73 protein-coding genes are annotated in these 49,750 nt (G+C 57.6%); 17 read left to right on the top strand and 56 right to left on the bottom strand.

Annotation, left to right across the window (positions count from 1 at the left end):
* Window positions 1-132: 132 nt before the first annotated feature.
* Both OEG84_RS24955 and OEG84_RS24960 read right to left on the bottom strand, forming a co-directional pair.
* A complete protein-coding gene (locus tag OEG84_RS24955; protein ID WP_267651852.1) occupies window positions 133-552 on the bottom strand; it encodes a hypothetical protein in 420 nt (139 codons plus the stop codon).
* Window positions 553-562: 10 nt separating this feature from the next.
* Complete coding sequence (locus OEG84_RS24960; RefSeq protein WP_267651851.1) at window positions 563-772, bottom strand: hypothetical protein; 210 nt, start codon at window positions 770-772, stop codon at window positions 563-565.
* A gap of 158 nt (window positions 773-930) precedes the next feature.
* Here OEG84_RS24960 and OEG84_RS24965 point away from each other — a divergent pair, with 158 nt between their 5' ends.
* The 6 genes from OEG84_RS24965 (at window position 931) to OEG84_RS24990 (ending at window position 2,506) form a co-directional block, all read left to right on the top strand.
* Window positions 931-1,083: a hypothetical protein gene (locus tag OEG84_RS24965; RefSeq protein WP_267651850.1), complete on the top strand. Its 153-nt coding sequence runs from the start codon at window positions 931-933 to the stop codon at window positions 1,081-1,083.
* Window positions 1,084-1,088: 5 nt separating this feature from the next.
* Window positions 1,089-1,394 carry a hypothetical protein gene (locus OEG84_RS24970; RefSeq protein WP_267651849.1) on the top strand — a complete coding sequence of 102 codons (306 nt, stop codon included), beginning with the start codon at window positions 1,089-1,091 and terminating at the stop codon, window positions 1,392-1,394.
* 12 nt (window positions 1,395-1,406) lie between these two features.
* A complete protein-coding gene (locus tag OEG84_RS24975; RefSeq protein ID WP_267651848.1) occupies window positions 1,407-1,613 on the top strand; it encodes a hypothetical protein in 207 nt (68 codons plus the stop codon).
* 12 nt (window positions 1,614-1,625) lie between these two features.
* On the top strand, window positions 1,626-1,928 hold the full coding sequence (locus tag OEG84_RS24980; RefSeq protein ID WP_267651847.1) for a hypothetical protein: 303 nt from the start codon (window positions 1,626-1,628) through the stop codon (window positions 1,926-1,928).
* Window positions 1,929-2,089: 161 nt separating this feature from the next.
* Window positions 2,090-2,344, top strand: coding sequence for a hypothetical protein (locus OEG84_RS24985; RefSeq protein ID WP_267651846.1), 255 nt, complete (start codon window positions 2,090-2,092; stop codon window positions 2,342-2,344).
* Between the two features lie 15 nt (window positions 2,345-2,359).
* A complete protein-coding gene (locus OEG84_RS24990) occupies window positions 2,360-2,506 on the top strand; it encodes a hypothetical protein (protein WP_267651845.1) in 147 nt (48 codons plus the stop codon).
* 146 nt (window positions 2,507-2,652) lie between these two features.
* On the opposite strand, the gene OEG84_RS24995 is transcribed toward OEG84_RS24990, so the two are convergent.
* The 3 genes from OEG84_RS24995 to OEG84_RS25005 all read right to left on the bottom strand — a co-directional run bounded on the left by OEG84_RS24995 (window position 2,653) and on the right by OEG84_RS25005 (window position 4,385).
* On the bottom strand, window positions 2,653-2,991 hold the full coding sequence (locus tag OEG84_RS24995) for a hypothetical protein (RefSeq protein ID WP_267651844.1): 339 nt from the start codon (window positions 2,989-2,991) through the stop codon (window positions 2,653-2,655).
* Between the two features lie 297 nt (window positions 2,992-3,288).
* Complete coding sequence (locus OEG84_RS25000; protein ID WP_267651843.1) at window positions 3,289-3,579, bottom strand: hypothetical protein; 291 nt, start codon at window positions 3,577-3,579, stop codon at window positions 3,289-3,291.
* Window positions 3,579-4,385 carry a lysozyme family protein gene (locus OEG84_RS25005; RefSeq protein ID WP_267656030.1) on the bottom strand — a complete coding sequence of 269 codons (807 nt, stop codon included), beginning with the start codon at window positions 4,383-4,385 and terminating at the stop codon, window positions 3,579-3,581. Before OEG84_RS25005 ends, OEG84_RS25000 begins: the two co-directional genes overlap by 1 nt.
* 720 nt (window positions 4,386-5,105) lie before the next feature.
* Between OEG84_RS25005 and OEG84_RS25010 the strand changes: the two genes are divergently transcribed.
* Window positions 5,106-5,501, top strand: a complete 396-nt coding sequence (locus OEG84_RS25010; protein ID WP_267656610.1) for a hypothetical protein — start codon at window positions 5,106-5,108, stop codon at window positions 5,499-5,501.
* Here the strand turns inward: OEG84_RS25010 and OEG84_RS25015 are convergent.
* From OEG84_RS25015 to OEG84_RS25085, 15 genes are all read right to left on the bottom strand, one after another.
* A complete protein-coding gene (locus OEG84_RS25015; protein WP_267656611.1) occupies window positions 5,482-6,504 on the bottom strand; it encodes a hypothetical protein in 1,023 nt (340 codons plus the stop codon). The two genes, OEG84_RS25010 and OEG84_RS25015, sit on opposite strands and share 20 nt — an antisense overlap.
* Window positions 6,387-7,829 (bottom strand): hypothetical protein, encoded by a 1,443-nt coding sequence (locus OEG84_RS25020; RefSeq protein WP_267656612.1) that lies wholly within the window; start codon window positions 7,827-7,829, stop codon window positions 6,387-6,389. Before OEG84_RS25020 ends, OEG84_RS25015 begins: the two co-directional genes overlap by 118 nt.
* 80 nt (window positions 7,830-7,909) lie before the next feature.
* Window positions 7,910-8,287, bottom strand: a complete 378-nt coding sequence (locus tag OEG84_RS25025; protein ID WP_267651840.1) for a hypothetical protein — start codon at window positions 8,285-8,287, stop codon at window positions 7,910-7,912.
* Window positions 8,284-8,799: a hypothetical protein gene (locus OEG84_RS25030; protein ID WP_267651839.1), complete on the bottom strand. Its 516-nt coding sequence runs from the start codon at window positions 8,797-8,799 to the stop codon at window positions 8,284-8,286. Before OEG84_RS25030 ends, OEG84_RS25025 begins: the two co-directional genes overlap by 4 nt.
* Window positions 8,796-9,224 carry a hypothetical protein gene (locus OEG84_RS25035; protein ID WP_267651838.1) on the bottom strand — a complete coding sequence of 143 codons (429 nt, stop codon included), beginning with the start codon at window positions 9,222-9,224 and terminating at the stop codon, window positions 8,796-8,798. Before OEG84_RS25035 ends, OEG84_RS25030 begins: the two co-directional genes overlap by 4 nt.
* Window positions 9,225-9,251: 27 nt before the next feature.
* Window positions 9,252-11,711, bottom strand: a complete 2,460-nt coding sequence (locus tag OEG84_RS25040; RefSeq protein WP_267651837.1) for a phage tail protein — start codon at window positions 11,709-11,711, stop codon at window positions 9,252-9,254.
* A gap of 3 nt (window positions 11,712-11,714) precedes the next feature.
* Window positions 11,715-12,107, bottom strand: coding sequence for a DUF6950 family protein (locus OEG84_RS25045; protein WP_267651836.1), 393 nt, complete (start codon window positions 12,105-12,107; stop codon window positions 11,715-11,717).
* Window positions 12,104-12,712 carry a DUF2163 domain-containing protein gene (locus tag OEG84_RS25050; protein WP_267651835.1) on the bottom strand — a complete coding sequence of 203 codons (609 nt, stop codon included), beginning with the start codon at window positions 12,710-12,712 and terminating at the stop codon, window positions 12,104-12,106. The genes OEG84_RS25045 and OEG84_RS25050 overlap by 4 nt, the downstream gene beginning before the upstream one ends.
* Window positions 12,712-13,356: a hypothetical protein gene (locus OEG84_RS25055; RefSeq protein ID WP_267651834.1), complete on the bottom strand. Its 645-nt coding sequence runs from the start codon at window positions 13,354-13,356 to the stop codon at window positions 12,712-12,714. The genes OEG84_RS25050 and OEG84_RS25055 overlap by 1 nt, the downstream gene beginning before the upstream one ends.
* Window positions 13,356-15,725, bottom strand: coding sequence for a tape measure protein (locus OEG84_RS25060; protein ID WP_267656613.1), 2,370 nt, complete (start codon window positions 15,723-15,725; stop codon window positions 13,356-13,358). Before OEG84_RS25060 ends, OEG84_RS25055 begins: the two co-directional genes overlap by 1 nt.
* Window positions 15,722-15,982 (bottom strand): phage tail assembly chaperone, encoded by a 261-nt coding sequence (locus OEG84_RS25065; protein ID WP_267656615.1) that lies wholly within the window; start codon window positions 15,980-15,982, stop codon window positions 15,722-15,724. The genes OEG84_RS25060 and OEG84_RS25065 overlap by 4 nt, the downstream gene beginning before the upstream one ends.
* Window positions 15,983-16,050: 68 nt before the next feature.
* Complete coding sequence (locus OEG84_RS25070) at window positions 16,051-16,497, bottom strand: hypothetical protein (protein WP_267656616.1); 447 nt, start codon at window positions 16,495-16,497, stop codon at window positions 16,051-16,053.
* An 8-nt stretch (window positions 16,498-16,505) separates the two neighbouring features.
* The gene (locus OEG84_RS25075; RefSeq protein ID WP_267656618.1) at window positions 16,506-16,982 is read right to left on the bottom strand and encodes a hypothetical protein; all 477 of its coding nucleotides are present in this window, start codon (window positions 16,980-16,982) and stop codon (window positions 16,506-16,508) included.
* 1 nt (window position 16,983) lies between these two features.
* Complete coding sequence (locus tag OEG84_RS25080; protein WP_267656619.1) at window positions 16,984-17,196, bottom strand: hypothetical protein; 213 nt, start codon at window positions 17,194-17,196, stop codon at window positions 16,984-16,986.
* A gap of 4 nt (window positions 17,197-17,200) precedes the next feature.
* Window positions 17,201-17,617 (bottom strand): phage tail terminator-like protein, encoded by a 417-nt coding sequence (locus OEG84_RS25085; protein WP_267656621.1) that lies wholly within the window; start codon window positions 17,615-17,617, stop codon window positions 17,201-17,203.
* Between the two features lie 17 nt (window positions 17,618-17,634).
* On the opposite strand from OEG84_RS25085, the gene OEG84_RS25090 reads away from it, so the two are divergent.
* Window positions 17,635-17,820 (top strand): hypothetical protein, encoded by a 186-nt coding sequence (locus OEG84_RS25090; RefSeq protein WP_267656622.1) that lies wholly within the window; start codon window positions 17,635-17,637, stop codon window positions 17,818-17,820.
* On the opposite strand, the gene OEG84_RS25095 is transcribed toward OEG84_RS25090, so the two are convergent.
* Window positions 17,821-18,339, bottom strand: a complete 519-nt coding sequence (locus OEG84_RS25095) for a hypothetical protein (protein ID WP_267656623.1) — start codon at window positions 18,337-18,339, stop codon at window positions 17,821-17,823. It lies immediately after the preceding gene.
* Between the two features lie 15 nt (window positions 18,340-18,354).
* On the bottom strand, window positions 18,355-18,753 hold the full coding sequence (locus tag OEG84_RS25100) for an HK97 gp10 family phage protein (RefSeq protein ID WP_267656624.1): 399 nt from the start codon (window positions 18,751-18,753) through the stop codon (window positions 18,355-18,357).
* 11 nt (window positions 18,754-18,764) lie between these two features.
* On the opposite strand from OEG84_RS25100, the gene OEG84_RS25105 reads away from it, so the two are divergent.
* Window positions 18,765-19,022, top strand: coding sequence for a hypothetical protein (locus tag OEG84_RS25105; protein WP_267656625.1), 258 nt, complete (start codon window positions 18,765-18,767; stop codon window positions 19,020-19,022).
* Here OEG84_RS25105 and OEG84_RS25110 read toward each other — a convergent pair whose 3' ends face one another.
* The 34 genes from OEG84_RS25110 to OEG84_RS25270 all read right to left on the bottom strand — a co-directional run bounded on the left by OEG84_RS25110 (window position 19,023) and on the right by OEG84_RS25270 (window position 45,070).
* Window positions 19,023-19,973 carry a phage minor head protein gene (locus OEG84_RS25110; RefSeq protein ID WP_267656626.1) on the bottom strand — a complete coding sequence of 317 codons (951 nt, stop codon included), beginning with the start codon at window positions 19,971-19,973 and terminating at the stop codon, window positions 19,023-19,025.
* Entirely contained in the window at window positions 19,973-20,320 is a 348-nt protein-coding gene (locus OEG84_RS25115) for a hypothetical protein (protein ID WP_267656628.1), read from the bottom strand. Before OEG84_RS25115 ends, OEG84_RS25110 begins: the two co-directional genes overlap by 1 nt.
* A complete protein-coding gene (locus OEG84_RS25120) occupies window positions 20,320-20,802 on the bottom strand; it encodes a DnaT-like ssDNA-binding protein (protein ID WP_267656629.1) in 483 nt (160 codons plus the stop codon). The genes OEG84_RS25115 and OEG84_RS25120 overlap by 1 nt, the downstream gene beginning before the upstream one ends.
* Before the next feature lie 4 nt (window positions 20,803-20,806).
* Window positions 20,807-21,118 (bottom strand): hypothetical protein, encoded by a 312-nt coding sequence (locus OEG84_RS25125; RefSeq protein WP_267656630.1) that lies wholly within the window; start codon window positions 21,116-21,118, stop codon window positions 20,807-20,809.
* A gap of 67 nt (window positions 21,119-21,185) precedes the next feature.
* Complete coding sequence (locus OEG84_RS25130) at window positions 21,186-22,163, bottom strand: DUF2184 domain-containing protein (RefSeq protein ID WP_267656632.1); 978 nt, start codon at window positions 22,161-22,163, stop codon at window positions 21,186-21,188.
* A 19-nt stretch (window positions 22,164-22,182) separates the two neighbouring features.
* Window positions 22,183-22,929 carry a structural cement protein Gp24 gene (locus OEG84_RS25135; RefSeq protein WP_267656633.1) on the bottom strand — a complete coding sequence of 249 codons (747 nt, stop codon included), beginning with the start codon at window positions 22,927-22,929 and terminating at the stop codon, window positions 22,183-22,185.
* A gap of 13 nt (window positions 22,930-22,942) precedes the next feature.
* A complete protein-coding gene (locus OEG84_RS25140) occupies window positions 22,943-24,103 on the bottom strand; it encodes a DUF2213 domain-containing protein (protein WP_267656634.1) in 1,161 nt (386 codons plus the stop codon).
* A 5-nt stretch (window positions 24,104-24,108) separates the two neighbouring features.
* Window positions 24,109-24,312, bottom strand: coding sequence for a hypothetical protein (locus OEG84_RS25145; RefSeq protein ID WP_267656635.1), 204 nt, complete (start codon window positions 24,310-24,312; stop codon window positions 24,109-24,111).
* The gene (locus OEG84_RS25150) at window positions 24,297-25,913 is read right to left on the bottom strand and encodes a DUF1073 domain-containing protein (RefSeq protein ID WP_267656636.1); all 1,617 of its coding nucleotides are present in this window, start codon (window positions 25,911-25,913) and stop codon (window positions 24,297-24,299) included. The genes OEG84_RS25145 and OEG84_RS25150 overlap by 16 nt, the downstream gene beginning before the upstream one ends.
* Entirely contained in the window at window positions 25,913-27,316 is a 1,404-nt protein-coding gene (locus tag OEG84_RS25155; RefSeq protein ID WP_267656637.1) for a PBSX family phage terminase large subunit, read from the bottom strand. Before OEG84_RS25155 ends, OEG84_RS25150 begins: the two co-directional genes overlap by 1 nt.
* A gap of 2 nt (window positions 27,317-27,318) precedes the next feature.
* On the bottom strand, window positions 27,319-27,996 hold the full coding sequence (locus OEG84_RS25160; protein WP_425602941.1) for a terminase small subunit: 678 nt from the start codon (window positions 27,994-27,996) through the stop codon (window positions 27,319-27,321).
* A gap of 277 nt (window positions 27,997-28,273) precedes the next feature.
* The gene (locus tag OEG84_RS25165; protein WP_267656640.1) at window positions 28,274-28,894 is read right to left on the bottom strand and encodes a transcription termination/antitermination NusG family protein; all 621 of its coding nucleotides are present in this window, start codon (window positions 28,892-28,894) and stop codon (window positions 28,274-28,276) included.
* An 88-nt stretch (window positions 28,895-28,982) separates the two neighbouring features.
* Window positions 28,983-29,366 carry a hypothetical protein gene (locus tag OEG84_RS25170; protein ID WP_267656641.1) on the bottom strand — a complete coding sequence of 128 codons (384 nt, stop codon included), beginning with the start codon at window positions 29,364-29,366 and terminating at the stop codon, window positions 28,983-28,985.
* Window positions 29,367-29,637: 271 nt separating this feature from the next.
* Window positions 29,638-31,890: a bifunctional DNA primase/polymerase gene (locus OEG84_RS25175; RefSeq protein ID WP_267656643.1), complete on the bottom strand. Its 2,253-nt coding sequence runs from the start codon at window positions 31,888-31,890 to the stop codon at window positions 29,638-29,640.
* Complete coding sequence (locus OEG84_RS25180) at window positions 31,890-32,234, bottom strand: hypothetical protein (protein WP_267656644.1); 345 nt, start codon at window positions 32,232-32,234, stop codon at window positions 31,890-31,892. Before OEG84_RS25180 ends, OEG84_RS25175 begins: the two co-directional genes overlap by 1 nt.
* Entirely contained in the window at window positions 32,231-32,572 is a 342-nt protein-coding gene (locus OEG84_RS25185; protein WP_267656646.1) for a hypothetical protein, read from the bottom strand. Before OEG84_RS25185 ends, OEG84_RS25180 begins: the two co-directional genes overlap by 4 nt.
* Window positions 32,565-32,822, bottom strand: a complete 258-nt coding sequence (locus OEG84_RS25575) for an NrdR family transcriptional regulator (protein WP_425602942.1) — start codon at window positions 32,820-32,822, stop codon at window positions 32,565-32,567. Before OEG84_RS25575 ends, OEG84_RS25185 begins: the two co-directional genes overlap by 8 nt.
* Window positions 32,801-33,133, bottom strand: a complete 333-nt coding sequence (locus tag OEG84_RS25190) for an HNH endonuclease signature motif containing protein (RefSeq protein WP_267656647.1) — start codon at window positions 33,131-33,133, stop codon at window positions 32,801-32,803. Before OEG84_RS25190 ends, OEG84_RS25575 begins: the two co-directional genes overlap by 22 nt.
* Entirely contained in the window at window positions 33,130-33,627 is a 498-nt protein-coding gene (locus tag OEG84_RS25195; protein WP_267656649.1) for a GcrA family cell cycle regulator, read from the bottom strand. Before OEG84_RS25195 ends, OEG84_RS25190 begins: the two co-directional genes overlap by 4 nt.
* On the bottom strand, window positions 33,624-33,965 hold the full coding sequence (locus OEG84_RS25200) for a helix-turn-helix domain-containing protein (protein WP_267656650.1): 342 nt from the start codon (window positions 33,963-33,965) through the stop codon (window positions 33,624-33,626). Before OEG84_RS25200 ends, OEG84_RS25195 begins: the two co-directional genes overlap by 4 nt.
* The gene (locus OEG84_RS25205; RefSeq protein WP_267656651.1) at window positions 33,962-36,076 is read right to left on the bottom strand and encodes a DNA cytosine methyltransferase; all 2,115 of its coding nucleotides are present in this window, start codon (window positions 36,074-36,076) and stop codon (window positions 33,962-33,964) included. Before OEG84_RS25205 ends, OEG84_RS25200 begins: the two co-directional genes overlap by 4 nt.
* Window positions 36,073-37,713 carry a DEAD/DEAH box helicase gene (locus OEG84_RS25210; RefSeq protein WP_267656652.1) on the bottom strand — a complete coding sequence of 547 codons (1,641 nt, stop codon included), beginning with the start codon at window positions 37,711-37,713 and terminating at the stop codon, window positions 36,073-36,075. Before OEG84_RS25210 ends, OEG84_RS25205 begins: the two co-directional genes overlap by 4 nt.
* Entirely contained in the window at window positions 37,710-37,931 is a 222-nt protein-coding gene (locus OEG84_RS25215) for a hypothetical protein (RefSeq protein WP_267656653.1), read from the bottom strand. Before OEG84_RS25215 ends, OEG84_RS25210 begins: the two co-directional genes overlap by 4 nt.
* Window positions 37,928-38,122: a hypothetical protein gene (locus OEG84_RS25220; protein WP_267656654.1), complete on the bottom strand. Its 195-nt coding sequence runs from the start codon at window positions 38,120-38,122 to the stop codon at window positions 37,928-37,930. Before OEG84_RS25220 ends, OEG84_RS25215 begins: the two co-directional genes overlap by 4 nt.
* On the bottom strand, window positions 38,119-39,030 hold the full coding sequence (locus tag OEG84_RS25225) for a DNA-methyltransferase (RefSeq protein ID WP_267656655.1): 912 nt from the start codon (window positions 39,028-39,030) through the stop codon (window positions 38,119-38,121). The genes OEG84_RS25220 and OEG84_RS25225 overlap by 4 nt, the downstream gene beginning before the upstream one ends.
* A complete protein-coding gene (locus OEG84_RS25230; RefSeq protein ID WP_267656662.1) occupies window positions 39,027-40,472 on the bottom strand; it encodes a helicase-related protein in 1,446 nt (481 codons plus the stop codon). Before OEG84_RS25230 ends, OEG84_RS25225 begins: the two co-directional genes overlap by 4 nt.
* Window positions 40,469-41,455 (bottom strand): hypothetical protein, encoded by a 987-nt coding sequence (locus OEG84_RS25235; protein WP_267656664.1) that lies wholly within the window; start codon window positions 41,453-41,455, stop codon window positions 40,469-40,471. The genes OEG84_RS25230 and OEG84_RS25235 overlap by 4 nt, the downstream gene beginning before the upstream one ends.
* The gene (locus OEG84_RS25240) at window positions 41,452-41,847 is read right to left on the bottom strand and encodes a hypothetical protein (RefSeq protein WP_267656028.1); all 396 of its coding nucleotides are present in this window, start codon (window positions 41,845-41,847) and stop codon (window positions 41,452-41,454) included. Before OEG84_RS25240 ends, OEG84_RS25235 begins: the two co-directional genes overlap by 4 nt.
* Window positions 41,844-42,062 carry a hypothetical protein gene (locus tag OEG84_RS25245; RefSeq protein WP_267656027.1) on the bottom strand — a complete coding sequence of 73 codons (219 nt, stop codon included), beginning with the start codon at window positions 42,060-42,062 and terminating at the stop codon, window positions 41,844-41,846. Before OEG84_RS25245 ends, OEG84_RS25240 begins: the two co-directional genes overlap by 4 nt.
* Window positions 42,063-42,160: 98 nt before the next feature.
* Entirely contained in the window at window positions 42,161-42,745 is a 585-nt protein-coding gene (locus OEG84_RS25250) for a DUF669 domain-containing protein (protein WP_267656026.1), read from the bottom strand.
* Complete coding sequence (locus OEG84_RS25255) at window positions 42,745-43,692, bottom strand: ATP-binding protein (protein ID WP_267656025.1); 948 nt, start codon at window positions 43,690-43,692, stop codon at window positions 42,745-42,747. The genes OEG84_RS25250 and OEG84_RS25255 overlap by 1 nt, the downstream gene beginning before the upstream one ends.
* The gene (locus OEG84_RS25260; RefSeq protein WP_267656024.1) at window positions 43,613-44,149 is read right to left on the bottom strand and encodes a RusA family crossover junction endodeoxyribonuclease; all 537 of its coding nucleotides are present in this window, start codon (window positions 44,147-44,149) and stop codon (window positions 43,613-43,615) included. The genes OEG84_RS25255 and OEG84_RS25260 overlap by 80 nt, the downstream gene beginning before the upstream one ends.
* Entirely contained in the window at window positions 44,149-44,661 is a 513-nt protein-coding gene (locus OEG84_RS25265) for a hypothetical protein (protein WP_267656023.1), read from the bottom strand. The genes OEG84_RS25260 and OEG84_RS25265 overlap by 1 nt, the downstream gene beginning before the upstream one ends.
* Before the next feature lie 184 nt (window positions 44,662-44,845).
* A complete protein-coding gene (locus tag OEG84_RS25270) occupies window positions 44,846-45,070 on the bottom strand; it encodes a hypothetical protein (protein WP_267656022.1) in 225 nt (74 codons plus the stop codon).
* A 73-nt stretch (window positions 45,071-45,143) separates the two neighbouring features.
* Here OEG84_RS25270 and OEG84_RS25275 point away from each other — a divergent pair, with 73 nt between their 5' ends.
* From OEG84_RS25275 to OEG84_RS25310, 8 genes are all read left to right on the top strand, one after another.
* On the top strand, window positions 45,144-45,812 hold the full coding sequence (locus tag OEG84_RS25275; protein ID WP_267656021.1) for a LexA family protein: 669 nt from the start codon (window positions 45,144-45,146) through the stop codon (window positions 45,810-45,812).
* An 83-nt stretch (window positions 45,813-45,895) separates the two neighbouring features.
* A complete protein-coding gene (locus OEG84_RS25280; protein ID WP_267656020.1) occupies window positions 45,896-46,336 on the top strand; it encodes a hypothetical protein in 441 nt (146 codons plus the stop codon).
* 353 nt (window positions 46,337-46,689) lie between these two features.
* The gene (locus tag OEG84_RS25285; protein ID WP_267656019.1) at window positions 46,690-47,364 is read left to right on the top strand and encodes a 3'-5' exonuclease; all 675 of its coding nucleotides are present in this window, start codon (window positions 46,690-46,692) and stop codon (window positions 47,362-47,364) included.
* Window positions 47,364-47,615, top strand: a complete 252-nt coding sequence (locus OEG84_RS25290; protein WP_267656018.1) for a hypothetical protein — start codon at window positions 47,364-47,366, stop codon at window positions 47,613-47,615. Before OEG84_RS25285 ends, OEG84_RS25290 begins: the two co-directional genes overlap by 1 nt.
* On the top strand, window positions 47,612-48,001 hold the full coding sequence (locus OEG84_RS25295; RefSeq protein ID WP_267656017.1) for a hypothetical protein: 390 nt from the start codon (window positions 47,612-47,614) through the stop codon (window positions 47,999-48,001). Before OEG84_RS25290 ends, OEG84_RS25295 begins: the two co-directional genes overlap by 4 nt.
* An 8-nt stretch (window positions 48,002-48,009) precedes the next feature.
* Window positions 48,010-48,402, top strand: a complete 393-nt coding sequence (locus OEG84_RS25300; RefSeq protein ID WP_267656016.1) for a hypothetical protein — start codon at window positions 48,010-48,012, stop codon at window positions 48,400-48,402.
* A 5-nt stretch (window positions 48,403-48,407) separates the two neighbouring features.
* Window positions 48,408-48,800, top strand: coding sequence for a hypothetical protein (locus OEG84_RS25305; RefSeq protein ID WP_267656666.1), 393 nt, complete (start codon window positions 48,408-48,410; stop codon window positions 48,798-48,800).
* Window positions 48,801-49,009: 209 nt separating this feature from the next.
* A complete protein-coding gene (locus OEG84_RS25310) occupies window positions 49,010-49,642 on the top strand; it encodes a site-specific integrase (RefSeq protein WP_267656014.1) in 633 nt (210 codons plus the stop codon).
* Window positions 49,643-49,750 lie beyond the last annotated feature (108 nt).

The raw sequence follows: 49,750 nt of genomic DNA on the forward strand, positions 1-49,750 counted from the left end.
GGGGTAGGCTTCGCAAAAACTCAATGAAATCAGTCGAGCTCGACGGGTTTGAACTCAGTATGTTCACGTCTGTTCAGGTGAAACGGTCCGGTATCGGTCCGCAGGTAGAGGCCGGGTGTTCCCCGGCCTCCCTTATGTGTCGGAGCTTTCGAGGCGGTCCAGCCGTTCGATTTCAGCGACGATCAGAGCTCCGGCTTTGACCAAATCGCGGCGAGCATTTGTTGGCTTCCACCAAGCCCGCGACCAGGGCCACGCGACCGGAGAAGCCCGCCCCATCTTGCCGGGGTTATGCGCGTAACATGCAGCCGCTCGCGCCATCTCGCCGTCGCTATGCGTGTCGTCATGTTCGGGCGTCCAGCCTTCAACATTCATTTGGCGCTGGCGCTCGGCGGATATGTCTTGCAATGCGGTGGCCATTCGTTCGATTTCCGTTGTTGCGTCGGGCCGGTAGCCAACCCGAAGCAGGGACTGGCTCTCAAGTCCGAGCGTGCGCTCTTTGGTTTCTCGAGCGTCCTGCGCGTGAGCGCTTTCCTTTGGGTGGCTGTATGGCATCTGACTTCCTTTAGATTTCGCAGTTTTGCGAGCGCATCGCTTCATCGGTATCGGTGCCGGATCTGGTCATAGAGAGCGCCGCCCGGAGGCTCTGCACTTCACGCCAAAGGTCTTGCACCAAATACGATGTGCCCATGTGCATCATCATGGGCTGACCGGGCAGTTCAAGCATTTGAAATTTCAGCACCCGATCTTTCAGTTTTTCTTTTGCATCAGCCATCAGTTTGGTCCCTTGCGTGATTTTCAATCTGTCCACAATGTGCTCGCAATTTTTCACATATGCAAGCATTTTTGCACACATATATAGTGCATAAAGTTCATTTATGTGGACAAATCAGAGATATTGTGAAACCGTGTGCAAATAGCGTATGAAAGGCCATGACCTTTGATGACAAAATTGCCTACGGCTTCAAGCGAAGCGACCGCGACTTCAAGGAATTCGACATTCCTCAGGGGCGGGCCTTCATCGACAACGCAGCGACAGAGCGTGAGGAACTGCGCGCACTGCTCGCCGCCGTGCGATCGGGGTGACTGTCGTGGTGCTGCAAATCGGTGATTTTGGCCCCGGCGCGAAGGCCGCGCAGATCCGCAAGGAAATCGAAAGCCGCGGCGGAAAGGTCGAGGTTGCTGAAAAGGTTATCGGCACCCGTGGTCGCAAGCCGCGCGGCACAATGACAGAGAAGGACGAGAAGTGGGCACGCGGCCTATGGCTCGATCCGGCACTGACTAAATCGCACGTGCTGGCCCGCATCAACGAGCGGACCGGCCAGGAGTTCACCCGCGACCAGCTGAATTACCGGTTCATCGGTAAGAAGCGGCGCGCGGCAAAGAAGTCAAAATAACAGGAGTTTCCGATGGCCTGCCAAGCATGTGAACTCAGAGCAGAGAACGACCGGCTCAAAGCTAAGAGCGAAGCTGAGTGGTTGGCGCTTGGAACATCTCTGATGACCGACGACGAGGGGCCGCTACCCATAAGGGTGACGTTGAACACTCGACCGACAAAAGAACAATTCAGGCGGCTTCTGGATCTGACAATCGAGATTGAAAACAACCCCAAATAACAGGAGTTTGCCATGTCTGATCCAAAAACTGCTGAATACCGCCTTGGCGAAAGCGTCTTTGTGCACGACCCGCAACGGTTCAATCCGGATGCAAAATCAATCATTGGCGACGTTGCCGAGTTCGAATTGCGCGAAGATGGATACTGGTATCACCTCGCCAACAACGGCTTCCCTGCCACGGGTGAATGGGCGTGGTACGCGGAGCGTGATATCGGCCACCGTCTTGGCACACCGATCAGCCAATTGAGCGGCCGTCCTGGTCATGTTGGCTATGAACAGTTCCGCGCCATCGCCCAATCATGGGGCTACGATTAAACCGCAAATAACAGGAGGCATGAGCCATGTTGCTAATGGACGAATACCCCGCCCCCTAGCGTCGTGGTGTGACACCTATATCGTCCAATGGGCTCGCTGCCGAGGCCATAGGAAAAGGCCGGTTGAAAAGTTCAGATTTGCCGAGGTTGTCTCACCAGAGCATGACGACACTGTTGAGATTGATTTCACTTATCGCCCCGCCGTGGTGCGACGTTTCAACAGCAAAACAGGAGCGGCCAGTGCTTTTGACTGATGTGAAGCGAGAGCAACGGATTGAAGGCATGGCCGGTATAATCCGCCGCATGTGCAGGCTCTCCGCTGGCGGCTTGTTGGTGCTGGCCGACTATGACGAGCGCGAATTGTCAATCAAGCTTCTCGCGTACCTTGAGGGCCGCGATGTTGAAATTGAGAAATAATCGAAGGAGTTCCCGATGACAGAGGCCGAAAAATTGAAGCGTGTCATTGCAGCGATGAAAGACGAGCTTATGAAAATCGAGACGGAAGGTGGATTGCTTGGGCGCGCTGTGGTCGAACCAATAGACAAGGCAATCAAGCTCGCTCAGTCTGTTGAAAATTAACCCCATCATCGAAGGAGCCTCCCCCAACGCACAAAAAAGCCCCGCAGCCGGTTAAGGCCACGGGGCAGTTTGACTACGTTGAGACCGGCGATCCGGAGGCTGTTGGAGCGCCGGCGGGTATTCACCGCACGATTGCGGCAAATTGGTTATGGAGAGGCGCGGCCAGTAAGCAGGGTGATGATGCTCTTCTGATCCGCCTTGATCTCGTCCAGGGTCTTGTCGATGCGATTCATGTGGTCGTCCATTTCCCGGCGCGGCACATATTCGTCTCTTACCCGGTTGAGCCGGTCGTGCAGCCGATCGCCTTCCATCTTCATGGCGTGGGCCAGCTTTTCGTTCCCTTTCGCTATCGCGGTGCTCAATTTGTCCGTTTCCTTTTCAAGCCTGGCGGCGATGACCCGGAACGATCCGATCACCAAACCGGCCAATGACAAAACCACGGTGGCAGAGATGCCCACCAGCCATTGCAATTCGATAACCGTCATCGGATTCCCCCTGACTCCGGCCGGCGCGGCGGTAACGAACGCTTTACCCCTCGCCCGGTAGATATATTCTCAGCCATTACGGCCCCCTTGTGGTCGTTGTGGTCAGGGTCGGCCCGAGGTCGCATCTCAGGTCGGCCCGCTTGTTATTTGGCGTGTCTTGAGCACTCAGAGGGGGTCCAGACGCCCGCGCCGCACAATCCCGCAGCGGTGTCGTCTATCTTGTCTTGATCGACTGGAGTGGCCCCCTTGACCCCTATTAGCGTAGTGCCGACAATAGGGCGGATGGTCTTGCGGATATCAGTCTTGTCCGCAGTTGCCGGTCTCAAAGTCGAACATCCGGCCAGCAGCACGGCAAGCAATACGATTGGCACGGAATTTCTCCGCATCAGATGCAAGTTCATTGGAAACCTCATGGAATTTTGTGAGCATTTCGGCGGTGGCAATCTTTGCCGCTTCATGCTTTGCCGCAGGGACAGTGAAAAGCGTCGTGTAGGTGAAGGTCAGCGATGTAGCGAGGAAAGCCCCCGCCACCGCAGCCCCTATAAGCTTTGCAGTCGATACGACGGGGATAAGGTCAGACCAGCCCATCACAAGCCCGCCTTTATCTCGCGGTAGATCTTCGCCAGCCGGTGCCGCGCATAGATGCCGTAAATGGCAAAGCCCACGATCACGGCGACGAGGGCCAACTGCACCCGCCAATCCATGCCGGAAAAGGCAGCAAGCGGCGTGCCGATAGCAGTTGAAAGCCACATCCAGAATGTCTTGGATTTGGCGATGGGCTTATCCAGGTTCTCGGGATCGGCAGGTGGCGCAATGTCCGGCTTGGGAGCAGGTGTAGGAATGCGCTTGTTAGTGGCAGTCTTGACCCGCGCCAATACCCGCTCGATTTCAGCAGGATCAACCAGAGCCTTATTCAGCCCGTCACCGGCATAAAAGGACTGCCCGCGCTTGACTGTGCGGTGCGCGCCCTTGGTGTCTTGCAGGACCGGGAATGATGCCCATTCCATGGCCAGACGCTTGGCAAATTCCACGGCGTCAATTCGCCCATCCATGTAAGCCAGATAGCCACGCCGCTTGAGCAGATGATACCCTAGACGGTCTTGCAAATCGGCGGTAAGTTTGAGTTTCACCGAGATTTTCAGTTCTTCAATCAGACCACCGAGCGTCTTGTACATGAACTGATATCCACCGGTAGCAGACGACCCGAAACGCTTAGACCACCCCATTTGCGCCCGCTGGATTTCAAGCAGCGTCATATCGGTGATCGGCTTTTTCAGATGCTTCTGATTGTGACCGTAGATGGTGCGGTAGGATTCGGAACCCGCCGTTCCGGTTTCAGTGTTTCGGATGAAGTCGAGTAGGATCGCAGCCCCTGTAGGGATGTTGATATCCATCATTTATCCTTTCCGCACAGCAAAGCGCCGCGCGTTTGCTGGGTGTTTGCTTATGTCGATGTTTTTATGTGTTGATCCGCGCCCGACAGGCACGGCGAAGCCCCCCGCCAGTTGGCGATGGGTTTCATGGGAATGTACTTCCGGTCAGTTATGTTTCAGATTGCGATGGCGGGAATGACGCGAGAAGGTTGTTTCGCGTCCGCGCCGTGTCGGATATGCTGGGTAGATGAAGACGTTCTTGCAGGGAATTGAGACAACTAGGGCCGCCCCGCATTTGCCGTGGCAGGCAAAGGCCATGGTTCAGGCAGGCCTCGCCTGCCTGCCTTACGGTGAAGCCATCAATCACCAGTTCCAACGGGTGAACGCCAAACGCCGAGGACACACCGCACAAGAACAGCGCGCAGCCGAAATCACCGCTTGTATTCGGAGCCTAAATCGCATCAAGCCTATATCAGGTGCGACGATAGTGGAGGTCGGGACAGGCTGGGATGCCATGCCGACGCTTGCTCTTTCCTCATTAGGAGCGAATTACATCCACACATTCGATCATCGCCGTCACCTTCGACCCACTCTGATGGAAGAGGCATCAGCAACGCTTCTCCAGTGGCTCCCACCCGCCAACCCTGATGCAATTAGATACACGGCTCCGGGTGATGCAGCGAACACCGGTTTGCCAGCAGCGTCAGTGGATATTTTTTCTCCTACGCCGTACTGGAGCACGTGCCGGAAGCAAAAATACTATCGTTGATACGGGAAGCGCGGCGTGTCCTTAAGTCTGGGGGCATCTTTTATGCCTTGATCGGGCTGCATGATCATTTTCATAACTTTGACAAACGGGTGAGCAAAGTAAATTTTCTTCGCTACCCGGAGTGGCAATGGGCACTTATAGGAAAAAACCGGATCAGTTATCACAACCGTCTGCGCGAGTGCGACTTCCTAAACGCGCTATCTCAAAACGGAGCCGAGAATCTGGTCGTCAATAACGTCATCGACCCACCGGACCTCGATCGCGTTCGATCAATGAGAGTTGCCAACCGCTTCCGAAGATACACCTCATCCCAACTGGCCGTCACGCGAAGTGAAATCGCAGCAAAATTTACCAATCGCCCTGCGTGACAGTATCTGTGCCGTTATCAATCAGCTTCGAACCCGACACCGAGGTCGCTCCCCCACCCAAGATAGACGTCACATCGACGCCCGCGTCGATGACAATGGCGTCGGTCACATCTTCGATGCGAGGTGCCGTGATCGTGTTGTAGTAGGCGCTATCTGCCGTCGTTTCTGTAAGATAAATGCCAGTCTCGGCGTAATCAACGATGGGGGTGTCTAAGTGACAGCCGTTTGAGTTCCGCACTGTAAACCCGAACACGTTGACGCCGCCAGCATCCGCCAACCCGGTTGTCGCATTGATCTTTTTCGCAGCGCCATTGTGCCTACAACCACACAGTTTCTGTGCGTTGGACTGTGATCCATCGATCCAGAAGCCATAGCGGCACACGTTTGCGAAGAGTTGCTCCCAGACATTGTAGACACTGAAACCAGAGACGGCGCTTTCGAGCATGAAGCCGTATTCAAAAAAGTCCGCGTGTACTCGCTCCATCCGTCCCAGAACAAAGCTATCAAGATCGAAGCCCTTCGATCCAGAAAAGGCTCCCTTTCGGAATATTGAAAAGTCTTTTGCCTCGAAATAATATCTCCGGTGTGCCTCCAGACTTGGTGTTGCCTCTGAATTCTTCAGGAACGTCGTTCCATAGAACCAGATGCTTGATGAACCCATACTATGCCCGACGAGGTTGATTCCGTCTCCGGCAACCGTGAGGTCGTTGTCAACTCTCCCCGTTCCTACCGGCAGAAGGTACTTGCCCGGCCCAAAATCGAGACATGCCTGCACAGCCTCACTGTCGTCCGTGGTCGCGTCCCACTTCGCGCCCGCCCATTTGATCGGCAGACCGGATGCAGGACGCGAGGCGACGAACCATTTGCCGTCCGCGCTCTGCACCTTCAGCCGCGCATGGCACGTCGGCTCCGAAGCCTCGCGGGTATAGGTGATGATGTCGCCATCGGTGTCGCCCGCCGCCGCATAGCCGAGGCAGCCCAGCCGATCGATGTCATCGCCCACCGTTGCGGCCTGGATTTCCGAGCGATCGGGAACGCCCCGAAGGCAGCGTAGGAAACGCGGGCGGTCGGCGAGAGCTTCGCATCCGTGAGGGTTTCGTCACCAACCACCGTCGTGCCGTCGAAGCCGAACAGAACCCAGCTGCTGGTGATCGTGCCACCCGACATGAAGAACTGAAGAGCGTTGAGGTCCGCGACGGCGAGCCGCCCTTGCGCACGCATGAGGATAACCGCGCCGGTGTCCGACTTGAGAAGGGTCCGCGCCTCCATGGTGCCGCGTGTGGCGGTGAGGTCTATATCAATCGTGATCTCGGCGAACTCGCCAGCATCAGTGCCGATAGCAGTCGTCACCCGCATGTAACTGTCCGACGCGCTGCCGCCAGAATCGGGAGAACCGCCAACTATCCCACGTTCGTAGGCATGGACATAACCTGCACCCTCGTAGGAGGAACCGCCATTTGCCGAGAACTGCGCACCCATGAACGCGCCGTCAACGCTGGGCGTCAAGCCCCGCAGCACGACCCGAAACCGGTCGTATCCAGCCGCCACATAGGTACTCAGATCGAGTTCAAGCGCGCCCGCGCCCGTCGCCGTGCCGCTGTCGAGCAGCGCCTCGGTCCCGACCTGGCCGGTGTCACCCTTGTCGCCCTTCACTCCCTGGATGCCTTGGTCGCCTTTGATACTCCCCGTTGGCGCTCCCCATGTGCCGGCGGCCTTCACATAGGTGTCGCCATTGACCGTGTTGAGATAGGTCTCGCCGTTCGACCCGTCGCCATCATCAGGTGCACCAGCGCCCTTGCGGTCGAATGCCTGCCCATCCTCACCAGCCGGACCTGTTGCACCGGTATCGCCCTTGTCGCCTCGGATCGTGACGCCATCCGTCCAGTCGGCGGAACTGGCCGAGGCTTTGACATAGAGCACCGCATCGCCATCCGAGATCAACGCGAACTTGAAGCCCTTGGCCTCATCATCAAACGCATCCCGGTCGGCCAGCGCCTCGCCGAAGGCATCGTAATTGAAGAACACCTGCCCTTCGAGCTGGGCAATCAGATCGGACAGCTTGTCCTGGGCATTGGTCAGCCGGGCCGCCTCTGCGGTCGAGCGCATGATGACGTAATCGGCATCAGTGGCATTCTCGCCGGCCCAGTTCTGTTCGAGCGTGGCCGCTGTATCGCTTTCAACACTGGCAATGGCTGCCGATACGCCGTCAACGATCAGCATTCCGCCAGAGACGGCGGCAGCAGAGAACGCAGTCAGCGTTCCAGACAGGACTTTGCTTCCGGCTGTCAGGCTGACCGTGCCGGTTTTCTCAACTATCAGGGATGTCATGGGGTGTCCTTATGCAGGCATAGCAAAGGGACCGCTGCGGGCGTTAGCGGTCGGTATCTGGTCAGGTTTTGCGGGATGACCTATGGCGAAATGAAAATCGCGTAGGTGATGGTCAGCGACGTGGCGTACTCGTTGTAAAGTGTGCAGACGCCTGTCGTAGGAATGACGCGGAGGTAGTAGGTGCCGCGATAGAAGTTGAGATATGGCGCGACCGGCAGTATGCCATCGGATGATTTCATGACCACAAACGGGTGTTTGCCAATTATTGACGACAGGGTGAAAGACGTACTCGCGCCCGTTGCCAACGTGGTTGTACCTCGCGCAATCGGTATGAGCGTCGAAAAATCCTCATGCAGCGAGAAGTCCGCAAGGTCAGTGCTCGCCACGTCCTTACCGGGCTTCGAAACCCTCGCCACGAACTTCGAACCATTGTTACCGAACATCACCCGGTCGTTCATGTCGTCGGCCTTTTGAACACCGTATAATAAAGGTCTCCCTGCCGGGGAGTCCCGCCGTGCCCCAGGCTGTAGCCCTGCGCGTTCGCAGTCGTTGCTATAATCTGGAATTTGTTGGTGTAGGGGATCATTGCAACCGGCAGGCTTACAAGCTCCGTGCTCGAACTGCCGGTGACTGTGTTGATGTGGTGCGCTGGGAAATCAACAGCCCCGCCAAGCGCGTCACTCGTGATTGACCATTCAATGTGAGGGACGTATCCGAGCGTCGGAAATGAAATCTCCAACATTGGATACCCGGTGTAAGCCCCCGCAAGCTTGATGCATCGGTGTACTTCTGGCGTGCTTAGTCGCTGCCACTGAAAAACATCCGTCACGATCCCTGTTTGATGGACCTGCAACGTCTCAAGCGAACCATCAAACAGATACGGCCCGCCGTCGCTTTCCACATCGTTACCAGCAGTGCTAACGCGCATGACCCAATCTTCGCTCGGGTCGATAACCGTTCTCGTTGTCATAACGCCAGCGCCAACCAATGGAACTCAACGGCGGAATAAGGGTCGGTCCGGTATATCCTTACGGTGGTGTCATTGACGAACTTGTGCGGCGTGATGCTATTTGTTCTGTCATATGTGAATTCGACGCCCGTAAAGACCGAAATATTTGGCCGGTCCGTGGCCAGCGCAAATTGATATTCGACCCCATTATCCTTGTAGTGTGGGCGCGCCTTGGTCCTGATCATAAGTGCGGGCTGAAACCCGTAATCAGGTAGCGTGAAATCCCGATAGGTTGAAACCTCCTTGGGATACGTCCAGACGCCGCTGCCCAACACCTGCAAACCGAACAACCACTTGCTGTCGAAGATCTTGTCAGTGTCGGGCAATGAGGCATTGGTGGCGTCCTTGCCAACCTTGGAGATGACAAGTTCATCAGCGTCAAACATGACTCTTGGAGTGCTCATTTACCCACCTCAATCAGAAAAGGTCATTCGTTCGTTGACGTAATCTGACACCATTTTGCCCGTGGCCCCGGTGATCGTCCCGCCAACGCCGTCACCAAACAATATGTTCTGAATTTTCAAGACACCGTCCTCGAACACCAACGGGAGGTTGGTTTCGGTCCCGTCCGTCACAACAAATTGAGCGGCACTAATAACCACCCTGCCTGACAGTGTGGGAGGGTCTTCACCGTCGCCGACAACTTCGATCACCAAGCCAGCGTCTTCGAATGCGTCTTCAATCGAGGCGCGGGCATACATTGTCAGCCTTGACAGCACATCGCCCGCCCCTGCGGACGCCTCAATCTTGAACAGCCCGCCAGCATTGGCACCTTCCGCCATGGCCTCAACCGCCGTGATATCCTCAGCTAGAGCCGCGTCTCCATCAATCCGCGCCTGCTGTTCGCTGATCACGGTTGCCTTGAGGGCGCCCTGCTGCCTGGTAATCACCCGGCGCTCCAGATAGCGCTCGGTCGTGTCCATGGACGCATCGCCGCCCGAAAGTTCAATACGGTGGTGCAGATCATCAATCTGCGCGCGCATGGTGTCGAGCGTGCCCCGAATATCCCCCGCCACTTCGGCAAGCATTAACTGCACTGTCTGGGTCGGCGCTACGGTCGTAACCCATGAAGTCCATGACTTGAGCCGGTCAGGCTGCGTGGATATCGTCGCCCGCGCGTCGTAGTCCAACACGGACTGAACCCCGCCTGGCATAACGAGGGTTCCAGCCGCCACGTCTGTAGCTGTCGCAGTAAAGACCGGGCTTTCTGTCCCATTCTGCCTATACTGGATTTGCACGGCGGTAACGGTCGGGTCTTCCGGATCATCCCAGCCGAATTGCAAGGCCGGTGTCTGCGCGCCGTTCGTGCCTGTAATCAGCCCCGCCGCAACAGTGAAGTTCGAGACTGTTGAAATCAGCGACGGGTTGGCAGGAGCGGACGGCGCGACGATTACCGGACCGGCTGTGATGCCTTCCTCGTCATAGACATCATCACCGGTCTCAGCCAATTCAAGCGTAAACTGGAATTGACGATCAAAGCCCCACTTGGTGATCAGCCAGTCTGTGTCTTCATACGTCACCCAATCGCCGGGTTGCAGCCGTGTTCCAACCTTGCGCGATACCGGCAGCGAACGCTGCTTTGCCTTCCGGTTCTGACGATACCGAATATTGAGCAGGTATTGCGCAATGTCCGGGTCTGTGACCTGGAGGAAGTCATTCCCGGCAGGACGCTTGCGGCCATCAGCGGCAATGTCTGCATTGGAACTGACCGTTTCGAGACTTTCCGGGTTGTAGTGGGCCTCGATGGAAGTGAACTGGCCTGACAGAATGTTGATGCCGTCGAAGCCGGATCTGCGGTTTTTGCTCTTGCGCGGTGCGTCTGCCCGGATACCGTCTGCGGTAATTTCCAGCACCGGAACTTGCGGGGCTCCAGCGAGAACGCCATCAAGACCAGCGCGGTTGACCGCATAGCCGGCCATTGCGTCTTCCATCATCTGGAGAACGGCAATGTGGTCATCTTCTGCCGAGACAAAGAGATTGCAGTGATATGTGGGGATCGTGCGCCCGCCGATAGTGCGTTCGGTGTCGCACACATTGGCTGCGGCCATGTGCATTGCCACATCAATCTGACTGATGGGCTTGCCAACGCCGACCAGCACGTCACCCGAAAGAGTGCCGCGAAGCCCAAGCTGGAAGTTCAGGCGATGGATCGCCGGGTTGACCGAGTGTTCCCAGGTGTCCGGGTCATCGATGCGGTGTGAACCCGAGCCGCCCGAAACTGTGCTGTCCTTGCGCGGGTCGTATTCGCACCAGCCGCGCAACACGAATTCAAACTCCGGTCTGCCTTTGTCAAACAGGCTTGCGGACCAAGTGCGCTCAACCACAACATAAGCGTGGCCAGCAACCGTGCTGGTGGCTTTCCATGGATTGCCGAGCGCAGACGTTGCAGCGACCAATTCGCTGTCGGCAAGCTGGCCGGGCGATCCATCGTAGAAGCGGATATTGATGGAAGACCCGAAGCCGTCAACCGTGTAACGTGCCGCCTCGTTGTCGACCGGTGTGACGCTGATCAGATCGTGCTTCTCACCATAGAAATAGATGTATTCTTCAAGTCCATCGCAACGGCCATTGGCGAGCACGAACACTTCGGCGTTTTGCGCATTGCCGCCGCCGTACTTGGCGTAATAAATCCGGTGGCCTTTGGTCTTGCCTGTGCCGAATAGAACCTGATCGGCCACATCGCCGCCAAGCTGAACCTGACCCTGGACCGCCGTGCTGAGCGTCTTCTTTGGGCGATTGAGGTAGGACAGTGCCAGATTGGCAGCGAGCGCGAGACCGCCGCCAATGATAGCACCCGCCGACACGCCAAACAGGGTAGCGCTGCCAAGGCCGACCGCCGCAGCGATCGCGCCCCCAATTAGGGAAAATACCATAATTTAGACCTTGAATGCGCACATGGCGAGGTGAAGCGGCCATGAACGCGGGCCTGCTTCGGTGATTGAGTGCCAAGCCTGCCCGCCGTTAACGCCTACGTGTTCGCCATCGTCCAAGAGCACAACCGCGAGATCGCCAATGCGGGATTGACCCCAAGGGATCTCTGACAGCATTTCGTCATAGAGAGTGACCACTGAACCATGACCGCGCTTACGCATTGCTCTATGAGCACCTCGGAGAGTCTTGTAGGAACCCGAGAACGCCTTGACGTGGCTGGTCCCTTGCAGCGCGTCGATCACCTTCAAGCCAAGGAAAAAGCAATCATTGACGCCATAGGCGTAAGGCTCTTTCCGAGCCGTCTTGATGATGTTGGAAACGATCTGTGCGCGGTTCATCGTTGGCCCCATTCTTCCGGCCAGTCTGGCGATGTGGCGACGTATGCAAACGCCGTGTCTGTCGCTGAGTTGTGCCGCTTCTGATCCTCGACAGACCGCTTCGCATAGGTCTGATCCCGGTAGCGCCGGGAGAGTGTTTCAATCGAGATATTCAGCGAGATCGTCGCTTGGCCATCTTCATCGAGCGCGCCAACTTCAAATTCTACATCGTTGATTTCGTAGAACTGCGTGACCAGAACCCCAAGGATTTCATCGGTCGCCGGATCGCCGCAGAGATAGGAGACAGTCACTGCCGCATTGATGTACTGGTAATTCTCAATTGCAGCGATGCCGTCATCTGCGTTGTCGGTTGGCACATCGGAAAATACCAGTGTCGTTTCGGTGATCTGGTTCCCGAGGGCTGCAACAAGCCCGTCATCATTCAGAAAGCGGTTCGGTAGGTACTCTTGCCCGGAATAGGTGAATGGACGCCCACCCGTATGGTAACCAACGGTTTTGTCCGGGGTTTCGCCCTTGCCGGGAAGAACGATCTTGACCAAGGGAAGAACCTTGATCGAGCCGCTATCGACCTGATTTCCGACTTCTGTTGCTAGTGCTGTGGCCATCAGAGAAACACCTCTGTAGCTGAGAACGACGCCACCCGGTCAGACCATGCCTTGGGCATTGACCAGCCCGGATCAAGCATCATCAGGCAGGACGGCTTTTCCAGTTGGATTGTGGAATTGCCAGATGTGAAGACGGTTGTATCCAGCGGGAAATCAATCGTCAGCGTGACAACGCCAGAACCATTGGCCGTAGCATCAGCCATGACCCGGTGAAGCGAGCGAACGCTTGATGATTTGTTGACCTCGACCAAGCACCCGCGATTGAGCGCAAACGAGTCAGGCAGACCCGACACCACAATTGTCCGGCTATCTGTTCCGGTCGAAAGGATCGCTGATCCATCAAATGCCCCGCCTGCGGCTTTCGTACCACCGAGCGGAGTGTCGCCATAGGCTCGCGGGCGCGGCCTGTAATAGTCATAGCAGGCGAATACATTGCCGCCCTTGGATGCCTCGGTAAAGAATGCGTCCGCCTCGTCAATCTTTTCATCGGACAGGAATCCCGTTGCAGCCGAAACCCGCCAATAGGGCGTTCCGAAGTCTGCCGTCTCTGTCTTCCGGCCAAGCATCGTGTTGTTGAGCCGGGTGTTGACCTGGCGCATGTCGAAGTGCTCAAACGAGAGCGCGGGGAATGGAAGCACAGCCATCAGATTTGCCCCGCACGATTGGTCTTGGCGTAGGTCGTGGCGAATTTCGCTTCTGACTTCTGGACCGCAACATTGATAATCGTACCGCTGGCAGTCTTGATTTGCTGATCAGCAATCGACGCCATGCGACCGCTGTCATCCTGGAGAACGATTGTCACGACATCAGACGACCCGCCGCGATTGTTGTTGGCGGCTGACATCATGCCTCGCGTTTGGCCGGCCGTGTTAACCTTTGACCCGCGTGGGAGGTTGACCAGCTCAGGGCCTTGCTCACCGACGATAGCCATGCCGCCCGGCGCAAAGTCTGTGCCGTTGGCATAAAGGCCAATTCCGCCCGCCTTGGCGATGCCCATTTGACCCCCGCCAAACATCCCGCCGAAGATGGAGGACAGGAACCCGCCGATGCCGCCACCGCCGCCGCCCGATGCGGCCTTGTTGACCTTGAAGATGCTATCAAGCACTTCATTCAGCAGTTTGTCGGTGATACGGTCGAGCGCGTTCAACGCTGCTGTTTTGAAACTATCCCAGAAGCTTTCTCCGTTCTTCAACCCGTTTTTCAGGTCGGAGAAAAACCCGCCTGCGATTTCGCGAGCGGCTTTCAATCCATCGTTTGCTGTATCAACGGACTTGCGCAGTCCCTTCCATGGGTCTGTCTTGGCCGCTTCCTTGATTGCCTTACCTGCGCCAGTGGCGGCTGTCTCGGCTTCGGTAAGCGCAGCCGTTGCCGCCTTGATATCGGGTGTGGAACCTTCAAACGCTGTAGAGACGCCACCAAGGTAATCAGCGTTTAGCGCTGCCTGTTGCCGTTCGTTATGGCGAGACAATGCGCTGTGACGCCCGCCACCGGTCAGGTTGTTGGCAAAGCTGTTTTCGATATTGCCAATCGTGGAGCTAGACGTATCCAGCCCATCGATGTTGACGCCGGGGATCAGGTTGATGGTGTTGATCAGATCATTGATCGACCGCTTTGCACCGTTGATCAGCGTGTTGACCGCATCAATGGCGAGATTGACGCCTCCAATAACAGCCGCGCCAATCACGTTGCCGAAGTTGTTCCATAGAAACGTGATATCCTCATAGGCCGCGACGAACGAGCCAATCAGATAATTTGCCGCCGTCTTGGCAATGCCGACCACATCAACGCCGATAGCCTTCTGCACCTCGTCACGAAACACATATAGCGCGGCTACAGCCGCCGTGATGCCCACTGCGAGAGCGCCAAGCGGGTTTGCTGCAATGGCTGCGGTAATGGCAGAGATAGCCGCCACGCCAGCGGTTCCGAGCGCGACAAACCCCGAGGCCATGGCGGCAAGGATAGCCGGGCCAAACGCAACCGCCATCAAAGTGCCTGCCGTACCAGCGGCCACGCCGAGCGTATCTACGTTTTCAGCAAGGAAGATAATGCCATTAGCAAGTCCGGTCGCTGCGAATGTCGCCGCCTGTAGCGCACCGAACAGCACAGAACCGACCGCAGACATGAACGCAGCAAACGCCGGGTTGGATATCGCCGTAACAAGGCCCTCAATCGACGTGCGCAGCCCCTCAGTCGCTCCCTTCGACATTTCGAACAGATCGCCCCATGCATTCCCCAAAGCGGCCAACGCGCCACCAAGCGTTTCGCGAGCGGCCTTTGCAGACCCACCGAATTGGGTTTCAAGTTCTTTCAGGATCAGGGTTTGCGCGCCAATCATGTCGCCAGACGCGACCATTGACTTGACCATTTCCTTTTGAGATTCGGTGAAGGTAATGCCCGACCGGCTCATTGCCGTCATGCCGATAACCGGGTCATTCAACGCCTTGCCAACCTGGATGGCTGCGCTCTGAAGGCTAACGCCAAGCGCCTGTGCAAGATCCTGCACCGCTTCGGTCGCACGAGGGAACTCATTCCCACCGATCTTGCGGAATGTCAGCAGAATGCCTTGCGCTGTATTGGTCGCCTCATCTCCGAAGTTCGTGACCTTCTGGAGCGCTGCCGCATGGGCATTGAGACTGGCGAGCGTCTGGCCCGCCGCCCCACCGGTTGACTTGAGCGCCGCCGCAAGCTGTGCCTGTTGTTTCTGCGCTTCATTGGTTGACGAGACAAATCGGCCCATGAGGCTCGTCAGCCCGACAAGGCCAGCAGTGATGCCAACGATGGCGGCAAGAGCAGCAACGCGCATCGCGCTATATGCCTTGGTCACGAGACCAGCAGACCGCGCGGTGTTGGTGTTGGCCGCAACGATTTCCCGCCCTGCCCTCGTTGATGTGGTGCCGAGCCCCTTCTGCGAGTTCTCCGCGTCCTTGGCAGCTTTTGACATGCCGCCAAGGTTCGTGGTTGCGGTCTTCGCCTGAGAACTATCGATCTCGTACTTGAGCGATGCTACGTTCACGTTGTCTCACTCTCTGGCTTAGGCCGCTCGGCATCAATCGCTTCGTCAAGGACCGGAAACAGGTCCATTACGATCTTGCGTTCGTCATGCGTGAGGATGTTGCCTGTGCCGCGTTGCCATGCCTCGAACTCTGCCCATTGAACGGGCTGCAAGGTCATGCCGTTGTGAATGCGGGTGCCGTTGAGGCTCCAGAACGCATCAAGCAGGAATTGGCATTCGTCTGGCACTTCGGGCTGTTCTGGGGTTTTGTGTTCCATCCCGAACCGAGCGTTGAACTCGGTTCGGGTTTCCCCGTCCTCGTAACCCTTGGTCCCAGTCTTGGGCGTCAGGTATCGGATTTGGTAGCGGATGGCGTCTGCGAGGGTTTCGAAGACGCCTTGAAAAAAGCCGCGCCATCATCCGCAAATTCATCAATCTGCTTGATGATATTGGACCCGGCGATCGGGATTGACAAAAGCGAGATTGCAGCCTCTTTCGAGAATGCCAGGTCACCCGTCCCGTCCTTCATGCCAGACCAACCTGCAATCAGGGACGCGACAAGCTCGATGGTGTTCTTGTCGAGCTCGCCAGCGGACACCGTGCCCTTGCGCAAGGACTTCATGCCAGCGGTGCGCAAACGACGCTCCACAGCCTTGTAGGCCGCGCTCTCGTATGAGCGAACCATAAACACGGCGCCGGTATCTTCGCCCGTGATCGGATGTTTGAGAGGCATGGGCAGGCCATCCTCGATGGCCGACCCGGAGAGTGCGCTGATTTCAGCAATATCAAACATGGATCACCTTACAGCGCGGTTGGATTGACAGTGACTTCGACCTGGTTGAGCCCGAGCGTAAATACCTCAATATCAAAGGACTCCACCTCGCCATTCGGGCGAACAGGACCGGAACAATCGCCCCTCCAATAATGAATCGTATTGGTGTAACCGCTGGGAGCGTCGTCCTTTTCGAACTTGAAGGCATAGCTGTTCTTGTCGGTCGGCACGCCGATGGACCGCATGATCACCTGCCCGGCGTCGTTATAATTGCTAGCGCACTCAATGGTTGGATCGCCTGCGTTGGTAACGCCCTTGGCTTTTTGCGTAACGACCGTGCCGAGTTCGTTATACGACACTCGATTGGTGTTCGTGCCAGTTTCGCCGACTTTACCGACATTGCCGACTTCCACCCAAACAAGACCAGCGAACGCGGCCGCGTTCAGGTCGGAGTTTTGCGCAGTTGCGCATACATAGAATTTCGAACCTGCGAGGGTTTTTGCCATTTCACTTGTCCTTCGACTTGGAGGGTTTCTTGAATTTGCTGAACGGCAGAACCGTCAGGTTTTGATCCCGGCACATCTGTTCGATGAGGGGATATGAACCGTTCAGAAAAACGGTATCGGTGTCAGCGTCGTGCGCTGGAAAAGCGAAGGCGTTGAACTTGGGAACGCCGCCCGTATCGCCAACCGGCGTGGATGTGTAGATCGCAGCTTTCATGCGCTCAGTCCTTTGTCGCTTGATAGGAGATCGTCACCGGCACCCGGATATAGCCATCATTCGGGAACGGCTGGCCGATCACCGGACGGGTTGAAACCTTGACGCTATGACCAGCGCCGAAGAACCGCGAAGCCTTGTCGAATGCGTCGGCAACAGCCCCGGCGACCTCAAGAGGCTTGATCGCGCCGCCTGCAGTTGGGTACATCACGGCAACCTGCAAGATCCCCTGATGTGTGTCGTTGCCGCTGACTGGCTGGTATGCCGAGCCGTTGGGCAGGATAGAGACATCAAGATATACTGATGTCGCATTGGCTGGTGTGAAGTCGATGCCAGGATAGGCAATCCCGTAGGTTGCCGAGAACGCGGTTCCGACCGCTGCAATCATCGTGTCGGCGGCAAGGGCTTCAATCGGGTTCGTCATCGTGATATTGACCCCTTATGCAAAAGCCCAAACTGCTGTCAGACAACGATGCTCATGACCGCTTGATAGATGCCGTGGACGGACTGCCCGATCCCGAGCATTGCGAAACCGCGCATGGACGGACCGCCATCGCGACAGCCAAGGCCGCGTTACTGGCGATCCAGATGGGCCTTCTGGCCGCTTCCGAGAAGCTGAAACCCTGATCAGGCCGAACGGGCCAGAATGGCGATCATGAACTTGTTGGTCGCGCCGGAACTGTTGGTAATGCGCAAGATATCGGCAGTCGTCGCCGCGACCGCTCCGATGCCGTCTGCATCGCCCGCCGCCATGAAGAACACGCCACCGGGCTTGATCGGGCCAATGGTGCTGGTCGCATCCAGGAAGCCGACGAAGCTTGCCGTCACGCTACCGTCAAGGGTCAGGTCTGTGGTGTTGGCCGTGCCGTCCAGTTGGATGTTTTTGATCATGATGGCAACCAGTTCGGCCGCCGCAAAGGATTCCCCGAGCGCGTTGGTCAGCGAACCGGCCAGATCGATATCGGAATTCGCCCCGGTGGCGACTTCGATTTCTGCCACATAGGACAAGTCGGCCTTGCCGGCCGTGGTGCCGTCCGAAAGGACTTGCAGATATTCAAGTGCGCCATTCCAATAGACGGATTGGCCAATGGCCCCTGCACCTGTCTCGGAGATTGCGACGGATGCTTTCAAAGTTGCTGCGGTCATTGTGGTGTCCTTTCGTTAGCCGATCCGGGCTTTGAGTTTTGCTGCATTGGTTCTGACGAAAGCGGGCCATTTTTGAGCCGCGCCGCGCAAGAAAAAGTCAGGGGCTTGGCCTCTTGCGCCGAACTCGCGATGCACCGCATAATTTGCCGTCCAGCCGCCTGTTATGGCGTCACCAAGCTTTGCTTGCGCAATGGTCAGGACGTAGCTTTCAGGCCCGGATAGGCTTGTTGACCCGTTCAAGCCGCTGACGTGGCTGTTCCTGAGAAAGCCGGTATCAACCCGCATTCGCCCGCCTTTAGCCGTTGGCGTCTGTGCATCAGCAAGCACATCTTGTGCGGATTGTTTAAACACCGCTGTTGTTCGCTGCTCGGTCTGCGATACAAAGGCATCCACTTGAGCCGAGAAACCCGCCATAGGAGAACCCCATGCTAGAAGCAGCCGTTGCCGAATTGAATGCAGCCCAACTTGAAGATTACAAACGAGCCGCGGCCTATGTTGCGCTTGTCACAATTTGCGAACCAGAAGATGCCGAACGCCGCTTTGATCTGGCGTCCGAAGTCCTCAAATCAGCAGGCATTACGAAAATCACCGTTCCCGATATTCAGGCTGTGATTGAAGGCAGTTCCGGTGCGCCGAAGGATATGGCTTGTGCGTTGATGGACGCCAGTGACGTGAACCGCTGATCAGGTGACGCCTGCGAAATAATCGACCGATATGCTCTTGTAGCACCGGCAATTGATCGTATCCGCGCCGCCCGCGCCCAATGACGTATCCCCCGGGTGCATCATCAATGCGCCTGTAACCGGGCTCTGGAATGGCTGGCCTTGTGGCTGCGTCTGTCCGTCCATTTCAGCGTGACTATCGCGCACCCGCCCATCGCCCGAGCTATCCCATGTTCCCGTCACAGCGTCCGCCGAGACTTCGCCGCTCTCAATAAGCTGGTTCATGCCCTCATCGCGGCCAGCGTTCAAACTTGCGATGGTTTCCGTTCTGGCTATACGCTCTCCCCTGACGCGCAAGAGCTTGTTTGAGTACCGAGACACCATCCGGTCTATCTGATCAGCCTTGCGGCCCTCGCCTGCCAATTCCAGCCGGTAGTTTTCGACTGCCAACGCTTCGCGGGACGTGAGCCCGACGATTCCGCCCGTTCTGCGCTTGGTCAGTTTGTCAACGCGGCCGACCAGGTCAAGAGCGGTGGTCTTTGGATTGACGCCCTCGACCAAGCGGCGGGTGATCACCTCGCGAATGGCGGTGCGCTGCCCTGCTGTGATTTCCACAATCAGATTGCTCGATCGACGTGACAACCAGGTCTCCGCGCGTGGATGGCGACCCTGAAACCTGATCACCAATTCCGTTCCGGTTGCCGGGTTTTTCTTCGGCAGCGATGACAGCGCATAATTGCCGCCCGCTGCATATGTTGCCCTCACCGCTTCATCAAGGACCGCGAAGTATTCCGGCCCGAGCTTGAGTGCAGCCAATGCGCCAGCCACGTCTCCGCGCTCCAGTGCAGTGATAAGCGCGTCCATGTCAGCGGTGCGCTTGATGTCGGCTATGGCCTGAAGGAATGCGGCCCGGATCTGTGGTCGCATCTTTGCGGCCTCGGCTTCGAACCGTCGGCGGGTATCGCGGGCCATTATCCGCGAGCCTGAATTTCATACATGACCGCCACGCCAGCCGGTTGCAGCGGGGTCACGTTGATGATTGCATATTCCTTGCCGTCGCCATCCTTGAACGTGTCGGCGGGTGTCGGCGTGATTGCCAGATCAGACGCAGCCACAAGGATTTTCAAATCCCCGCGCTGAATAAGCGTCCCGTCGATCTGGTCTGCCCGCCATTGGTCATAGACTACTGTGCAAGCGTATGGCGTCGGATTGTGGGCCGGTCCGGTCGGAGTGCCTGCGCGGATGATTGTCGCGGTCGTGCCCGCCTCGATAAGTCCCGCGGCAACATCGACAGCAACAGCGTTCCAGTCTTCAGCCATTACACCACCAATATTGCGGGCAGGAGCAACGATGTCCCGGTCAGCGGGGCAAGCAACCCCTCAATCTTGGTCGAGACCATCACGGCCGATTGAGCGCCCTTGCTCTCGCCAACAACGGTCCATTTGATCCCCTTGACCTCGGTCAACACCTTTTGCTGTGCCGGCGTGTAGGTGGTCGAGAGAATGCCAGGCTTCACGGCGTCGAGATAAGCCGCCTCATAGGACGCATGGACAACCCGCGTCGGGATTGCATTGGCAGCAATGGCGTTTCCATAGACATCTTCGGCGCCGGTGCGCGGCCATGCGCGATCCTGTTCAAGCCCACCGGTCGGAACGCCGGGAAACCGGTCGCCATAGAGCCCGTCGAGATAGACCGAGCCGCGTTGACGCAACACAGCCGGATCCAGCCCACCGGCAGGCAAGGAATAGCCGTTTGCTGTCAGCCACGCGGCAAAGGTTGTGTCGTCGCCATAGCCAGCCATTGGATCAGTCTGCCAGCTTGGCGTCGATAAGCTCTTTCAGCTTCTCGGTCGGAATGTTCTTGGCGTATTCCAGCCCCAGTTCGCCGGCCTGCTTTTTCAGGTCGTCGCGGTCAAGCGGTTCAGTGACTGGTTGATCTTCCGGTTCATCAGCGGGCCTGACAGCAACAAAGCCGAGCTTGATCGCACGTTCTGCCTGTTTCTCGGTCAGCGTGACCGTCCGCGTCTGGCCTGGCTTGAAGTGAACGGCCCCCTTGACGGTATGAAGGCCTTCAATCCGTTTATGCGGGTTCATCAGTTCGCCGGTTGCGTGTTCCATGGTCATTCTCCGTTACAAGTGGATATTGAAGGGGCCAAACAAGCCAGCCCCTCTATATCGACTTGGATCAAGGCGAAGGTGCAGACGTGATTTCGTCAGCGTAGGCAGCCGCGCCAGGCAGCCGCCACTCAGTACCACCGGTACGAGCGATGATACCGGTTTCAAAGCCCATGATGGACTTCTGCCGCGGCTGCAACACGCGGCGCGGCATCGGCAGATGGAAGCGGAGAACTTCCGGGTCTTTCCGATACGCCATCATGCGTCCGCCGCCGTCTTCCGAAGCCGTCGCAAGCTCACGGAGCGGCTGAATATCCAGCGGCTGGCCGGTTGTCGCGGTGTAGACGTTGCCGGACCTGATGAAGTCGATCAGTCGGAGCATGCCATCACCATCACCAAGGCGACGGGATGCCAGCAGACGGAACGCTTCGGGAGGAACGCGAAGGGTGTCAGCCCATTCAACCTCTTCCGTGTTTGTGCCGACACGGCTCAGAACCTCGTTGATGTCGATAACGATCTGGTCATTGGTTTTGTGCTTCCAGAGCGTCGAGTCGGTGCCGCCGTTTTGGTCACCGGTTGCAGCGACATCGGCACGACTGACAGAGCCACTGTTGACCAGACCGGTCCAGTTCTTCTCGGTCGTGCCTGCCATGGCAATCGAGTTCAGCAGGCGCTCCACCTTGTCAGTGGCGGACATAGCCTTGGTGTCGTTCAGGTTGATGCCGTAAAGCGAGGCCTGATTGATCTCTTCAAGGTTCCATTCCCAACCCGAACCGATCATCGCGAAGTCATGCGATGCCTGATCACGATTGACCTGGTTGAACGGCATATCAGTGCCGGCGCCGGACAGGAACTTGGCTTCACCAGCCGCATCGACGGTGAAGAACGTGGTGCCGATCGCCCATTCGTTGCCCTCGGTCACGATGGGGACGTGAGCCCCATAGTTGAACGTCGGGTAACGGCGCTGGTAGATCTTGGTTTCGATATTGCGGCCCTGTCCGATCACGAACGGGAGCGCAGCCTGTGCATCAGCAAATGGCTGTTTCATTGCATTGATCCTTTCGTGATCATCGGTTCTTCAGCGAGACTTCGACGATATCGCCGTTGCCGCCCGAAGTGTCGAACACCGCATCAGGAATGCGAATGTGCGTGGTGGTGCTGGTGTATCGACCGGTGGCCGGGTTCCAGTAGACATCGCCGCCATCAACCACAGACGCACCGGCAGTCACGTACATCTGACCTTCGGTCATGAACGCGCCAGTGAAATACTGCGGATAGGCGTCGGGGTTGGACGTGTCGGGCGGGACCGCCGGATTGAGCACAGCCAGGCCAAGAAACGCGGCGTTGGCGGTGTAGGTCACGTCGATATAGAACGTGTCACCGGTGGTCATGGTGCCGGCATTGGAGATAGTGAAGGTCGTAATGCCTGGGATCGTGGTGCATGCCGTCGCAACCACGCCATGGCCGACAAGAATGCCATCAGGGTCATAGACGGCAAATGGCGCGGTTGCGGACGTGGCAAGCAAGACCGCCTGATAGCGGCCAGCTTTTGCGCCCGCCGTGATGGACGGTTCGTCGGTGATTTCACCCGTGCCAGTGTTGCCAGCGGCTTCCGAACCTGCGCCGGTCGCCGTGAACGTGTCACCAACCACAACACCGTGATCGCCAGTGCCGCGATATGCGGGCTGCCCGAACGCGATACCAGCCGAGCTTTCAACGGTACGGCTGACCTTGTTGCATTTTTCCTCATTGGCAATCTGGCCCGGAAGGCCTTTTGCCGGAGAGGTCGAGTAGGTTGTCTGATAGGTCGCCATCTCTGCGCCTCCCTCAGTTCGTCACGGCAGGACGGTGAGCCGACTGCATGTCAGCGACCATCTTGGCGTAAGCATCGGTCACGGTGGCGTTATCGCCATCGTTGGTCTTGACGCCGGCCAGAAGTGCATCACGCACCGGGTCGGTGCCCTTGGCGGAATCTTCTGCAAGGATATCGAACCGGGCATCGATGTAGGCCGGGGTTTTGTCCTTGACCGCATCATCACCGAGCTTGGCGGCAACAACCGCCTTGCGGATATCAGCATCGGACAGACCAGCGGTCTTCACGTCCTTTGCGATAACGCCGGCCACAGTGACCAGAGCGGCACGGTCCTGAACACGCTTGTCCAGATCGGCATCAGACAGCACCTTGGCCTTTTCGGCATCAATGGCAGCATCCTTCTTGGCCAGTTCGGCATCCTTGGCCGCGATGGCGTCCTTGTGGGCCTTTTCAGCATCGGCAAGCTGGGCCTCGACGGCCCTCTTGTCGTTCTGAAGCTTTTCGATGGCCTGGGCGCCCTGATCGGTGGTGCTCACCGACAGACCGTCCACAACCACAGTTCGCAGATTATCAGCCATTGGGGCTTTCCTTTCGTCTGCAATTGGGGTGGAGATCGGGGCAGCGCCCCAGTGCAACGAACCGGCATCATCGCCAATTCGAAGTTCGGACCCGCCGCGCGCCGCATGGACAATCGCAACGTGGTTCATTTTGAAATCCGACATGATGACGTCAAACGCCTCGCCGGTCGGCGTCACGCCGTCTGCCAGGGTGATATCGGCGCTGTAGCCCATGGACAGCTCGCGCTTGCCACCTTCAACAGCCTCGATTGCCTTGGCATCGCGCAACATCATCGGGACGCGGACAAATTCACCGTCGCGCAGCACATCATCACCAACCTCGCCAACGGCCAGGTCTTTCCATGTATCAGCACTCACGCCGCCCTTGGGATGATTGACCGTGATAGGCACACCGGCATAGCTGGCGATGGCGTCTTTCTTGAACACCTCGCTTGCCGGACGGTAGACACGAACCAGATCCTTGTCGGTTATGCCGACTTCCGAGCCGAGATAGGTCTGCACATTGCCGCCACGGGCAACGCGGGCAGAGACAACGCCATAACCATCCGCCGTTCGACGGATTGCGCCGTCAAGCGTGAGCTTGTCTGTGAATTGCATGGTGATCAGTCCTGTCTCAACTCTTCGAAGATTTCCGGCCCCAGCACGATCTTGCCGCGATACGGTTCAATGCTCTCCACATCAGTGGCGGCCTTGGTCAGCGAGATATGCGGCTGGTAATCCGGGAAGCCATGCGAGGCCCCGGCACGGATGATTTCCTGATGACGCCATGACATACGCGACGATGCGAACATCAGCACAGCGCCCATGTTGCCCAGCGGTTCAACTGCGCGCGGCCCGCCTCGGCAATGACCAGTTCATCCTTGCCGTTGGGTTCTCCCCATTCGCTGTCATTGCCCGCCTTGATCCAATCAATCGGCGTCGGCGAGTAGACAATCGTCACATGCAGATCATCGACCAGATCGGCAATGCCCTGCGACTTCGCCCATGCAGCGATCTCATCCACGTTCACAACGTCACGGCGGACATAGAGCGTGCGCGGCGCCGCGTCTTCGGCTACCTGGCGCGGCGGGATTGGATCAATTTCTTCTTCCGGCGCCGGCGGCAGGTCGGATATCTTGCCGAATTCCTCAATGGCCGCTTCCAGCCCTGGCATCGTTCCATCTTCAATCAGCATGTTGGTGAATGCTTCCGACAGTGTCTCAATCGGCATCAGCGGATCATTGGTGCCGTTACCCGCAATGGCGCGCGCGGCATCGGTCTTGGTCTTGAATACGTCGGCCTTTTCCTTCTCGGACAGACCCCAGAGCGGCGACCATGTGTAGTGGATTTCCTCGGGCCGATTGCCAAGCGCGGACCGGATCACAACCTCATCGAGCCGGTGAAGGTTTGGTGCCAGTTCCGTTTTCTGCCGGGCAGAAATGTTGTCGTAATAGTTCCGGATATCGCTTTCACCGGTTGCGTTCATGCCCGATGGTGACTGACCCAGGAGCCTCGTTACCGGGATATCAGCCGCGCCGGCCGCGATCTGGAGGAACTGTTGCGTGATCTCCGGAAGCTGGGCGAAGTTGATGGTCTTCTGTTCCCACTTCTCGCCAGCGTCTTTTCCGTCGCCCTCGAGCAGCACCATGTTGAACATGGACTTGATCGAATTGGCATAGGTAAAGCGATCGGTCAGTTGCCTCGTCGTGGTGGGGTTCTGCAGAAACTTCGACAGGCCCGGAATGTAGATCACGTCCGTCTTGGCTTCCGGGATCAGCGCGGCAACGTGCTGATGCACCGATGTCGCGCTTTGAACCGCGTCATAGACAATCTGCAGGATGCTATCGCCCCAGCCGTCATCGTTGAACGTGTCGTCAAGGATGTCGGCGCCAATGAACCGGATCATGCGCGACGGGTGAACCGTAACCGTGTTCCCGATCTTCGAATTCACCGTGTAGCTGATCGGCTCGCCGTAAAATTCACTGGTGACATCGCGGTTGATCTCGCCAACCGTCACTTCATTGCGATTGAGCACATGCAGGTAAAGCAGATCACCCTTCCTGATCCGGTCCATATCAAGCGGATTTTCCGGAGTGCCGTCTTTCATCCCCATATAAATCGCTGCACCGCGCAACAGGCGGGCCCGGCGCATTGCGGCATTGACCTTTGCCCGGACATTGATCAGCGGATCGGCTTCAATCTTTTCCAGCAATTCGATCTGGTCGTTTTCGGCTTGCCAGTCCCGCCATTCGCGGGTCATGTCATTCGGGATGATGTCAACGATCTTGCGCGCCAGCCAGTCGGACCGGTGCATGGCGTTCAGTTCGGCATCCGTGACATACCGAAGGGCGTAGGCCATATCGGTGGTCTTGTCTTTCGATGTGCCGAGCCCGGTAACGAGGCTTTTCAGAGTGTCGAGAATTTGCATTATGCGACCACTCCAAGCATGCCGTATTTGTAGCCGATATTCACGTTGTCAGCGGCAATCACCGCATCAGCCAAGTTGTGCGACTTGACGCCAAGGTCTTTTTTCAGCTTCGCCTTTGGAACAACCCGCTTCTTGCCTTCGCTCTCGACCCACCAGGGAACGCAAAGCTCAGTGAACAGCGCATCGAGCTTTTCAGCGCCGATATCAGCGGAGAATGACAGAACGTCCTCGGGCTTGATCGATTGACCGCGTGTGACCGCGTTGAACGTCAGCATGGCCTTGCGAGCCGTATTCGCCCACGCCTGCGATTTGAGGTTCAGATATTCGTCTTTGTTCTTCGGGCTGTTGCCGTTGTCTGTGTCCGAAGGGCTGTCCGGATCCATGACCGCACCGCCTGCGTGGAAGGCGTAATGCTCGACACTGACATTGCCGACAGCGTTCTGCTCATCGATATAGCCGCCGACGAAAGCACCCACGCCAATCGTATCGTAGGACACCAGCGCATTAATGTTCTTCGCCTTGGCCCAAACCTTCTTGGCGTTCTGAACCAGTTCATCCTTGCCAGACGACCAGTCTTCCGCGTCTGTGAATATCCCTGCCACCTTGTCAGCCGTGGCGCATTTGTCTTCGCCGTCATCTGCCGGGTCAAAGCCGATCACGTTCCGGCCTGTCAGCGTGACATTGAGAACCTTGTGAGCATCCACGCATGCGTCGAGCCAACGGCGCTTGAAGATGGAGAGCTCGCTATCGCCGAGAGGAATGCCGCCGTAGATGTGTTCAAACATCTCCGGGTCGCGATCCTTCATCGCCGCGATGTCGCGCAAGGCCTTTTGCGATAGAAACGGGTTTTCGGTGTAGTCGATCTTTCTTACAATGCAGTGCGGCGGCGTGTTGACGACGAAGTTCTTCCAGACGTAATCCGTCACCAGCTTGGGATTGAACAGCAGGATTGCCAGACTGTCTTCTTTGCGGATCGTCGGCCCGATAACCACCCACTGGTCTTCTGTGAGCTTTTCGGCTTCCTCAACCCAAAGGATATCGACATCAGACGTGCCCTTGATATCCTCAAGATTGCGCTCGATGCCGTAGAATATGAACTCCGAACCGCTGGCCCGGTGGATGATCGTGGTCTTTTGGATCTCGTATTGATCGTTAAGCCCGAGGTGATTGATTGCCCATTTCAGTTCGGTGTAGACCGATTCCTGAATGCGGTTCTGAAAGCGCCTGATGCAGAGTACCCGCATCTTGGCGTGGACGTGATCAACGAGGCGGATTAGCTGGCAAGCAGTGTCGCGCGTTTTGGAGCTCGACCGGCCACCGTGCAGGACGGCTGTGTCGTTCTCACCCAGGAATACCTTTTCCCAGAAGCTGAACAATGCAGGATTGGTAAGATGGGCGCACACATTCACTCTTCGCCCTCTTGTCGCAGCACCTCGCGCCACGTCCTGGTTTCCGTCTGGATAGGACCGCCACCCGCGCCGGTGTGCTCATGCTTCTCAACGAACATGCCCAGGTGCTTCGCGACGTTTTCCAGCGCCTTCAGCTGGTCGTGCATCTTGATTTCGAAGCCGTCGCGGGTGACCTTGACGCCGGCATACAGCATCCTTGCCCTGTCGCTCAGCTTGCGAGTGTCCAAGGCGTGAGGATCGATATGACCCTCGCCATAGCAGCGCGGACAATCAGGATGGGGTCCGGCCGTTGCGTCGAAGCCGAAGCCGCCATCAGCATCAGGCAGCTGCTTAGCCTCAACTGCCTCGGCGGCCATCAGCGCGCTGGCAAACTCCTCGGGGTCCCGCCATTGGTAGGAATGATCATCGCCATGGCAATAGCGACAGCAAATGCGCCGAAGCTGAATGATGTCGTTCGGATCTGCGGTGGCGATATTCCATAGGCGCTCAAGCACCATATCGGCTGTGACCTCGACCCGCCCGGACCTTTCGTCCTTGGCCTTTGAGATCGCTTCGGCAATCCTAGTTTTCCCTAGCAACTCCGGACCAATCTTGTCGGCGTTGCGCTTGCTGTATCCGGCCCTGATTGCGGCCTGAGTGGCGTTAAGGTCGACAAGGTATTCCTTGACGAACAACGCCTGTTTCGGTGTTAGCGCCATGACTGACACCTCGCGAGTTTAATCCGGCTTCCCAAGATTGGCCCGGGCATTATGACGAACGCCAACGCAAACGGGCATGTGATCCATAATCATGGGCTATCCCTCGCACCGGTTGGCGAAGGTCAGGAGCTTGCGTTGGTTGGAAGGAATTGCAGTAGCACCGGAACTCAAAGAGCCCGGCGCTTGCAGGTGGTGAGACCTGCCATGCTGGCGGGGAAAAGCCCTCTTCGCCAAATCACCTATTTCGCGAAAACTACGCCGCTTCCTCAACATCGTCAACAGCGAATTCAAATTTGCCAAGCCGGTCGGCAATTGCCTTGACGGTATTTCGATTTGTGACGGATTGGATTGTGACCGATATAACGCTGTCCGTCGGCTTGTGCCGCAACACGTGTCGTGATCCCTCGATGAACCGGCGCCGTGACCGTGCCTTTGGCGGATCGACGTAATCGCAGAACGCCTGCCATTCGATCATGCGCAGATCGTGAATGTCACGCCCCCAAACACGAACTGGCGCGTTGTCCAAATCACGGATCACGCCGAAAATGCCCATGGACTTCGCCGCGCTACCATCAAAGTGATGCCAGTCATCGACATATCTGACAAAAGCATATCCTTGAATAATTGGTTGCCGGCGCGTCACCATGACGTTTCGCTTTCGACGATGCGGCGTTTCGGTGATTGCCATGGGTATGAAATAATCAATCCCGAGTGTGTCGAGTGCAACCTCGATATTGGTTTTCTGATTGATGTCTGGAACGATGAACTGGTGAGCCCCGCCCTTCGGCCCTGCAAATACGATGCGGCGGTTTGAAACGCGGGTAGCCTGTCCGGAAATACGGACCGCGTACCAATTATGATCGATGTTGTTCAAAATGCCCGGTCTCCATTTCGAGAAACCGGAAGGCCGTGCCAGGCTGATTTCAGGATCAGTTATTCGGTCGAGTTGGTCAAGGGGATGATCATCGAATTCTCTCATAGCTAGTTGTCGGCTTCCCGCGTGCGGGTTTCGACTTGATGATCTTCAATTCGCCCTTCCCTGCCAGATCGGCGATGATCGAATGCAGCTGCGCAGTCGAGACGATCGACTGTGTTGCCCTGACAATGACCGAATGATCGACGGCGCCATTGCCCGTCAGCAGCGAGGCGATCTTGTGGACGGCTCGCACTCGCCTGTCGTGATCGATCTCGACTGGATCCGCATCGGCTCGCGACCTGATCTCGATTGTATCGGCGACACGCTGCAATTCACCTGGCGCACCGACGATCATTCCGGCAAAGCTGGCGAGCAATTGCTCCAGCTTCTCGATGCGGGTTTCCAGAGCCTCAATTCTTGAATTTTCCATAACTGTCACCGTCACCTCTATTATATCCAAAACGCCATTTTTCAAGACTTACCATAATTTACATATTCGGAAATTACCAGAACTCTCAGATTTCCCCTTGGTTGGATTATTTTATGTTTTTAGTGACAGTTATTATATATATATGATTTTATTATGTTTTTCGCTATCAAAACCGTCAACGATAATGTCATAATGTCACTGACGGTTTTGGCATAACCGTCAACTGACCAATGACGGTTATGGTGACACATATTCAAAGCGCAAAGCCGGGTCATTTTCCGACCTGATATCGGATAGTTGACCTGCCCTTCGGGTTGGTTATTTCCTGCCTTTCAAGCTGACCGCCGTCGCACATAGACTGCAATATATCCTTGAGGTCGCGAGGCTTTATGGCGTTCTGCAATGACCTGACCAGATCCCGATTTGAAGCTGTTCCGCCCCTCGCCTTGATGCAGCGCATGATCTTCTGCGCGTTGGCCTGGTTCTCGTTGTCGGCCATCCACTCGGCAGCGCCAGCGGCCATGAACTCGGCGGATTGACGGGCAACCATTATCCCATATTCCAGATCGGACGATTGAAGCTTGATGCCTTCCATCCGGCCGATCGCGACGATCGTGGCGATGCGTAAAGCCATCTCCACGGTTCTGGCATAGAATGCCCCGCTTTCCGGATCCTTGTCGATCAGGGCCTCGATCTCGGCCGAGAACGCCATGTAGCGATCATGCGCACCATCAGCGGACCATTCAAGCGCCTTGACTGCGCCCTGGGCCGCCGGATCCACATAGGGATCGTTTCGCCATGTCGTGGCCATCTCGCCGGATGCGAAGTAAATACGGCGCAGAGCCTCGCGGATATGGTCAGGAACAACAGACGCTTTTCCCTTCGGCTCTTTCTCCCGTGCCGTTGAGCGGCCATTGACCAGCAGGAACCGGTTCAGTGTCCCGTCCTCGAGTGATGCGCCTTCCATGCTCGAATAAAACTGCTCCGGCGTCGATGCGCCATAGAGCGTGATGGATGGCGCGTGGATCGTCTCGCTGGCCTTCTGCGCCCATTCCGGCGTCATGTAGGGCGCGAAGCTCGAGCTCCACATGGTCCGGATCACCTTGGATATGGCGCCCTCAAATCCTGACGCCCGCTTTGAATTGATCCGCTTCATGAACCCGCCGAATTCATCCATGGCGCAAATCGAGAGCGGCTTACGGACAAGGAAGTTGACCACGGCAGGCATGGATATGAATTCGCTCGGCCCCAGGTGAACTGAAAGATTGGCAGCGGCCATGATCCTGCCGATTGACTGCAGCGGATGATCCTTCCCCTTGCCTGTTGGAGCCAGTCCGAGAATGTAGAGATGTGTCCCGCTCATGGTCGGTCCGGCGAATTGACGGCCGGCGACGGTTCCGACGATTGCCAGTGCGGCACCTATTGCAAGTTCCGGCTGTGGACGCCGCGCCGTGTCGACGATCCATTTTGCTATGTCGCCGACCAGCCCGGGCGGATAATCGATCGCCGTGACCTGATCGCCGGTAGCGTAGGGCGAGACAATCTCCCCCGTCTCCGCATCAGCCAATGTCCCGTCAATGTTCTCGATCAGCCGCCGCGCCGCTTCCGCCGCTTCAACCGGATCATAATCATGTTCATGGCCGCGGTGCTTGATGGCAATGGCAGACAGATCGGCGCCATTCTCGCGAGCCAGCGCAGCCAAGGTGGCGAGATTTACGCCTTGCCCCTTGAACGATTTCCACTTGGCCGAAAGTTCCTTCGTGCCCTTGTATTTCGAGCCCCGCGCGGACCAGTCATCGGCAACAGCCAATCCCGTAGATGATCCACCGGTGGCGGCATGGACGGCCATGAGCGCGGCAAGCCAGTCCTGATAGCCGGAGTCCGGGCTGATATAGCCAAGCAGTTCCGCGATCTCGTCAATCTCGGCTCGGTCGTGGGAACCGGTGTTGATCTTCTCGCGCACCGGCTCAAGCGGCGTGGTGATCAGCTTGTGTAGCCAGTCTGGGATGACAGGTACATTGTCCAGGTCACCCCAGAGCTCATAGACCCTTCCATCCGCCATGACCGTGCCGGGTGCCACCACATACCCGCCATGGCCGCGGATGTTGATCCCCTTGTCCTTTAGCAGACCTTCCGAGTTGCCAAGCGTCTCACCGGCTCGCTGCCTGAAATAATGATGATTGCCGGCTGATGGTGTTGCGACCAATGGCGCGCTGTCCGGATCAAAGCCGTGATCACCCATAAGCTGGCCGAACGCCTCGACACCATCCTTGTCTGGGTCGTGCCGGTCCGCGTCAACAACAATCAGGCCGGATTTGGCCAGGTCGAGCCCAATGGCGGCATCCGGCCATTTCTGCCACCACTGCGCAATCTGCCGTTCATTGGTCGTGCTGGCCTCGCGCCACTTGATAAATGGCTTCGGCGCCTTTGCCTTCTCGCCGCCAGAATGGCAGGGAAAGATCGAGAACCCGGCCGCGGCAAGTGCAAGCGCTGTCTCGCGGTTGGAGACGGTGGTGTCTGACATCACAGCGTCACCTTCCCGCTCATGTCGTTGGCGAGCGCGGTCCGGTATCCGCCAATGATGCGGCGGCGGAATTCCGACCATTCATCAATTGTCAATTGCGCAAAGTCGGTCTTGCCGATGGTTTCGAGAAGTTCGATCCCGGCATCTCCACCCTTTGCGGCTGCCCGGCTCTCGATCCGGGTGAACTGGTCTTGTTTCATCACGTAAACTGCCTTCGCGGCCTGAATGCATTTCGGATCGTCGCAGACCCATAAAATCTTGCTGGCGTTCTTTGGCGCGTAGCCGTGGCCCAACGCGGCGCGGGCGCATACGCCACAGACGGCCGGGTTGAACTGGTCAATCACTGATCTTTCCCAATGCGGGCCATGAACGCCTCGAACTCCTCATCGATCAGCCGTTCCTTGCGCCATCTGGCGAGATATGATTTTCGCTTTGACCAGAATTCATGATCGTCGGATCGGGACTGGTAATAGCGCCTAATCACTTGCGCCCTGTTTCTGGCCTTGACCATCGCCCAGTGGGCATCATTCTTGGCCTTTTGTGTCTCACGCTCTTTCCGTCGGACCACTTCCGCATGCCGCTCTTCCGGCGTCATGGCAGCGTACTTCCGCTTCATGCGCTCACGGTTTTTTACTCGCTCGGCCTCTCGCTGTTCGGGGGTCCAGTGATCTCGCTTAGCCATCGATACCAGCCCTTCCCCGCGCTGGGTTCCACGCGGGATTACCTGATCTGACCTGTGCCTTGGGTGTGTAGGAAATGACCTGCTCAAGCGTTGTGAACCGCCCGCCACAATTGCCGCAGGATCGCCGCCGTTTGATTGTCGCGTCGTTGAACCGACTGTCGATCACTCGCGAATTTCGCCGACCGCAACCGGGACACGGTATGCCTCTCGCATCGTCATCATCGGCCCTCATGGCTGCACCTCTTCGCATCGAGCTTGATCGCGCCGCTTCTGGTTGACCTTGTGAGTGACAATCTCGGTATGATCGGGATTTACGCACATACGGTTCCGGCAAAGGTGATCGAGCTGTTTTTTGCCGGGAATGAACCCATAGACGTGCGTCGCCGTTACGCGATGAACGGCGACAGTCTGACCTCCAAGCTTCATGCGCGGATAGCCTCCGCCACGCCCGGTACCGGAGTGCGTTCCATTCCAAAGCCAGCAGGGAGTTTCGAGCGGGCCGGGCTTGATTGTTACGTTATCTTTGATCCGTGACCATATTTCAGACCTGCGATCGCTCATGACTGCACCGAAATGCGGTGATGAAACTCGCAATAGGGCTTGCCTGGTTCCTGGACATCGCACCCGCAAAACCGGGCATTTGCGCCGGAACCCTCGGCCGGCCATTTGCACATGCCCCGCCCCAGATCCATCAGCGTGACCATCAGCATGTCGGGCCGCGCTATCGGCGGCTCACTGATCTTTGGCGGTTTTGGCTCGCTGTGTTTCCGCCGCGGCGCAAGTGCAGCCCTGATTGTGGACGTGCGGACAATGCGAGGCGCGCGCGGCTTTGCCGTTCGCATCTTCCGCTGCCCGTTGCCGCCCTGCCTTGGCAGAAGCGGGCAATCCTTGAATTCGTCCGGCTTGCGATGGTACAGGCTGATGATGCCATTGCGCACCGCGCCGGGGATCAGTGACGCGATTTGCGAGGATGAATATCCGGGTTCATAGACTTTTTTGATTGCCGCGACTTTCTCGGCAGGGTCCATTATTCTCCAGTCTTTGTGAATGGTCATAGCTGCATCCCGTTGTAGAGTGCCGGATTATCGACACGGCTTGAAATGTCGTATTCGGTCAATTTCGGCTTGCCGGTGATTGCCGCATAACGGGCAACGCCGGACAGAACAGTTGTGTGATTGCGTCCGAACCAATCGCCGATCTTTGGAAATGACAGACGCGGGTTTCCTTCCCTGATCCGGTACATCGCCGCCCATCGCGCCATGATTGCTTTTGACTGCCGTGACGGGCTGAACATGACGTGGATCGGCACGCCGTGCGCGTCGGATTCATCAGCAACGATCTTGCGGACGCGAGGTGGAAGTCCGCGCATGATTTCTTGTTCGAGCGCATTCATTCTGCGGCATCCCTGAATTCGGCCAGATGGCTCGCATTGGCCCGTGCAATCGCCTCCGCCAATGGCGGGCAAACGCTGTTTCCGGCGCGCCCCACCTGGTCGGATTTGGAGAAGCGGTTGCCCTCTCCATCCGTGTCGATCCGGTAATCTGGCGGAAATCCCTGCGCGTTGAACAGTTCACGCGGGGTCAGCATCCGCATGCCGATATCGACCATCACCAGCGTTGCCCTGTCGATCTCGATGGACACGAACTCGCGTTCATCCCACAGCCCGTGAGCACGCATGAAATCGGCCACCTGCCGGGCGCGTTCATGATGCTCCGGCCCGAAAGGCGGTGCCGCCAGCGCCGCGCGTGAGAAGCAGAAGCGATCCTTTGTCGTCACCGTGTGCAGCGGGTCGCCGGTCTCCTGTCCGTCTCCGGTGCCGTAATATTTGGTCAGCGCACCGGTCACCAGCGTGGCATGGCCGCCCCCGGCACACACCGTGCGCGCCGGGGCGTCCACCTCGCTGCCGCGTCGTGCGCTGCCCTTCATCGACAGCATGTGGGCGGCCACCACCTGTTGCTGGCTGCCTGCCTGGGTCACTGTCGACAGCGGCTCATGTGCCGCCCGTCCAATCACGCCATTGCCATTGTGCTGCGCCAGATAGGCCGCCACGGGCGCATGCTTGACGCCACCCGCCACCACGGTGCCCAGCGGAGCACCGGGATCGAGCGCACGCGGCTGCTGGCCTTCCCGCTCGCCATAACCCGTCTGCACCAGGCTCGCCGCCACACAGGCCAGCCCCGCGCCGCCGGCCGTCACCGTGTGCGAGGGCTGATCCATACCCTGAAACGGCTTGCCGGAATTGCGCATGGTCATCATGTGCGCGGCAATCACCGCGTTCACATCCTTGGCTGATGCCGTCACCGTGTGCAGCGGATCAGCCGGATCGCGCACCGATCCGCCTTGCTGCGAATAAGTCATCACCGGGGCAACCATTGCGTGGCGATTCTCAGTGACAACGGTTTGCAGCGGCGCGACGGGATCGGCGCTGCGGTCGATCCCTCCGTTGCCGTGGCCATAATATGCGGTCAGCGATGGCGCGATCAGGCAAGTATCCGCCTTGGCTGTTACCGTCGCCATCGGCTCGGCCCCGCCGCGTGGTCGGCTCTGGGCGGCACGCCCGCCACAGCCTGCCAGCACTGGCGCCACCACGGCCTTCTCGCCACGGTTGGCACAGGTTACCGTGCGCATCGGCTGGTCAGCATCCTCAAGCCGTGCGCCATGGGTCAGGTTGACCAGAAACGGGCGCGCCGCCTGCAGCACGTAGCGGTCAATGCCGCGCGCCACCCGGGCGCTGGTATTGGCTGCCAGCGGTCGCACTGATCGCAGCCCATACCGGGCCCAGATCTCGGCCTTGCTGTCGAAAATCGAGGGACAGGGCAACGCCCAGTCGATGATCTCCGCAGCCGTGCGCCACGGCAACAGCCTGCCCGCTTTCACCGCCTCGCTTTTCGGGTCGCCGTGTGTAGGTTCCGGCCAGGCGATCTTTTGACCGTCAAACCGGATCAGGATGAACACCCGCTTGCGGATGGTCGGCGCGCCATAGTCGCAGGCCCGAAGTTCCTTGATCTCGATCTTGCCGCCCAGCCGGCGCAGTTTCGTGCACCACGCCTTGAAGGTTTCGCCCTTGCGTTCCGGATCGGGCACCAGCCCCTTGTCGGTGGTCATCAGCGGCCCCCAGGTCTGGAATTCCTCGACGTTCTCGATCGCCACCACGTCGACCCGGCCACCTGATTTCTGGATACGCTCGATCCAGCCCGGAATGATCCACGCCAGATCGCGGATATTGCGCTGCACAGGCGCGCCGCCCTTGGCCTTGGAGAAGTGCTTGCAGTCGGGCGAAAACCACGCAAACCCGATGTGAGCGTGATTGAAATGGTCGAGCGGATCGACCTTGTAGACGTTCTGGCACAGATGTACGGTGTCAGGATGATTGACCGCATGCATGGCCACGGCCACAGGGTCATGGTTGATGGCAAAATCCGGAGAGCGCCCGAGCGCCATTTCGATCCCGGTAGAAGCACCGCCACCACCCGCAAAGCAGTCAATGATCAGAGTTTTCCTCATTCCGCAGCCTCCAGTTCTGCGCGCGCCGGAAACGAGCGGCCCACGATGTCAATGTGTTTGCGATTTTGCTTGTTCGGCCGAATGCTGATTGTCGTCGGCATGATCAGTTCATCGGTGCGCAACAGCGCTTCCTCGGTCGTCTTCGGGTATGGCGCCGATCCGCCATGCAGCGACCACCATTGGCAGGCTGCTTGTTTTCGGGTCATTCCGTGTTCAAACGCGACCCACTCCCGGTACTCGGAAATACCCGCAATGAAGGTGACGCGAACGCTGTCTGGCATTCCGAGCTTTTCATGCCGATGAAAGCGCCAATCGACCACAGGCACCTGTTGCGGACCGACCTTCTCGCCAGACAGGATGCCGACCGACTTCTCGGCTTCCGCTTCGTGTTTTGGCTTTTCCTCGCGCGGAAATTCATGACCACAGATTTTGCAGGTGATCGAGTTGATGGCGATCAGTTCCTGGCAGCCGGGGCATTCCTTGGCGCGGACGCTGTCAACGGACACCTTTCCGGTGTCGGCATCTGGGTTGAACGTCTTGCTCTCGGCGCCTACCGCATCGACCGGGCCATGGCGGCGAATGTTGCCGGCATAGTCGAGGACAAGGCAATTTTCTTTGCCGGGTGACAGGCGAGTGCCACGGCCGACGATCTGGACATACAAGCCTGTGGAAAGCGTTGGCCTCAACATCACGACCAGATCAACGCCTGGCGCATCAAAGCCGGTGGTCAGTACCTGGGCGTTGGTCAGGCACTTGATCTCACCAGCCTTGAACCGCCGCAAGATTGAATCTCGCTCACCTGACGGCGTGTCGCCGGTCACTGTCTCGCAGGATATGCCGCGGCCGCGCATGGCGTCTCGAACATTGAAGGCATGCTTGACGCCGGCACAGAATACCAACCACGACCGGCGCGACTTTCCAAACTCGCAGATCTCGGCCACGGCTTGAGCCGTGATCTTGTCAGATGCGTTTTCAAGTTGGGCTGGAACGAACTCCCCGCCCCGCTTCTGAACGTTGGAAACGTCGATCTCGGTCAACCCGGCCTTGGATACCAACGGCGACAAGAAACCGTCTTCAATACCCTCGGCAACGCCGTATTTATAGACTGTTTCGTCAAAGAGCCGCGCCGTGCCGCCGTCGAGCCTTCCGGTGTCCATCCGGTACGGCGTGGCGGAGAAGCCACAGACGCGGGCATGCGGCGATTTCGCTGCAATATCGTCAAGAAGCTGGCGATACATGCCCTCGCCCTTGGACGGGACCAAGTGAGCTTCGTCGATGTGGATCAAGTCGCGCTCACCAAGCAGATCTGCGCGGCGATAAACGGACTGGATAGATGCGAATGTAATCCGGTGATGCGCATCGCGGCGACCAAGGCCTGCAGAGTAAATGCCTGCAGGCGCATCGGGCCATACTTTAAGCAAGGCCATGAAATTCTGCTGGACCAGCTCTCTCACGTGAACAAGCATCAAGACCCGCATTGCCGGGTATTCTTCAAGCAGGGATCGCGTGAGTTCTGCGATCACCATACTCTTGCCCGTTCCGGTCGCCATCTCGACAAGTGGATTGCCACCGCCCTTTGACCAGTAGTCTTTGACGGCTGCGATTGCATCGGATTGGTATGGTCTGAGGGTGATCATCTCAACACCTTCCGTGCGGCCTTCTCGGCATCTTCAAGCGAGCCTTTCGCAGCGATGATTGTGATCATGGCAAGACGCGCCGCCGTCTTCTGTTCATCGGATGCGTCGGGATGATCGGCGAAAACGGCTTGCCACCGCTGGCGAGCCAATTCGACGGAGTAATCCGGATTTGCGGCAGCAGCCTTGAGCGCCTTGTTGCGCAACGTGTTCGGCTTCATCCCCACACCTCCCGCGCCACGTCACGCAGAGAACGGACAACGCGCAATTCCTGCTCGATGTGCCAGCGTTTTTTCCAGTAACCATCGCCGATCTGTTTTGCGTCAATGGCGGCGGCGATCATCTGGTTTTCGCGCGCCAATGCGGCTTCAAGCTTTGCGGTTCTGACGTTGATTGGATCGGTGATTTTCATGCCGCATCCCCCGAGAACGTGTCGAGAAGATCGCCGGCAGTCTGATTTTCTTCGGCTGACTGGAGATTGCGAACCGCGCGCTTGAAATAGGCGGGCTTCAATTCGGTTCCGAGAAACTTACGACCTTCGCGGACGGCGACGACACCCTCGGAACCGATGCCCATGAAAGGAGAATAGACCGTCTCGCCCGGGTTGGAATACTGCAGGACGATGCGCTGCGTCAGGTCCAGCGGCATCGGGCAAAGGTGCCGCTCCTCGTCGTTCTTGGCGCCCACGTTGAGCACGTTCGTCTCGTGGGTATCCATCCAGACCGGGGAAGCCCACTCCTGCCAGACATCGAGCGGAAATTGCGAGGGCGGATGAACGACGGCCGGCGTGTTTTCCATGGCTTCGTTCCACTTGCGGAACACTGCGATATATTCAGGCATGCCGCCGCCAGTGCGCGCCGCATCGGTCCGGAAATTCTTATAAAGTAGCCGGTCCGACTTGGTTTTTTGCATCTCCTTGACCGGGCAGCGCCAGATCGTGATCAGTCGGTGAAAGGTCCATCCTTCCTCGACGTGAACGCGGATGCATTCTCCGGTGAAGTGGTAAAGTCCGCGATCACCCTTCTCGGAACTGTTGGAGTAGAAGACCAGATCCTTGACGTGGATCGCGGTCAGCCGGCCGGGCTTCGTGATGCGCAGCTTTTCGCGGATCAGATGCCGATAGGTGGCGAAGAACTCGTCATGGGAATCGACGTTGCCCATATCCCGCTCACTCTCGGAATAAATATAAAGTGACGAAAACGGAGGTGAGTAAACGGACAGGTCGATTGAATTGGTCGGCATGCCAGCCGTGAATTCCACGGTGTCGGCGTTGTAGGCATTCCATGACGTGCCAGCGGATTGGTCGAGAACATTGGTCATGCGCTGATCCACGCCGGTAGCGTGGCCTCCTGTTTCGGTTCATAGGTTTGAAGAACTCGGGAATTGGCGGCCGCTTCGCGCATCGCAATCTGCATCTCGTGCTTCATCGCGAGGTGGTCACCGGACTTGCGGTCAATGACGCGCTTGATCGCCGCCTCGGTGTCGGCCATGGCGATATGAACCTCGACTTCGCGCTTTTGCCCGAAGCGCCAGCATCGCCGGATCGCCTGGTAATAGTTCTCGTATGAGAAGCTGAGACCAGCGAAGGCCATACGAGCGCAGCCTTGGAGATTCAGCCCGTACCCTGCAATCGATGGTTTTGTGATCAGGACGCGGAGGCTCCCTTGGGCGAATGCATCGAGCCGTGACTCCTTCAAGGAAAGTTGCATTGATCCGCGCACTTCCTCGGCGCCGGGAATGCGCTCGGCGACAGCATCGGCGTCGTAATCGGTATCGCACCAGATCAGCCATTGCTCTTCCGGATCGCTGTCGACACACTCGGCAACAAGATCGGCCCGATCCTGGCAGGTCAGGCGCTTTTCGGCGTGGATCGCGGTGGCAGAGGTGTCGGGCATGCGGAATAGTCGCTGTTGCCCGGCAAGCTTGCCCTTGGACTCCTCGCCAGCGTTTATCGTCCGGTCGGCCTTGACGGTGTGCTCATAGGTCCGGATTTTCGGAAGAACATAGCCGTCATCGGGAAAGCCAAGATCGGACGGCAGCGAGACGCACCGAGACCACGACGCGACCCATCGCCAGAACGCTTTGACGGCCGGTTTCTTGAGCCGGTATTTGCCCGCGTTCTGTTGATCAGCGATGAACCACCGGGACATCATTTCTGGCGCGTCCATGATGCCGAGAAATGCTGAGTGCTGACCAAGCTCGGTATGGTCGTTCGGTGCCGGCGTGGCGGTGCAGCAAAGCCGATAGGGTGTCTGCGAAAACAGACTGATCAGCTTGCGCGTGGTGACACCGGCGAAGCTCTTGAGGATCGAGCTCTCATCAAGGATCACGCCGCCGAACTGATTGACTAGAAAGTTGTCGATCCGCTCATAGTTGGTGATGTAGATCCTGGCCGGGCCTTCGATCTCGTCGGCGGTGCGAATGTATTTGGCATCGATGCCGAAGCGCCGGGCCTCGCGTTCATGTTGCGGGCCGACTGCCAGCGGGGCGAGCATGATGACAGGCTTGTTCGTCTTCTCGACGACCACCCTGCCCCACTCCAAGGCCGAGAACGACTTGCCGAGGCCGGTATCGAGAAACATGGCTGCACACCCGGCATGAAGGGCGAACTCGGTCACGGCGCGTTGATGCGGAAACAAATCGGGGTGCAGGTCGGGGATCTGATCAAAGCCGCGCGGGGTGAAGGCCACAGCCTTGCGGGCAATCAGATCGGCATATTCGGGCAAAATGCCCGTATTTGCGGACAGGACATGGCTTGTCATGATGCGCTCCAATCCGCGCTTTCAAGCGCTTCCAAAGGTTGAGGTGATGATGTTTGCCTATCGCCGCCATCGACCCACTCTCGGCCATCGGGCAGGCGATAGGTGACGGTCTCGGCGCGTTCGTCAGCGTCGATCTGTTCCGCTGGCACAAGCTCGGGCAAATAGAGGTGGTTAGGACAGCCCGCCAATTGGTCTTCGGTGGTCAGTTCCTGATTGTGACGGACGCAAAACCACTCGCCATTCTGGACGCAGCCGGAATGCAAGCATGTCCGACAATTGCGCGGCGGGAACTCGCTGCCATGGCAGATGGAATGCGCCGCGCAGTTCCGGCACTCGTAATGATCCGGCTTGTCGGCGATCCGGACCGGGGCGCGCTGCACGAATTTGATCCGCTCGAGCCGGGCCGCGATGGCCATGGCGTGGGCCGCGTCGTACTTGATCCGCTCGGCATGGACAGATCCGTCATTGCGGTCGCAACAAACATAGATCGCCCGGGTGAGGCCAAGCAGATGCATGGCGAATTGCGCCTTGGTCAGATGATCCGGCTTTGCCTCGGCAAGTCCGACTTTGACCACGCGGCGATAAGCTTGTGTGTTGAGCGCGGCCGTGACAACCAGGTGTTTTGTTTTTGGCGCTTCTTTGACGCCGGTCGCAATGCCATCGATGGGCGAGAAGAAATGTCCGTCCAGCGCATGAACGGCGTGGTAATTGCCGGTTGCGAGATCGACCGTCTCGACGCTCACGCCGGTATCGGTCAGCCATTTGATCAGCAGCGGCTTGACGGCCATGGCGATATCGCCAGCGCGGTTCCATCGAGCGGGACGGCACTGATCTCGATTGGCCCACCGGAAGCCGTACCAGATAGACCGCTCGCACGGCTTGCCGATGTCCGCGAGCGACATGCGGACCGGGCGCGCCTTGGGCCGGTCAACCGCCTCGATTGCATCGACGGTCGGATTGAGGGGTGCGGGGAACGCGGTCATGATGCAAGCGCCAATGGCCTGCGGACGCGCTCAATAGCCTCGCGCCTGAAACGCTGGGGTTTTCCGGCCTCATACCAGAATGCCACACGAGGCGGCTCATGGTAGCAGGCAATCACCAGCGGGTCGGCATAGGCGAATTTGCGCTCGGCCTTGCGCAACGTCGCGCCGCTATCCATGGCTGTATCAACAATCAGCAGTCTGCCAAGGTGCGTCGGCACTTTTGCGCCATACGGGATGAAAGGAATGTGCAACAGGTGACTGGCGTAAACAGCGGCCACCGCACCCGATCTGCCCGGTCCTGTGACACTTCCAATGGTCAAGTCCTCACAGTCAGCGGAAAGGACGTGAGCTATCCGTGCGTGAAACTCTTGCTCGGAAACGATCCGCATCATGCCACCTCCCCACGCCGCATGACATGCGCAGTGGTCGTGATCAGCGAGCGCGCACGGGCACGATTGAAGGCATGAAAGCCCTCGACTTCACCGGCTGCCGTCAGGTCGACGGGAGCACAAAGCGAGGTCTCGCGAGGATTGTTGAAGTTGGGGTTTGGCTGATTTGAGCGCCATTCCAGCGAACTGGTCTTGAAAGACAAAGCTTCCTTGTTCATTGTCGCGGTCCTTTCGCGGTCAATGTGAAAATCGTTGATTGTGATCGGGTGCCGGGCGGGTGCGGTTTACGAGGCCTGTTGCCCGCCCGGCTGCTTAATCAGAATGGAATTTCATCATCCGCCATCGCAGGCGCGCCCGATTTCAGATGCGCGAACGGATTGGCATTGCCACCACCAGCCGCAGGGGCCTTGCCGGGGGCGGGACCGCGCGTCGTCGGCGCCGGACCGCGCGAGGCGGGGGCGGTCCGGGCGGCGGGACCGGCATTGGCGGGCTTGACGTTGGTTATCTCATTCTGCGGCCCATACTGCCCGGTCGGGTCAGTCTTGACCTTGACCTTGATGATGCATGGGATCTGCAAAAGTTCGTCGGTGTCGGCGACGTTCATCTTGCCGGTCGCCTCGCGGACCATGGCAAACTGCGAATTGGCAATCGAGATCACCTTGTCGAGCTTGTTCATGTTCTCGGCCCACATATTGAGCCGCTGCCAGATCAGACGACCTGCGAAGTGCTCGCCCGTGATCTTCCACGTCAGCACCAGGCAACGGCCCTTCTCGGACTTGCTGGAAACCTCGGCAATCTCGGACTGCTCGATCACGGCCAGATATTCACCGGCCGGGATCGGGTCGAAATCGCCCGAAGACGGTTCGGCATTCTGGTCATAGTGTCCTGCGATCTGTACCATCACGCGGCATCCTTCTGTTCTTCCGCATCTTCAACGACTGCGGGCTTTGTTTCATCAAATCCGGGGAGATATGGAGCAAGGGCTGCGAAGCCCTGCCCCTTGTCGTAGCGAAGATCGGGCGGAATTCCGTACCGGTTCTTCGCATTGATCGAAGGCTTGCCGACCGTGCGCATCATAATGATTTCGCCACCAGATGCGCGAATACGAGCCGTGCTCTTGTCATTCTTGGCAGTGGTTCCGGATTTCGTTTCCGCCTTGATAATCACGTTGCGCTTCATGCAAATGATCGCATCAAGCCAGCGCTCGACCAGGGCCCGGTGATCCGCCCTGCCCTGATCGCCTTTCTTCGGCGAGTGCAGAGCGATCTGGTATTGGTCGTATGCCTGGGACTCGGGGTCGTGGTGTTCCTGCACCGCCGCATGGGCGATCAGAACGATTGCCATCCCGCGGTCATTGCGCAGAGCGTCCAGCATGGCGATGAATTCTTGCCAGATCGTGGTGGCGAACATGTAGCCCTTGTTGAACGGAAAATCTTCCATCCGGGCATAGGTGTTGCCTTCATCGTCGCCGCGCGCGCAAGTCTCATCATAGATGAGCTTTTGCAGTTCGGTTACGCTGTCGATGACGACTGTTTTTCGGTCGTGATCGCCTTCATAAAGTGCGGCCAAGCCTTCGCAAACCGCCTGATAGCTCGTAAGCTTTTTCTTCCTGAACGCAGGGATACCCTTCGGGATATCGCCGGGCGAACCATCTTCGACCTGAAAAACCACAGGCCTAGGAAACTCTACACCAATCGATGTCTTGCCCATTCCGGGTCGCCCGTAAAAGAGCATGCGAGGCGGGTCCGTCGCCTCCATTGTTTCGAGATCACTCAGGCTGATAGCCATGATCGTCTTCTCCAAATTCGAGTTGTGGCGCGTCAACCACCAATGCCCCGCTTGCGCCATCTTGCGAGGGGTGGAACGTCAGCGTCATGCGCTGGCATGGGTAAATGGCGATGTGAGCCAGATAATTGGCCTTTGGCGACCAGAACACGAAGGCAGCGGTCACAAACCGGTCATCATCAATGATTTCAGCCTTGACCAGAGCGTCAAGAGCAGCCTTTGTCCGATTGTCGATATCGGCCTGCGATGAATGCCGCTCGACGCCGATCAGGACGATGACGCGACCCGCCACCTTCCGGACGTGCTGCGACCTGATTGCGGTTGCGGCCTGCATCTTCCAATCGGTATATTGTGCGGTCGGAATGCGACCCTTGCCGGTCTTGTTCAAAAACAGATTGTTTGTCGAGGGTGGCGCCGGAATGGTAAAGGTGACCGGGACGGGCTTGGGAGTTTCAACCGCCCCGGTCGGGACGCCTGGCACGGTCGTCCGGTTGGTGTTTGTTTGCGCGTGAGCAGTCATCAGTCAGTCGCTCCGATATTCGCGCGGCCCACAGCAGTATCCTGATCGCTCTTGCTCGCAGCGTTTCCGCGCGATTGATGAGCCTGTCCGAACGCCATTTCGCGAAGCGCCTGACGATGCTGGCTGTAGAATTCCGCATCTGTGGCCTCCATGTGCGAAAGCGTGTTTGAGATACTGTTCAGGAAATCGTTGTGGTCGGCCCGCTTGGCCTTTGCGGTCTCGCGGCGCTGGGCCTCGATCTGACTGATAACCTCGAGCTCGCGAATTTCGCGCCAATCGATCTTTGCCGCCTCTTTGTGAAAAAGCCCGCGAACACGACGCCGGGTCCAATGTGGATAAAACTCGGTGATCGCGTCATAAACGCGATCAACTGCAGAACTTTTGCTGTCCCAACAATGAAATGCGATACGCTTGATAAGATCGTGCGCTTCCTGAGAACTGTTGAACGATGGAACGGTTACGCCAGACATGGTTCGCTCCTTTGGTGTCCGTGTTTGCGGGTAATTACCCATGACGTTGTCTCCAATTCTGATGATGATGATGGAGACAACGGTGAAACGAACGATTGGCGCGGGATGGCCTGCAAGCGATCGCGATCAATCGAAAAAATATTCGCCGGACAGGAAGCGGGGGACTGCACCTGCCCGGCTGGACGCACACACTGAGGAATATGGGAGGATGTGTGCGTATTGGAAATCATGCTGCCACTCCCGCGCCCTTGGCGGCGATCCGCGCAAGAACATCAAGGGTGACGCCATCAATGCCCCGATCCGATGCAGACGCGACCAGAGCAGCCCAATATTTCGACGGGATGCCGTCACGGGTGTATATGTTGGTCGCGTGTTGCGGGGTCACGCCGATATCGGCGGCGAAATCGCCCCGGCTCGGCCACTGGTCAATGATGGTTCGAAAGCTGTTCATGCCGCATTTATACGTTTTGTGTAATTTTCAGTCAATACGTTTTGTGTATTATTTTTTGATAAGCCGCTAGGCCATGGACAAATTTGCACAAAGATTGAAAGAGGCGAGGGAAAAGGCGGGGTATCGCAGCGCCCGCGAGGCGGCCGAAACCCTGCAATGGACGTACAGCACCTACGCCTCGCATGAAAACGGTGGACGGATGCCGAAACCGGACTTGATAAAAAAATATGCCCGAGCGTTCAGCGTGGGCGCGGGTTGGCTGATAACAGGCGAACCTAAAAGTGCACAGCCTATTGAACCTCGCGAAAAAATAGGCGTAGTATCGGTTAGTGGCGAGGTTCAAGCTGGCCATTGGGTAGAAGAAGATAGTTTTTCGTTTCAAGATACCTCATACGTGCCAATGTCGCCCAACCCACAGTATTCACCGGAGTCACAAACAGCGTTTCTTGTTCGGGGCCAGAGCATGAACAAGAAAGTTCAGGATGGCGATTACGTCATTGCGGTCTGGATTGATCAGACCCGCGATGCGATCGACAATGACATTGTTGTGATCAGACGCCGACACGGCCAACTGGTCGAGACCTCGCTGAAACGCTTGCGCATTATTGACGGCCATCCGAAGCTTTTTCCTGAGAGCACCGATCCCAAGCATCAAAAACCGCTCGACCTGGGCGACCCGGAAAACGGTGATTGTGTTGAAATAATCGCCCGCGTTATCGGGTCATATAGAGACCTCACATAAAATTACACAAAACGTGTTGACAATTACACGGTTTGTATAGATGCTGTCTCCATAGCCAATCACGGCAATGGAGATTTTTGGATATGAACCACACGAACCAATCCACCGCGGTCTTCCTGATCAACGAGAGCACCCGCGCCATCCTCGTCACATACGAGGAAGGTGACTCCGCTCCGCGCACAATGTTCAAGACATTTGATCAGAACATTGAAGTTGATGACATGGTCATCGTCCCGACCAACACCCGCCACAAGATGACCGTCTGCAAGGTGGTCGATGTCGATGTCGATGTCGATTTCAACAGCGGCACACTTGTCGAGTGGATCATCGGCAAGGTCAGCACTGATGAATATCAGGAAGTCGTGCGCCGCGAAAAAGATGCACTAAAAACCATCAGGTCGGCGGAAGTCCGTCGTGAGCGCGAGAAGCTCAAGGAAGCTCTCTTGGCTGATTTGAACGGATCGAAAGATGACCGTTCCATAGCATTGCTTGCCGGTGATCTCGACAAGCCATCTGGCGAATAACCCGCAATTCTTGCCGTGACCTGGTGTCTAACTCCACAGGAGCGGCAAGAGAGTGATGCATGCGCATCACTCTATAAGAGTGTGTAACTACTCTTTGAGCACTGCCAACAGGGCGTTGGCGTGGGGTTGAAAAGACGAAGTCGACGCCCTTACCGCAGTTCCATTTTGGAGGAATTTACAATGGCTTGCTGCCCGAAATGCGGAAGACAGAAAGTCGGGAAGGATTTGGAAAAGAGGCGGCGCTGCCGAAGGTGCGGCGTCCTTCCGGGCCAGACCATCATGAACCGCAGCGGTTCGCCATCGAACCCGCGCCCATTACCCCGCCACGAAAAAAGGCCTTTGGAGGCATAATCATGCATCTTTACCTCGACATCGAAACAATCCCCACGTCCGACCCTGCAATTATCGAGCGGGTAGCGGCCAACGTCACCCCGCCAGCCTCGATGAAAAAGGCCGACACCATTGCAGCGTGGGAAGCTGAAAAGAAGCCCGAAGCGGTAGCCGAAGCGGTCAACAAAACCGGCCTGAATGGCGCATATGGTAAGGTCGCGTTTATCGGCTTTGCGCTTGATGATGATCCAGTCGAATGTTGGTCATGGCCGCTCTATCATGAGAGCGAGCGCGACTTGCTGGCCGGGTTCTCGGAAGCTCTGAGAGATATCCCGCTAGGCCGCGTTCCAACCATCGTCGGTCACAACATCGCAAACTTCGATCTGCGTTTTATCTGGCAGCGCGCCATGGTTCTCGGCGTCCGCATGCCAGGCTGGTTTCCGCGCGATCCGAAGCCATGGGGCGATGACGTGTTCGACACCATGACCAAATGGGCCGGCGCTCGCGATTATATCAAGATGGACGAATTGTGCTTTGCACTTGGCCTTGATGGCAAGAGTGATGTTGACGGCTCTATGGTCGCTCAGATGTTTGCCGATGGTGAATATCAGAAGATCGCCGACTATTGCATTGACGATGTGGAGAAGGTTCGCCGCGTCCACAAGCGTATGCAGGTCGCATTTGGCGAGGCTGCGTGATGGTCGCGTCACACAACTGCCCGAACTATCCAGGGTGTGGCGATTATGACGCCAGATGCGCCACAGGCATCAATATTCCATGCATCATCCACCCGCCGTTTGATGGCGAGAACCTGACCAGAGAGCGCGAAGCTCTTGGCGGTCCCTGCCCTATCTATCCACCCACCTTTGTGCAGCTCGCAGTCACCGCCGCCCTGATCGGGCTGGCATGGCTGGTGATCTGCGCTGCTGATTGGAGTATGCCGGTATGACCTTCCTCACCCCAAACCAGACAACACTTGTCCTGACCGCGCTTCCATCAATGCACCGGCCCGGCGTCGTGCATCGCTTTTTCGAGCAGTCGGAAATGTTCGGCGTCGAGTTCGGCAGTGCAGAAGAATGGTTGCAGTCATATGGCAACGATCTGGATAATGTCGAAGCGGTCTATCGGCTTGATCTGTCCATGTCGTCAGCGCCGGCCAATGTGTCAGAAGAAGTCGCCAGCGCATGGCTCGACTTGAACCCATACGCAAAGGCTGCCGAGTTCCCGCCCATCGTCGAGAATTCAACCGCGGCACGGCCATATCAGCTTGCGATTGATCGTGACGGCGCGGCCGACCTGGCAAACGACTTGCAGCGTGATCGTGAGGTGGCGTGATGGTGAGCGTGGAACAGATCGAAGCGGCCAAGAAGGCGCTTGAAGAACTGGCCAACTCCTCGATGAATATACCTCTAAGGGATTGGTGCAGGATCAGTGAGACAATTCTTTCCGCCCTTTCTGCTGCGGAAGCGCAGGAGGTGAAGCCCCGCGTAAAAAAGCTGGTGTGGGACCGTGGCGTCGTAGATTGGGCGAGGCCTCTTCCCGGCATGAAGTACGTCGCTTGCTCCAGTGACCCGCACCCGCATTGGTCATGGTGGCTGGACGGTCTAGAAGGGCCGATTGACCACCATAAGTGCGCCAACGAGCAAGCCGCCAAGGCCGCAGCCCAAGCCGATTACGAGGCCCGTATCATCTCCGCGCTGATCCCTCCGGATACCTTGGATAACGGGGAAAGCTGACCGCCATGGTTGACATCATCCCTCCAGAAGAGCGTCCTATTACGCTTGCAGAGGCGTGCCGAGAGTTCTTCAACGATAAACTCAAGCCGTCATCACTGCGCACTGAGGCCAAAAAGGGGAACCTTGAGATCATTCCGATCGCAGGGAAGGACTTCGTGACACCGGCCGGGATCAAAGGGATGATTGAGAAATGCCGCGTCAAAAAAAGCCAGCAAGGCTCTGGCTCAAAACAACCGGAGCCGGAGCAGAAACAGCCCGAACCTGGTACATCAAAGACGGAACCACCCGTATCTCCACAGGATGCGCTGAACACGATGTTGACGGGGCCCAAGCCGCCCTGCAAGCGTACATCGCCGCCCAATACCGACCACCAGGGAACGGTCGTGCCGATCAGATAAAGGTCGCGGACACGCTGATCGTCTACCTGCAGGAGCGTGTTGACCGCCTCAAGGGCGAGAACAAGGCCAAGTCCGAGATCGGCCGGCTCAACGCCTACATGGGCCACCTTCCAGTTTCCGAAATACGCGGCAGATTATGCCGAGACTATGCAAAGCACCGCGGCACAGAAGCCGGCGCCCGTCGAGATCTTGAAACCCTCCGGGCAGCCGTGCGCTATTACCACGCCGAATACGGTCTATCGGTTCTCCCCACCATCACCCTGCCAGACAAGAGCCTGCCCCGCGAGCGTTGGCTGACCCGCTCCGAGGTCGCTGCCCTGATCCGCGCCGCTCGAGCAACGGACAAGTGCGACCATCTGGTTCGCCTGATCCTGATCGGCGTCTACACCGGCACCAGGTTGTCAGCCATGCTCAATCTCCAATGGCGAGCCAACACCGTCGGCGGGTGGATCGACATGGACGCCGGCATCATGCACAGGAAGGCCACAGGCGAGCGTGTAGCCCATAACAAGCGCAAGACGCCCGTCCGCATCCCGAACCGCCTGATGCGATTCCTGAGAGCTTGGAGGGCCGAAGACAAAGGCCTGCCATATGTCATTCATTTCAGGGGAGAGCCGATCGTCAAGCCGCACAAGGCGTTCCGCACCATACGGGCGACTGCGGGCTTGGGAGAGGACGTGACGCCGCACATACTGCGGCACACGCGGGGAACATGGCTGGCTCAAGCCGGGGTTCCAAGCGGCCAGGCAGCCGCATCGCTGGGCATGACCGAGGCCGAATACGAGCGGACCTACCTGCACAATGACCCATCTTTCCAGGGCGCAGCTGCGGACGCTTATTGATCGTTTCGGTCCTATATCGGTCCACTACCGAAAGCGCCAAAACTCTAAGTTATTGAAAAGACTGGTCGGAGTGAGAGGATTCGAACCTCCGACCCCGTCGTCCCGAAC

Origin of the sequence: Hoeflea algicola (assembly GCF_026619415.1) — a bacterium.
Lineage (GTDB): Bacteria > Pseudomonadota > Alphaproteobacteria > Rhizobiales > Rhizobiaceae > Hoeflea > Hoeflea algicola.

Bases quoted from the DNA above. Each gene is read 5' to 3' on its own strand.
- OEG84_RS25105 (WP_267656625.1), top strand. From the start codon at position 18,765: ATGCTAGAAGCAGCCGTTGCCGAATTGAATGCAGCCCAACTTGAAGAT.
- OEG84_RS25195 (WP_267656649.1), bottom strand. From the start codon at position 33,627: ATGACCATTCACAAAGACTGGAGAATAATGGACCCTGCCGAGAAAGTC.
- OEG84_RS25005 (WP_267656030.1), bottom strand. From the start codon at position 4,385: ATGGATATCAACATCCCTACAGGGGCTGCGATCCTACTCGACTTCATC.
- OEG84_RS25050 (WP_267651835.1), bottom strand. From the start codon at position 12,712: ATGGCCACAGCACTAGCAACAGAAGTCGGAAATCAGGTCGATAGCGGC.
- OEG84_RS25070 (WP_267656616.1), bottom strand. From the start codon at position 16,497: ATGTTTGATATTGCTGAAATCAGCGCACTCTCCGGGTCGGCCATCGAG.
- OEG84_RS25000 (WP_267651843.1), bottom strand. From the start codon at position 3,579: ATGGGCTGGTCTGACCTTATCCCCGTCGTATCGACTGCAAAGCTTATA.
- OEG84_RS25290 (WP_267656018.1), top strand. From the start codon at position 47,364: ATGGTCGCGTCACACAACTGCCCGAACTATCCAGGGTGTGGCGATTAT.
- OEG84_RS25095 (WP_267656623.1), bottom strand. From the start codon at position 18,339: ATGACCGCAGCAACTTTGAAAGCATCCGTCGCAATCTCCGAGACAGGT.
- OEG84_RS25255 (WP_267656025.1), bottom strand. From the start codon at position 43,692: ATGGCGCAAGCGGGGCATTGGTGGTTGACGCGCCACAACTCGAATTTG.
- OEG84_RS25075 (WP_267656618.1), bottom strand. From the start codon at position 16,982: ATGGCAAAAACCCTCGCAGGTTCGAAATTCTATGTATGCGCAACTGCG.
- OEG84_RS25055 (WP_267651834.1), bottom strand. From the start codon at position 13,356: ATGGCTGTGCTTCCATTCCCCGCGCTCTCGTTTGAGCACTTCGACATG.
- OEG84_RS24985 (WP_267651846.1), top strand. From the start codon at position 2,090: ATGACGACACTGTTGAGATTGATTTCACTTATCGCCCCGCCGTGGTGC.
- OEG84_RS25045 (WP_267651836.1), bottom strand. From the start codon at position 12,107: ATGAACCGCGCACAGATCGTTTCCAACATCATCAAGACGGCTCGGAAA.
- OEG84_RS25125 (WP_267656630.1), bottom strand. From the start codon at position 21,118: ATGGAACACGCAACCGGCGAACTGATGAACCCGCATAAACGGATTGAA.
- OEG84_RS25065 (WP_267656615.1), bottom strand. From the start codon at position 15,982: ATGGAACACAAAACCCCAGAACAGCCCGAAGTGCCAGACGAATGCCAA.
- OEG84_RS25145 (WP_267656635.1), bottom strand. From the start codon at position 24,312: ATGGGCGCTGTGCTGATGTTCGCATCGTCGCGTATGTCATGGCGTCAT.
- OEG84_RS25200 (WP_267656650.1), bottom strand. From the start codon at position 33,965: ATGAATGCGCTCGAACAAGAAATCATGCGCGGACTTCCACCTCGCGTC.
- OEG84_RS25090 (WP_267656622.1), top strand. From the start codon at position 17,635: ATGCAAAAGCCCAAACTGCTGTCAGACAACGATGCTCATGACCGCTTG.
- OEG84_RS25235 (WP_267656664.1), bottom strand. From the start codon at position 41,455: ATGACCGCGTTCCCCGCACCCCTCAATCCGACCGTCGATGCAATCGAG.
- OEG84_RS25030 (WP_267651839.1), bottom strand. From the start codon at position 8,799: ATGACAACGAGAACGGTTATCGACCCGAGCGAAGATTGGGTCATGCGC.
- OEG84_RS25275 (WP_267656021.1), top strand. From the start codon at position 45,144: ATGGACAAATTTGCACAAAGATTGAAAGAGGCGAGGGAAAAGGCGGGG.
- OEG84_RS25270 (WP_267656022.1), bottom strand. From the start codon at position 45,070: ATGAACAGCTTTCGAACCATCATTGACCAGTGGCCGAGCCGGGGCGAT.
- OEG84_RS25305 (WP_267656666.1), top strand. From the start codon at position 48,408: ATGGTTGACATCATCCCTCCAGAAGAGCGTCCTATTACGCTTGCAGAG.
- OEG84_RS25175 (WP_267656643.1), bottom strand. From the start codon at position 31,890: ATGTCAGACACCACCGTCTCCAACCGCGAGACAGCGCTTGCACTTGCC.
- OEG84_RS25025 (WP_267651840.1), bottom strand. From the start codon at position 8,287: ATGAACGACCGGGTGATGTTCGGTAACAATGGTTCGAAGTTCGTGGCG.
- OEG84_RS25185 (WP_267656646.1), bottom strand. From the start codon at position 32,572: ATGGCTAAGCGAGATCACTGGACCCCCGAACAGCGAGAGGCCGAGCGA.
- OEG84_RS25295 (WP_267656017.1), top strand. From the start codon at position 47,612: ATGACCTTCCTCACCCCAAACCAGACAACACTTGTCCTGACCGCGCTT.
- OEG84_RS25020 (WP_267656612.1), bottom strand. From the start codon at position 7,829: ATGACATCCCTGATAGTTGAGAAAACCGGCACGGTCAGCCTGACAGCC.
- OEG84_RS25285 (WP_267656019.1), top strand. From the start codon at position 46,690: ATGCATCTTTACCTCGACATCGAAACAATCCCCACGTCCGACCCTGCA.
- OEG84_RS25150 (WP_267656636.1), bottom strand. From the start codon at position 25,913: ATGCAAATTCTCGACACTCTGAAAAGCCTCGTTACCGGGCTCGGCACA.
- OEG84_RS25205 (WP_267656651.1), bottom strand. From the start codon at position 36,076: ATGAGGAAAACTCTGATCATTGACTGCTTTGCGGGTGGTGGCGGTGCT.
- OEG84_RS24975 (WP_267651848.1), top strand. From the start codon at position 1,407: ATGGCCTGCCAAGCATGTGAACTCAGAGCAGAGAACGACCGGCTCAAA.
- OEG84_RS25250 (WP_267656026.1), bottom strand. From the start codon at position 42,745: ATGGTACAGATCGCAGGACACTATGACCAGAATGCCGAACCGTCTTCG.
- OEG84_RS25265 (WP_267656023.1), bottom strand. From the start codon at position 44,661: ATGGGTAATTACCCGCAAACACGGACACCAAAGGAGCGAACCATGTCT.
- OEG84_RS25210 (WP_267656652.1), bottom strand. From the start codon at position 37,713: ATGATCACCCTCAGACCATACCAATCCGATGCAATCGCAGCCGTCAAA.
- OEG84_RS24990 (WP_267651845.1), top strand. From the start codon at position 2,360: ATGACAGAGGCCGAAAAATTGAAGCGTGTCATTGCAGCGATGAAAGAC.
- OEG84_RS25220 (WP_267656654.1), bottom strand. From the start codon at position 38,122: ATGAAAATCACCGATCCAATCAACGTCAGAACCGCAAAGCTTGAAGCC.
- OEG84_RS24965 (WP_267651850.1), top strand. From the start codon at position 931: ATGACCTTTGATGACAAAATTGCCTACGGCTTCAAGCGAAGCGACCGC.
- OEG84_RS25135 (WP_267656633.1), bottom strand. From the start codon at position 22,929: ATGGCGACCTATCAGACAACCTACTCGACCTCTCCGGCAAAAGGCCTT.
- OEG84_RS24955 (WP_267651852.1), bottom strand. From the start codon at position 552: ATGCCATACAGCCACCCAAAGGAAAGCGCTCACGCGCAGGACGCTCGA.
- OEG84_RS24980 (WP_267651847.1), top strand. From the start codon at position 1,626: ATGTCTGATCCAAAAACTGCTGAATACCGCCTTGGCGAAAGCGTCTTT.
- OEG84_RS25100 (WP_267656624.1), bottom strand. From the start codon at position 18,753: ATGGCGGGTTTCTCGGCTCAAGTGGATGCCTTTGTATCGCAGACCGAG.
- OEG84_RS25140 (WP_267656634.1), bottom strand. From the start codon at position 24,103: ATGCAATTCACAGACAAGCTCACGCTTGACGGCGCAATCCGTCGAACG.
- OEG84_RS25085 (WP_267656621.1), bottom strand. From the start codon at position 17,617: ATGACGAACCCGATTGAAGCCCTTGCCGCCGACACGATGATTGCAGCG.
- OEG84_RS25035 (WP_267651838.1), bottom strand. From the start codon at position 9,224: ATGTTTGACGCTGATGAACTTGTCATCTCCAAGGTTGGCAAGGACGCC.
- OEG84_RS25225 (WP_267656655.1), bottom strand. From the start codon at position 39,030: ATGACCAATGTTCTCGACCAATCCGCTGGCACGTCATGGAATGCCTAC.
- OEG84_RS25170 (WP_267656641.1), bottom strand. From the start codon at position 29,366: ATGGAAAATTCAAGAATTGAGGCTCTGGAAACCCGCATCGAGAAGCTG.
- OEG84_RS25190 (WP_267656647.1), bottom strand. From the start codon at position 33,133: ATGAGCGATCGCAGGTCTGAAATATGGTCACGGATCAAAGATAACGTA.
- OEG84_RS25230 (WP_267656662.1), bottom strand. From the start codon at position 40,472: ATGACAAGCCATGTCCTGTCCGCAAATACGGGCATTTTGCCCGAATAT.
- OEG84_RS25120 (WP_267656629.1), bottom strand. From the start codon at position 20,802: ATGGCTGGCTATGGCGACGACACAACCTTTGCCGCGTGGCTGACAGCA.
- OEG84_RS25280 (WP_267656020.1), top strand. From the start codon at position 45,896: ATGAACCACACGAACCAATCCACCGCGGTCTTCCTGATCAACGAGAGC.
- OEG84_RS25040 (WP_267651837.1), bottom strand. From the start codon at position 11,711: ATGGTATTTTCCCTAATTGGGGGCGCGATCGCTGCGGCGGTCGGCCTT.
- OEG84_RS25245 (WP_267656027.1), bottom strand. From the start codon at position 42,062: ATGAACAAGGAAGCTTTGTCTTTCAAGACCAGTTCGCTGGAATGGCGC.
- OEG84_RS25575 (WP_425602942.1), bottom strand. From the start codon at position 32,822: ATGCGAAGAGGTGCAGCCATGAGGGCCGATGATGACGATGCGAGAGGC.
- OEG84_RS24995 (WP_267651844.1), bottom strand. From the start codon at position 2,991: ATGACGGTTATCGAATTGCAATGGCTGGTGGGCATCTCTGCCACCGTG.
- OEG84_RS25240 (WP_267656028.1), bottom strand. From the start codon at position 41,847: ATGATGCGGATCGTTTCCGAGCAAGAGTTTCACGCACGGATAGCTCAC.
- OEG84_RS24960 (WP_267651851.1), bottom strand. From the start codon at position 772: ATGGCTGATGCAAAAGAAAAACTGAAAGATCGGGTGCTGAAATTTCAA.
- OEG84_RS25215 (WP_267656653.1), bottom strand. From the start codon at position 37,931: ATGAAGCCGAACACGTTGCGCAACAAGGCGCTCAAGGCTGCTGCCGCA.
- OEG84_RS25080 (WP_267656619.1), bottom strand. From the start codon at position 17,196: ATGAAAGCTGCGATCTACACATCCACGCCGGTTGGCGATACGGGCGGC.
- OEG84_RS25115 (WP_267656628.1), bottom strand. From the start codon at position 20,320: ATGGCTGAAGACTGGAACGCTGTTGCTGTCGATGTTGCCGCGGGACTT.
- OEG84_RS25130 (WP_267656632.1), bottom strand. From the start codon at position 22,163: ATGAAACAGCCATTTGCTGATGCACAGGCTGCGCTCCCGTTCGTGATC.
- OEG84_RS25260 (WP_267656024.1), bottom strand. From the start codon at position 44,149: ATGACTGCTCACGCGCAAACAAACACCAACCGGACGACCGTGCCAGGC.
- OEG84_RS25110 (WP_267656626.1), bottom strand. From the start codon at position 19,973: ATGGCCCGCGATACCCGCCGACGGTTCGAAGCCGAGGCCGCAAAGATG.